Source organism: Bacillus sp. CDB3 (assembly GCF_002081505.1).
GTDB lineage: Bacteria > Bacillota > Bacilli > Bacillales > Bacillaceae_G > Bacillus_A > Bacillus_A cereus_AT.
Genome location: NZ_ALBR01000069.1, coordinates 57,672 through 115,342, shown reverse-complemented (window position 1 = coordinate 115,342; position 57,671 = coordinate 57,672). Strand labels below are relative to the sequence as shown.

The window sequence follows — 57,671 nt, the reverse complement described above, 5'->3', positions numbered from 1 at the left end:
GAAAAGAATATTGGAAATTACGTGTTAGATGGGGATAATATTCGCCAAGGTTTAAATAAGGATTTAGGATTTTCTGAAAGTGACCGTATGGAAAATATACGACGTATTGGTGAAGTAGCGAAGTTATTTGTAGATCAAGGAACGGTTGTCCTTACAGCGTTTATTTCACCGTTTCGAGTAGACCGTAAACAAGTTAGAGACCTTTTGGCAGTAGACGAATTTATTGAAGTCTTTGTAAAGTGTCCGATCGAAGAATGTGAGAAACGTGATCCGAAAGGGCTTTATAAAAAAGCGAGACAAGGTGATATTAAAGAATTTACTGGTATTGATTCGCCTTATGAGGAACCAGGGAAGCCAGAATTAATCGTAGAGACACATAAGAATTCTATTGAAGAATGTGCAGAACAAATTGTGAGTTATTTACAAGAGCGTAGTTTCATATAGGGGGATAAAAGATGAGTTATGAAAAAGTGTGGGCAAATAATGAAAAATTGAATCCATCTGAGAAAAAGAAATTAGAAAAAGATGGATTAGAAATCTTTAATGACATTCCTTACTATGCGGAGAATGGATTTGAATCTATTCCGAAAGAAGAGTGGGACTCCTTTAAATGGGCCGGATTGTATTTGCAACGGCCGAAAGAAGCTGGATATTTTATGATGCGTGTAAATATTCCTTCAGGGATTATTACAAATGCGCAGGCAGAAGCGCTTGCTTCTATCGCCGAGGATTATGGACGTGATGTAATAGATATTACGACAAGACAGGCGATTCAGTTTCACTGGTTAGAAATTCAGCAAATTCCAGATATTTTTAAAAGATTAGCAAGAGTTGGATTATCTTCAGCAGGGGCGTGTGGTGATATAACGCGTAACATTACAGGGAATCCACTTGCTGGAATTGATGGAAATGAACTCTTTGATACGACACATATTGTTAAAGAAATATATGACTATTTCCAGCACAATGAAGAGTTTTCGAACCTGCCACGTAAATTTAAGATGTCTATTAGTTCAAATATTTACAATTCTGCAAACGCAGAGATTAACTGTGTTGCATTTACACCTGCAACGAAAGAGATAAATGGTGAGAAAAAAGTTGGCTTTCATATAAAAGTAGGCGGGGGCTTATCAGCTCGTCCATACTTAGCAGAAGAATTAGACGTGTTCGTTTTACCAGAAGAAGTGAAAAAGGTAGCGATTGCGATTGCTACTATATTCCGTGATTTTGGATATCGCGAAAAACGTCATTTAGCACGTTTGAAATTTCTTGTTGCAGACTGGGGGGCAGAGAAATTTAAAGAGAAGCTAATAGAGTATACAGGACCGTTACAAAATAAAGGAAAAAGTGCACTCAAAGGATGGAATGCAGGCTATTTTTATGGTGTTCAAGATCAAAAACAAGAAGGATTAAAATATGTCGGATTTAATGTACCAGTAGGACGTTTACATGCAGAAGAAATGTTTGAGATTGCCAGAATTGCAAAGCAATATGGAAATGGACAAATTCGTACATGTAATTCACAAAATTTCATCATTCCGAATGTTCCACCAGAAAATGTAGCGGGTTTACTAAGTGAACCGTTGTTTGAAGCAATATCTGCAAGTCCGAAATCATTTATTGGTCATGCGGTTTCATGTACTGGTATTGAATATTGCAATCTTGCTCTAGTAGAAACGAAAGAAAGATTACGGAAAATTGCAGAATACTTAGATACACAAATTGCACTCGATGTTCCAGTTCGAATTCATATGGTAGGATGTCCGAATTCATGTGGTCAACGTCAAATTGCTGACATCGGATTACAAGGGGTGAAAATGAAAACGAAGGAAAAAGGAATAGTTGAAGCATTTGAAATATATGTAGGTGGAACGTTGTTAGATGGCGGTGCTTATAATCAAAAGCTAAAAGGAAAAATAGATGGTGAAGATCTACCAGATGTGCTCGCATCATTTATAAGTTATTTCAAAGAGAATAAGTTACCAGCTGAAACGTTTTATGATTTTGTTGGCCGCGTTGGCGTAGAAGAATTACAGTTGACATTAAATCACGTATTAGAAGAGCTAATAGCGTCTTAGGAGGGACAATATGGATTTATATCGTTTTGAAGCTGTATTAGTAAATAGTATTGTGCCAATTGTTGTTGTTGCTCAAAGTGAAGAACAGGCATTTAAGCTTGCGGAAATTGAGCTTGAAAAACATTTTTTACCGTTGCCAGAAGTAAAGGAGATTTCTTTGTTTGAAAAAAAGAAGATTCGAAAAGGTGCGGCATTTGTTGTTCATGAGTAAATAACATTGTAATACGAAAGTATTCTAACTTCCATTCATATAAAAGGATGGAAGTTTCACTTTAATAGTAGAAATGAGGAGAGATGATGGGGAAGGTTTATATCGTTGGAGCGGGTCCTGGCGATCCGGATTTAATCACTGTTAAAGGGTTGAAATGTATCGAGAAGGCAGATGTTATTTTATACGACCGCCTGGTGAATAAAGAGTTGCTTTCATACGCAAAGCCTGAAGCGGATTTAATTTATTGCGGGAAACTCCCGAATTATCACACGATGAAGCAAGAGACAATTAACACATTTCTTATTAAATATGCAAAGAAAGGAAAAGTTGTAACGAGACTAAAGGGCGGGGATCCATTTGTATTTGGAAGAGGTGGAGAAGAAGCCGAAGCGTTAGCGAAGCAAAGTATCCCATTTGAAATTATTCCTGGTATTTCAGCTGGTATAGCTGCTCCTGCTTACGCTGGAATTCCAGTAACGCACCGCGATGCAAGTGCAAGTTTTGCTATTGTGACAGGGCATCGGAAAGAAGATGCTGAAGAGGAAGTGAAGTGGGAAAGTTTAGCGAAAGGTGTGGATACATTAGCGGTCTATATGGGGGTTAGTAATTTACCTTATATATGTGAACAACTTATAAAACATGGAAAAGATCAAAGTACACCTGCCGCTATCATTGAGTGGGGGACGACATCTATGCAGCGTACTGTTACAGGGACGTTAGGAACAATTATAGATGTTGCTAAAAAAGAAAAAATTCAAAATCCAAGTATGATTATTATTGGAGAAGTTGTCCGTTTTAGAGAAAAGATACATTGGTTTGAGAAACAAGTGGAAAATGCATATCCAGTAAGTGGAGTATTGTAAAATGAAGGCTGTCTTGTATATATGTCATGGAAGCCGTTTGAAAGCAGCAAAAGAAGAAGCGGTTGCATTTATTACGTCATGTATGAACCGTGTAGAGGCAAATATTCAAGAAGTTTGTTTTTTAGAGCTAGCGAGTCCTTCTATTGAAGAAGGATTTCGTACATGTGTGAAGCGTGGTGCTACAGAGATTGTCGCTATTCCTGTTTTTTTATTAGCGGCAGGACATGTAAAGAAAGATATTCCGCTTGAATTACGAAAGTTAAACGAGGAATATCCGGATATCAAAATAGTGTATGGTAATCCATTTGGTGTATCAGAAGTGCTTGTAAAAGCGGTATATAACGGAAGTGGCATTAAAGACTATGAAGAAGAAGTAACACTTTTGCTCGTTGCAAGAGGAAGCAGTGATCCGGAAACTTTACAAGACATGAAGTGGATTTCTTCTTTATTTCAAAAAGAAGAGAACATTAAAGAGGTGGAAATTTGTTATTTAGCAGCTGCGGAGCCAAAGTTTGAGGAGAAGTTGAGGGAAGTTGTAGAACGAGAAGAAAAGAGTATTGTTGTACTACCTTATTTATTGTTTACAGGCTTACTTATGAAACATGTTGAGAAAGAAGTGCTTCAATATGAGTTGGAAGAGATAAAAATAAGTCCATATTTAGGGAAGAATGAAGCGTTTCAAGAGATGTTAATTCAGAAAACAGAGGGAATATTGGAGGGAGAACAATATGTATCCACTTACAGTGCGAGTTGATAAGAAACGTGTGGTTGTCATTGGTGGAGGGAAAGTAGCAGGGTTTAAAATTGTTCCCTTACTAAAACAAGGTGCGGATATAATTGTGATAAGTCCAGAATTAGATGCGAATTTAGTAAAACTTGTAGAAGAAAAGCAAATTCGTTGGTATCAAAGGGAGTATGAGAAAAGTGATATCGACGATGCTTTTTTAGTAGTTGCAGCGACTAGCGATTCGGTACTAAATGAACAAATTGCTGGAGATGCCTCGGCAAATCAATTGGTAAATGTTATTACGAACCCGGAAAGTGGAAATGTTCATTTTCCGGCGGCAATTCATCGCGGATTGCTTAATGTAGCTGTTTCTACTGGAGGGGCGAGTCCGAAACTTGCAAAAAAAATTCGTGATGATATTGCAAATAAATATGATGAGAACTATGAATCATATCTTGATTTTTTATATGAAGTTAGAATAAAAGTGAAAGAATTACAAGTAGAGAAAAGGCAGAAAAATATATTATTGCAAGAAGTATTAAAGTCGATATATGTTCAAAATGAACAAAAAAGAGAAATTTTTTTACAAGAATTAGAGAGGGAACTTCATGTAGGATAGTGAGTGAATTGTGCTTTACAAATATAAAAATATAATTTATAATCACTAGTAACTTCAATAGATGAAATCGATGAGCAAGAAGAGTACGTATATTTGAGGCGTTCAGAGAGCTGGGGTAAGGTGTGAGCCCGGTACGATAAAATATACAGAATGGGCTTGCGAGAGGTATGCTGAACATTGCAGTAGGCAACCCGGGTTCCGCCGTTAAAAGGATAGAGTATCGGAATTTTTCCTGTACTTGAACAAGTGGGATTTATTGATCCAATTGAGGTGGTACCACGGTATTTACATTACATATATCGTCCTCTACATGCATATTTGCGTGTAGGGGACTTTTTTGTTTTCTAAAGGAGGTGTGCGAGTATGAAATGAAAGTGTATAATTAACGAAAGTTTAAATATTCAGAAAAGAGGAATTTATGATGAAAGAAACACAGCAATGGACGTCGAAAATTGGCTTTGTACTCGCAGCAGCCGGAGCCGCAGTAGGTCTTGGTGCAATATGGAAGTTTCCATATGTTGCAGGTAATGGAGGGGGAGGCGCATTCTTCCTTGTATTCTTACTATTAACTTTATTTATTGGTATGCCTCTACTTTTAGCTGAATTTGTTATTGGCCGTAGTACTCAAAAAGAGGCAGTTACAGCTTATAAAGTATTAGTACCGAATAGCAAGTTATATCCTTGGATTGGTCGTATGGGGGTTGTTACTTGTTTTAGCGTACTATCTTTTTATAGTGTTGTAGGTGGATGGATTTTACTTTATTTATATTATAGTGTTACAGGTAGTTTCTGGAACGGAGTAGTCGATTATGGGAAATTGTTTGGTGAAACAATTTCAAATCCAGTAAGTGCGATTGGGGCACAATTCATCTTTATGCTTTGTACCATTTTTGTTGTTAGTAAAGGTGTAGAAAAAGGCATAGAAAAAGCAAGTAAGTACATGATGCCGCTATTATTCATTTTATTTATTGCTATCATTATTCGTGCGTTAACACTTGATGGTGCTATGGCTGGGGTAGAGTTCTTCTTAAAACCAGATTTTTCAAAGCTTACAGCAGATACGATTTTATATGCGATGGGGCAATCTTTCTTCTCACTAACGGTAGGTGCCTCGGTAATGGTAACGTATAGTTCGTATTTAAAGAAAGAAGAGCATTTAGCTAAATCAGCAACATCTATTGTAAGTTTAACGGTATTTATTACAGTACTTGCAGGGTTAGCGATTTTCCCAGCGATTTTCGCATTAGGAGTTAAACCGACAGAAGGACCAGGGTTACTGTTTATCGTTCTTCCTGCTGTCTTTGCAAAAATTCCATTTGGGCAATTTTTCTTCATTATGTTTTTAGTTTTATTCTTCTTTGCGACTTTAACATCTGCGATTTCAATGCTTGAAATTGTAGTAGCATCTGTTGCGAAAGATAATGAGAAGAAGCGTCCATCAGCTTCGTTATTAATTGGTATTCTTATTTTTGCAGTTGGAATTCCATCAGCGTTATCGTTTGGAATTATGAGTGATGTGAAAATATTTGGTAAGACATTCTTTGATTTCGTCGATTTTTCGGTAAGTAATGTATTACTGCCACTCGGAGTACTAGCCATTTCGCTATTTGTACCAAATAAAATGAGTAAAGAGCTATTAATGAAAGAATTAGAAGTTACGGAAACGAAAGGGAAAACATTGTTTAATATTTGGTTCTTCTTGCTTCGGTATGTTATTCCGGTAACTGTAATTATCGTATTTTTAAATGCGATAGGCGTATTTAAAATGTTTGCATAATAAAAAGACGGAGGATCAATTCTCCGTCTTTTTATTGTGTTGTAGGTGTATTTAATAAGCGATTATATGTTTTATAAGCAGCAACAACTGCAATAAAGGATCCTATTAAAAATAAAGCGGATCCGCCAAGTGTGAATATTCGGCCGATGTATGTTTCCCTAGCTTCTTCTATTTCCTCTTGTAATTGTATATTCATATTTATCACCTCGCAAAATATAGGCATTTAGTTGTAGTTTATGTGAAAGGCCTATAAAGTGTGAAATGGTAGTGAAAAAACTCGGTATGCACCGAGTTTTTTATAATCCGATATAAGGAGATGGGTCGACTGCGTTTGTCTTGCCGACATTCCATTCTCCAAGGTGAAGTTCAAAGTGTAAATGCTGTCCGTATGATTGACCAGTATTCCCCATAAATCCAAGTTGATCGCCTTGTTTTACAGTTTGTCCATTAGATACAGAACGGCTACTCATATGTGCATATACTGTCGTATATGTTTTTCCGTTTATACGGTGAGATAAGTATACAACGTTTCCGTAACTAGATGATAATTCTGAACGGATAACGACGCCATCTGCAGCGGCAATAATTGGGATCGTTCCCGAAGCTGCGATGTCAATTCCTTTATGGTTATCTAAAGAACGTGTGCCAAATCCAGAAGTTTTCGATCCGGCTGCTGGTTTAATAAATCCACCTATATTCGTATCGTGTGGTACTGGAGCAGCCTGAGCAGGTGTAGCAGCTTGTTTGCGTGCTTCTTCTGCCTTACGTGCTTCTTCCGCACGTTTTTCTTCTTCAATTGCTTTTTGAACAGCTTGACGCTGATTTTCTAAAATGCCTTTTGATTCTTCTAACCCTTCAATCTCTGAATCTACTTTTGCTACCTTCGTATGTAGATCGTTAATCAGAGCTTGTTGCTGTTGTTGGTTACTTTGTAATTCTTGCTGTTTTTGTTCTAATTTTTGCTCAGATTCTTTCAGTTGTTGCTCATTTTTCTCAACAGCCTCTTTTTCTGTCGTCACAGCATTTTGATCGCTTGTTTGCTTTTTCACAATATCTGTATCGTTATTTAAAATTAAACTTACAGAATACATATTATCAACAAGATCGGCAATATTTGCAGAACTTGTTATTACTTCTGTAATGATACTCGTATGAGGCTTTTCTTGCATAGATTGTAGTCTTTGTTTAATAACTTCCTGTCGTGTATCTATATTCGTTTGTAATTGCTCTATATGTTTCTTTTTTTCGGTAATAACTTGCTGTGTGTTGCTAATTTCTTTTTTTGTATCGTTTAATTCAGCTTCGTTTTTATTAATAGAAGTAGTTAATTCGTCGATTTTCTTTTGTAATTCTTGGATTTCTTTTTCTATTTGTTCTTTCTCAGTTGATTTATTTTGTAAGTCATTTTGTTTGCCTTCTAATTCGGATTGAATGTCAGTTAATTTATCTTGATTTGTTTCAGCGTACACGGGTGAAAGTAACGGGGAAGCAAAAATCGTTCCCGCTGCTAAAACACTAATCGCTGCAAATTTCTTTTTCATTGTTGTCTGGCTCCTTTCCCTATGAATGTTATATATCATGTGAAGAGGAGTGTCTATCGTTGTAATCATAATGTAAAGGAAATTTTATAATTTTGCTAAGTTTTGTCGGAATTTAGTATCTTTTCGTAGTGTTTGTCATAAAGTTAAAATTCTTGAATGTATAGAAAAAGATATCAATTTCTATATTTTTTTTAAAATCATGGGAAATGATGGAGTTTTCCATAATGAAACAGTATTTTAAAAACCTATCAATCACTAGTGAGGAATCGATTTCATGTGAGGTTTCCTGACATGAGGTTTGTTTTTGTCAAGAAAATTATTTGCATTCGTGCAAACTTATTTTGTTGTCAGATTTTAATTTTTGATTTATGATTTTTAACAGGGACAAAATGTAGTGAATTGTCGAATAATATGTAATACTCTTAATTTCTTAGTTTTATAGATATAGATAGAATGAGGGATAGATAGAGTGACACATCGAGGGGGTTACAACAAGTATGAAAAGAATAGGACTTGCATGGCAAATATTAATTGGTCTTGCGCTTGGTATTGCAGTTGGGGCGATTTTCTTTGGCAATCCGGAAGTGGTGAAGTACTTACAACCAATTGGTGATATTTTCATCCGATTAATTAAGATGATTGTGGTACCGATTGTTGTAGCAAGTATTGTTGTTGGGGTTGCTGGTGTTGGCGATGTTAAGAAGTTAGGCCGACTAGGCGGAAAAACAATTATTTACTTTGAAATTATTACAACGATTGCAATTGCTGTTGGTCTATTAATAGCAAACATTTTCCAACCTGGAAAAGGCGTTGATATGGATAAGTTAACAAAAACAGATATTTCAAAATATACACATACGACAGAGCAAGTACAAAGTCATTCGTTCGCGGATACGTTTGTAAATATTGTTCCGACGAACATTATGAAATCATTAGCTGAAGGTGATATGCTTGCTATTATCTTCTTCTCAGTATTATTTGGTTTAGGTGTAGCAGCAGTTGGTGAGCGTGGCAAACCAGTTCTACAATTTTTCCAAGGTGTAGCAGATGCAATGTTTTATGTAACGAACCAAGTTATGAAGTTTGCACCATTTGGTGTATTCGCATTAATTGGTGTTACAGTTTCTACATTCGGATTAGCTTCATTAATTCCATTAGGGAAATTACTCATTGTAGTATATGGGGCAATGATATTCTTCGTTGTGGTCGTATTAGGACTTACAGCGAAAATCTTTGGAATAAACATTTTCCAATTCTTTAAGATTTTAAAAGACGAGCTGATCTTAGCGTATTCTACAGCAAGTTCAGAAACGGTTTTACCGAAAATTATGGAGAAAATGGAAAAGTTCGGTTGTCCGAAAGCAATTACATCTTTCGTTATTCCAACAGGTTATTCATTTAACTTAGATGGATCAACTTTATATCAAGCGATTGCGGCAATTTTCTTAGCGCAAATGTACGGTATTGAATTATCCATTACACAACAAATTACGTTATTACTTGTATTAATGGTTACATCAAAAGGTATCGCGGGTGTACCGGGCGTATCATTCGTTGTATTATTAGCAACACTGGGTACAGTAGGTATTCCAGCTGAAGGTTTAGCGTTTATTGCAGGTATTGACCGTATTCTTGATATGGCTCGTACAGCAGTTAACGTTGTAGGTAACTCTTTAGCGGCTGTAGTTATGTCTAAGTGGGAAGGTCAATATGACGCTGAAAAAGGACAAGCCTATTTAAAAGAGATATCTGAAAAGGGTCAAGCAGCTTAATTATAATATGAACAAGCTCTCACATAATATGTGGGGGCTTTTTCTATATATAGAAGAGGAGCGGACGTAATGAAACGTAAATATGGTGACGGTTCTTCGTGGAAGCGACTAATAGAGAAGGATTATAGGGTTAAGCAAGTAGAAGAGGGAATGTTAGGAATACTAGACATAAAAAAGGTGAGAGAGCCTAGTTATAAAGAGTACAATAGTAAAGAGCTTTGCATTGCAGGTGATGGGTATACATGGATTCAATATTTTATAAACGGGAAAAACTTTGCAATTACAGCTATGTTAGACGATCAAAAAAAATTAGTGCAATATTATATCGATGTGACGAAAGAATTTAAAGTAGACGATCGTGGTTTACCTTATTTTGATGATTTATATTTAGATGTAGTATTATTACCGAACGGTGAGATCTATGTATTGGATGAAGATGAGTTAGAGGATGCTTATAAAATTGGCGATGTTACAAAGGAAGAATATGAGTTAGCTTGGAATACAACAAAATGGATTATTGCGACCATAAAAAATAGAAGATTTTATTGGATCTTAATATTGGATGAAGAAATCGAAAAGTTAAAATGATTGATTTATTCACCTTTCTGTATAATTACCAAAAAAAACTATACAAAAAATAATTGACTTTTGTTTTGTAAGCGAGTAAAGTTAGGAAAGAAATTATTATTAAAAAATAAATATGAAACCTTCTTATAAAGAGAGGCGGAGGGACTGGCCCTACGATGCCTCGGCAGCGGACTCGATTTTAGAGTGCTGTGCCAAATCCAGCAAGCATGTGCTTGAAAGATGAGAAGAGCGTTTCTTATAGATGTATAAGACCTCTTCTCGTTGGAAGAGGTCTTTTGTTATTCATTAGAAAAAAGGTTGAAACTAGGGAGAGATGGTACTTTGAAAGAAACGAGAGGAAATGGTTTAGCTTTATTACCACTTGGTATATTTTTGGCGCTATTTATTGGTTCTGGAATTATTACAGGTGATTTCTATAAATTGCCGATACTTATAGCAATCTCAATTGCTGTAGGAGTCGCTTTAGCGATGAATCGTAAAGAAAGCTTTAATGTGAAAGTGGAGCGATTCGCTAAAGGGGCAGGAAATCCGGATATTATGATTATGGTATTAATTTTTGTTCTTGCAGGTGCTTTTTCTGAAACAGCTAAAGGAATGGGCGGAGTTGATTCTACAGTTAACTTAGCGTTATCTATTTTGCCGCAAGGATTTATCGTAGCTGGCATTTTTATTATCGGGGCATTTATTTCATTAGCGATGGGAACTTCAATGGGAACAATTGCAGCGTTAGCACCAATTGCTGTAGGTATTAGTGGGCAAACTGATATCTCAATTGCACTTGCGATGGCTACTGTTGTTGGCGGAGCGATGTTTGGTGATAATTTATCATTTATTTCAGATACAACAATCGCAGCTGTTCGTTCACAAGGAACAGAAATGAAAGATAAGTTTAAAACAAATTTTTTAATTGTATTACCAGCGGCTATTATTACAATTGTTCTATTAGTAATAATTACTTTAGGAAGTGATACACAAGTTAAAGCGCATAGTTTTGACTGGATAAAGATTTTACCATATGCAGGAGTACTTATTACAGCGTTACTTGGTTGGAATGTACTTATTGTGTTAACTGGTGGAACTGTATTATCTGGTGCTATCGGTCTTATAGATGGAAGTTACACGTTAGAAAGTTTCTTTAAAAGTGTAACGACTGGAATGGGCGGTATGATGGAGTTAGTATTACTTGCTATATTAATCGGTGGTATGGTTGAACTGATCCAATATAATGGTGGTATTCAATATTTAATGAATCTTTTAACGCGTAACATTCGTTCGAAAAAAGGAGCAGAGTTCGGTATTGCTGGTTTAGTGAGTATGACGAATATGTGTACAGCGAATAATACGATTTCGATTATTTTTACTGGTCCTCTTGCGAAGAACATTGCGGATCAATATGAAATTGATCCACGTAAATCAGCGAGTGTATTAGATCTTTTCTCATGTTGTGTGCAAGGATTAATTCCGTATGGTGCTCAAATGTTAACTGCGGCAGGATTTGCCGCGTTATCTCCAATTGAATTGTTACCATACGCATTTTATCCAATTTTGGTTGGAGTATGTGGAATTATTTCTATATTAATTGGTTTCCCGAGGTTTTCTAAAGTGGTGGAAAAGAAAAAGTATCATAAAACAGCATAATTAAATATGGATGTTATTCGTAGTAATAGAAGCCGTACAGAGAATATTCTCTGTACGGCTTTTTATGTGTGATAAAAGAGGGAATTATCCTATCCTACCTTATGTTTTTACAAAAGGCTGAATTGAACTCAGTCTTAAGTCTGAGTTCAAAACGGTTCTTAAGCTCGTTATGGAAAAAAGAAAAATAGTTAAGATAAGAGTATCAAATCGAAGGGAGGCAAGCACAAGATGAAACAATTTCTAGCGTTTATCGCAGCTGGTATTTTGGCTTTAATTGCTCTTGGTAGTCTTGCTGGTATTATAGGATTCGCCATTGGAGCAGGAGTTGTGTACTGGAGCTATAAATCATTTGTGCGAGCTAAATCATTCTTTGGGAAGTTAGCTTGGGGTATTGTTGGTTTAATCGGTTTGTCCATTGCACTTTCTCATTCCCCAGCATTAATCGGTATCGTAGCATTAGTAGTCTTATACTACGGATACCGTGAGTGGAAAAAAGAAAAAAATGTAGTTGTTGATTCTGCTCCAGAAAGTTCTAAACCATATAGCAACTTTGAAGATGAGTGGAACAAGTTAATGAAAAACTAATATAAAATAAATCAAATCAAATTATAAAGTAGAAGAGAGGAAGATTATAATGAAACAATCTTTATTCGGACGTGTACGCGATGCAATTTTAGCTGATTTTCATAATGTGTTAGATGAGAAAGAAAGAAAAAATCCAATTGCTATGTTAAACCAATATTTACGCGACAGTGAGCGTGAAATAACAAAAATTGAGAAGTTAATTCAGCGTCATAAAACATTAAAATCTAACTTTGCTCGTGAGCTTGAGCAAGCACGTTATTTCGTTAATAAAAGATCAAAGCAAGCTATCATCGCACAAGAAGCAGGCGAATTACAATTGCATGAACGTGCATTAGAAGAAGTAGCGTATTATGAAGGGCAAGTAACTCGCTTAGAAGAAATGTATGCTGGTGTTGTAGAGCAAATTGATGAGTTAGAGCGTCGTCTTTCAGAAATGAAAAATAAATTAAAAGAAATGAACGCAAAGCGTATGGAATTAATGGCACGTGAAAATATGGCGCATGCAAACCGCCGTATGAATACTGCTATTCATAAAATGGATGAAAATAATCCGTTCTTACGATTCGAAGAGATTGAAGATCACATTCGTGACTTAGAGCTTCGTATAAATGAAGAGCATGAGCGTGATACATTTGATATCAAAATTGCAAAACTAGAGCGTGAAATGAAAGAGAAAAATGAAGTATCGTTAACGAAAGAAGTAACAAAATAATTGTAGTATATAATAAAACAGGCTTATGATATAGTGATAGAAGAAAAGGTGTTGGAAAGCAATGCCTTTTCTTCTATGTATATGTGACAAAGAGGGGGGGAGCTGAAATGAAGAAGCACTTTTCAAAAACACAATTAATGGGGATGCTCCTCATCATATTTGGATTCGGTCTTTTTCTTGATATGATACTCGGACATTTTGAACCAGGTGGTCTAATTTTTGCATTTATTATGATTATGTTTGGAAGGCATTACCGAAAGAAAAATCGTTATGTAAGAGGGAATGTATTTTTATTTGTCGGTGGTATTGTATTCTTATTCTTCTTATTTTCATCAGCAGCATTCGTACTTGTTGTATTTGCTTGTTTAGCCTTAATTGGTTATCAACTTATTCAACAAGGACATCAGCAAAAAGCAATGAAAGTTGAAATTAAAGAAAAGGGATATATAGATGAAGAAAAACAAATATATCGTACAGAACCGTATATAAAAAATATGTTCGTAGGTAATGTACGAATGATGGATCATATTTATGAACTTGAGGATATTAATGTCCAATATGGTGCTTGTGATGTCGAGATTGATTTAACAACTGCGATGATTCCGGAGGGAGAAACGGTAATTGTTATTCGGGGAGTCGTTGGTAATATTCGTTTATATGTGCCATATGATATCGAACTATCTTTAAATCATTCTGTTATTGTTGGGCGAGTGCTCTTGCCGGGACACGAAGAAACAGGATTTAACCGTAATGTTACGTTTAGAACAGAACAGTATAAAGAAGCTCCTCGCCGTATAAAAATTATTTCTTCGCTTGTCGTAGGCGATACGGAAGTGAGGAAAGTATAATGAAAAAACAAAAGAATATTTCGTGGATGTATATTCGTTATTCTATGTTGTCCTCTGTGAGTATCGCACTTATTTGTACAATTGTATATGTATGGAAAAGCGAACAACAAGTTTATGATTTACTATGGAAAGAATCCATTGCTTCTGTTCCAATTGGCTTGTTTATTATGAGTACTAGTCTTCTTATCGGAGGAATTGTAGGGTATGCAATCGGTTATTATATAGAGCAGCGTATACAAGGATTAAATACTTTTCTATTTGAAGTAGAACGAGGGAATTTTCCGAGTGATGTTTCGTTTACTGCGGATGATGAATTTCATGAAGTGGAACGAAAAGTAATCGGCCTTGCTCGTCGATTAGAGGAGCAAGCTGGGCTATTTCAAAAAGTAACAAATGAACGAGCCCATTGGAATGAAGAGATGAGACAAGAAGCGATTTCTCAAGAAAGGCATCGATTAGCGAGAGAGCTGCATGATTCTGTAAGTCAGCAGCTTTTTGCAATGTCGATGATGATGTCAGCTATTAATGAACAAGTGGCTGAAATTCCAGACACGACGAAAAAACAGTTGCAGCTTGTTGAGAATATGGTTGTAAATGCACAATCAGAAATGAGAGCATTGCTCCTTCATTTACGCCCAGTGCAGTTAGAAGGTAAGAAACTAACAGAGGGTATAGAAGAATTATTAACAGAACTGTCTAGAAAGCAACATATGAAAATTGAATGGTTAATTGAACCAATTCAATTAAAAAAAGGTGTAGAAGATCATTTATTCCGTATTGTACAAGAGGCGTTGTCTAATACTTTACGGCATGCGAAGGCAAAGAAAACCGAAGTACGCCTACGTAAAATTGATCAATATGCGATTTTGAAAATTATTGATGATGGTGTTGGTTTTAAGGTTGGGGTTAATAAGGCAGGTTCATACGGTTTAAGATCAATGCAAGAGCGAGTTCATGAAATTGGTGGTACATTAAAAGTACTTAGTTTTCCAAATAAAGGTACGCAAATAGAAGTGAAAGTACCGATTATGATTGAGAGAGGGGGAGAGTCATGATAAAAGTATTACTAGTTGATGACCATGAAATGGTTCGAATGGGTGTATCAGCATATTTATCAACACAGCCAGATATTGAAGTAGTTGGAGAAGCTGAAAATGGAAGAAAAGGTTCAGAGTTAGCTTTGCAATTAAGACCGGATATTATTTTGATGGATCTTGTCATGGATGAGATGGACGGTGTTGAAGCAACACGTGCTATTATTCAGGAATGGCCAGAAGCGAAAATTGTGGTTGTAACGAGCTTTTTAGATGATGAGAAGTTGTATCCTGTTATTGAGGCGGGGGCGACAAGTTATTTATTAAAAACATCAAGAGCGAGTGATATAGCAGACGCTGTACGAGCTACTTATGATGGAGAAACGGTATTAGAGCCAAAAGTTACTGGCAAAATGATGTCTCGTATGCGTCAGAAGAAAGAACAACCTTTGCATGAGGAGTTAACAGAAAGAGAGTCTGAAATTTTGTTATTAATTGCAGAGGGGAAAAGTAATCAAGAGATTGCAGATGAGTTGTTTATTGCCCTCAAAACAGTAAAGACACATGTGAGTAATATATTAAATAAGCTAAATGTAAGTGACAGGACACAGGCGGTTATTTATGCGTTTAGACATCAATTGACGAAATAAGAAGGAGGCTTTGACTATATATGGTCAAAGCTTTTTGTTGACGCTTAACATTGTAAGCGTTATCATTATAGTGTTAACAGTACATACAAAGGGGAGAGAGTGTATGTTAGTTCAAACGATATTTGGAATGGATGAAACGAAAAAATTAGGTAACTATGTGAATGCGTTGCAAGCACTTTGTGAACAATTTGATATTGAAACAGATCGTATCGCAATTATCGAGGCGACAGAAGAATATTATTTATTTCTAGTAAAGCAAGAAGATTGCTATGATGTTGTAAAAGTAGAAACAGTGGATACGAATATTGATTACTATACGAAAGCTTATAAAGTGAGTAGCTTTAATCATACTTCTTATCAAATGTAAAAAAACTCCCAAAACGGGAGTTTTTTTATGATGCTTTCGATTCAGGTGAATGATCCGTTAAGGGTACAGTTTTTGCACCACTTAATTTTGCGATAGCAAAACCGATAATAGCCCCAACTAATGCTGGTACTAACCAGCCAATTCCTTCATTATATAATGGAATAAACTCAAAATAAGATGTGATAAATGAAACAGGAATATTCCCTTGTTTTAATCCGTCAAAAACGCTCACAATGGCTGTTCCGATTAAAGCACATACATAAACAGATCGATAGCCACCGAAATATTTATGAAGTAATGATAATAATACGAGTACAATTGCAACTGGATATACAACAAGTAAAATAGGAACAGAGATTGCGATAATTTTTGTTAATCCTAAGTTGGCAACTAATAATCCTAACAAGCAAATGACACTTGCTAACATTTTGTATGAAAATTTTGTCAATAATGTTGAGAAGTATTGACTGCATGCAGATACAAGTCCAACGCATGTTGTTAAGCAAGCGAGTGTAACGATAAGAGATAATAGAATTAGACCATATGGACCGAATAATTGTTGTACGATAACGGTAAGTAGCTGTCCCCCATTTTTTGCGTATCCGAGAGAGGCACTAGTTGTACCGAGCCAGCCAAGTGCACCATATACAAGTACGAGACCAGTAGCGGCAATAAGTCCTGCTTTTGCTGTTGCGATGGCAATTGATTTACGATCACTCACACCTTTTGAGCGAATTGCATTTACAACGATAATCCCAAATGCAAGTGCTGAAATGGTATCCATCGTTAAGTATCCTTCCATAAAACCTTTGAAAATTGGAGAAGTTTGATACTCTTGCATGGCTGGTCCAGATTGTCCGAGGGGTGTAAATACACTCTTAACGAATAATAAAAAAATAGAGAGTAATAAAATAGGTGTTAATACACTTCCGATACGATCGACGAGCTTAGAAGGGTTTAAACTAAGCCAAAATACGATAGAAAAGAAGATGACTGTGTATAAAAATAGCACTAGGCTGCTAGAGCGAATGGTTTCTGGTAAGAAAGAACTAACTCCCATTTCATAAGCGACATTAGCAACACGTGGAATGCCCATAGATGGACCAATTGCAATGTATACAACTATTGTAAAGAAAATTCCGAATAATGGGTGAACATGACTTGCAAGTTGCTGCATTCCATTTCCTGATAAAGAAATAGCGATAACAGTAAGTAACGGTAAACCAACTCCTGTTAGTAAAAAGCCAATCATCGCTGGCCAAAAGTTTTCACCAGCATTTTGTCCAAGCATTGGAGGGAAAATTAAATTTCCTGCCCCAAAAAATAAAGAAAATAGCATAAGGCCTGTGAAAAAAACATGTTTTTTTGATACAGTGTTCATTGTTTTTCCTCCTTTTTGTAAATTCATTGTAAGAACACAAAAAACTCGTCCCTAAAGAAAGGGACGAGTTATATTTACCCGCGATACCACCCTAATTTATACATGTAGAAATAAATCTATATGTATACGGCTTTGCAACGTACAACATGATACGTGTTCCTTGTAACGGGGGACATCCGGTAAGAACTTACTTCATCATTCGGTTCTACTTCTCGGAGATGATTTTCGGTTAAGCACTGAACGTTGGCTTTCAGCAAATCGCCAACTCTCTGGGGAACAGTCCTATAACGTACTCGTTCTCGTCAATGAATTTTTATTCAAGTATTCTGACAGTATTTTCACACGTTTTTTTTAGAAAGTCAACATATTTTTTGGGGAATATATTTTCCTGTAGAAATATAGCTGAGAATATAAGATTTAATGCTGTTTGTAAAAATGCTGTAAAACATTATAGGGAATTGTAAAGTTTATGGAGAAAATCTATATTTATAGGAGTAAAGAAGGTATTGTTAGAATTTACAGAGAATAATACAACAATCCACTTGCTGGAAAGAACAAACCAAAAGAGGTGACTGAAATGCTTGCGATGGGAGTATTATTTGGCATTATTGCTATAATTGGTTTTATGTGGTTATATTATTCGCGTTCGTTTAAACAAGCAGAAGTTTTACTCTTTCAAAAAGGTAGTTTGTTGACAAATCAGTCTAGATATTTAGTATGTCCGAAGTGTGGAAGTGCACAGGCCAGGAGTGGAGGATATCAAGAGTGTTGCAAAATTAGATTATGAAAGAAGGAAGCCTCACATTATTTTGTGAGGCTTCCTTCCTTACAATTTCATGGCGCTCCAAATGGTCCAACGATCTCTTTCGATAATAGGAGAGACGTTTTGTAATGCTGTTTGGATATGAAGTAGAAGTTGAGAAAGTTCATGATCTGTTAATTCATATAGAATGGATCGTCCGGTTCGGGGAGATAGGTCTTGTAGCAATGCTTCTACAGAATTATGTGTTTTTCGTACTTCCCATTGTGTTTGTATGGGGAACGCTTGAAGAGAATATTGTTGTAATTCTTGCTGTATAGTAGTGGTTTTTGGTCTTCTTTTTGATTCTATTTCAATGAGTTTTGGAAATACAGAGAAAAAGTATCCACGAATGTGTTCAGGACTTCCTGGAATTGTACAATCTTCAATAGTTCGGTCTTGTAAAATCAGTATACCGCCTTTTTTTAATATGCGAGAAGCCTCTCGTATAAAAATAGGGATATTTTGTAAGTGATGAATGACGGCACGCGAAATGATAAGGTCGAATGTTTCGTTAGGGTATGGAATGTTGTGCGCATCACCGTGAATGAATGAAATGTTTGGGAAGCCGTTACAGTTTTCTTTTGCAGCTTGTAATATTTCTTTTGAAAAATCAAGCCCAACAACACTTTTGGCTCCCATAAGAGCAAGTTCTTTCGTATAAATGCCGCCACCACAACCTATATCAATTACTTGTTTGTTTTGCACATCTACAATATTGTTTATTGTTTCCTGCCATGAAATATGTGCGTTACGACTTGCATACGTATACCTATTATTTGCATCATGAAAATTAATGGACATTGTAAAATCCTCCCTTCAGTGTATAGTATAGCTCATTCTATATAATGTAACGTTTTTGTTTTATGTATGAGGATTATAAGAATTTCTTATTGGAAAAGGAGAATTGATTTGAAAGGGAAATATTTAATTTTTTTATGTGTTATTTTACTCGCGTCGTGTGGTCAAGCCGAGCAAAAGAAAGAATCAAAACAAGTAGAGGAGACAGTGAATGAAGTGAAAGAATCATTACAAGTAACTGTTATACAAAAAGGTACAGAAGAAAAAAAATTAAAGAAAATGGATGCGGAGTTAGTGGTGGATATTATAAACAAAGCAGAAAAACAAGAAGTAACAGGTAGCTTTGGTGAACCAGAATATGAAATACAAATTAGTAGAGATGGAAAAATAGAAACGTATTATGCATGGTTAAGAGGAGAAGATCGACGGGGATGGATGCAATATAAAAAAGCTATGTATATGCTGAACGAAAAAGATACGGAAAAACTTTTGGCTATATTTCCAAAAATTCCAGAACAAAAAGAAGATGAGATGCAGGTAGGGCCTTTAACGGAAGTAACGAAAAAAGATTTGCAGATTACCGCGTTTCATATTAAAGCGGGTGATCAAAAAATGAATTATACAGTACGATATACAATTTCACAATCACTATATAATAAGTTAGCGAAGGAACAAGAATATTATTTGCAATTGATTTACCCGGAAAAGGTTCAAAAATTAATTGGAGCAAAAGAAAGTGAAATAATTTCAGCTGAAAAAGTAAAGGAAGGGTATAAACAGTATGAATTGAAGGTTACTGTTCCCATAAAAGATGCTTCAGAATCACAATTAAAAGCACTAGAAAGCTATTATGATAATTACGGTTTGCAAATATTAAATAGTAAGAAAGAAAAAGTAGGAGCATTTCGAAACATTATTCAAATTGTTAAAGAGTATGGTGAAAAAATGAATTTACAAAGATAAAGTGAAACTTTAATCAGTGGGGGGCATCTCCTACTGATTATTAGCTTTTACTAATCGAGATAAATGTGAATCGTAAAGTCTATATAGATTTTCCTAGGAAATGATAAGAGAGGGGAAAGACTCCCCTCTCTATTACTTTGCTTTTGCAGATGGCTCACTCATTGATTTTCGTGTAATAAGAAAAGAAATCATAAGAGCGGAAAGAATGATAAGAGCAATAAATAAGTGATTTGGCAACAAATCTAATACTAATACGTAGCTAACGGTATAAAAAATAAGAGTTGAAGCTAAAAACGATAGAGTACCTATCATAAGAGATTGTAATTTCATTTGTATATACCTCCTTTCATTTATATTTTTGGCTAAAAATGGATGTAATAAACATTATTTCTAACAATAGAAAAAAATATGTCATAATAAAGACAAGAAAAAATTTTGGTGAGTGTAAATGACTCAGTAAAGTGAGATAAAGGAGAGGAATATGAAAAATAATAAAAAAGGGTTATGGGGAATTATCGTTGCAATAGGATTATTTTTACTGTCTAAGTTAAAGTGGGTATTTGCTATTTTTAAGTTAGCAAAATTTTCAACAGTATTTAGTATGTTTTTATCGCTTGGTGCATACGCAGTCATATATGGTTGGAAGTTTGGGGTAGCACTCGTTTATTTGTTGTTTGTACATGAGATGGGGCATTTATGGGCAGCTAGAAGAAAAGGCATACCAACATCGCCAGCAATCTTCATACCATTTATGGGAGCTCTTATTGGGATGAAAGAGATGCCGAAAAATGCAAAAGATGAAGCTTACATTGCATATATGGGGCCTCTTTTCGGATTACTTTCATTTTTACCCGCAATCCCACTTTATATAATAACGAAAGAGCCGTTTTGGGCGCTTATTATTTTACTTGGAAGTATGATTAATTTCTTTAACTTAATTCCAGTTTCTCCGTTAGATGGTGGTCGAATTATCTCAGTTGTAAGTACAAAGATTTGGGGAGCGGGCCTTATTGTATTGCTCGGTTATTCAATTTACTTTAAAAGTATTTTGGGAGGTTTTATTTTTATTATCGGCTGTATGGAATTATATAGAGTAATAAAGAGAGATGGGCCAATTAAGGAATTAGGATATAGAATTGATGGAATGAAAGAATATGTTGCAAGGCTTGAAGAGGAGTTAAAAGAAACTGGTGCAGTGCATCGAAATATATATTTGATGCAACATGAAATAAATGTATTAAGGCAAAAAGAAAGAGAGAAAGAATTAAAAACAGGAGAGCTTCAAAAGATTGAAGTGCTAGAGTATCTTTTACCAAAGTTTGAGCCGCTGGATTACGTCCCATATGAAGATGAAAAAGAAACACATACAATTCATATAAGAGAAGCATTTGAAATGTCGGAAAGAAAATTACAGGAATGGGATACAGAAAAGAGACAACAGGAAAACTATTATAAAGTGGATACGAAAACGAAATGGATGGTATTTGCTTGTTATATCGGATTAATGGCTATACTCGGTTACACAGCTTATGAAGGGTATATTGTTTTACAAGAACATTTGCCAAGGAGAAATGTATAGAAAAATATTGTCGAAATGATAGGAAGGATTTATACAGGAATTATATTTCTACGAGAGAATGTTACAAGTATAGTCATACATTGTAATATCTTTAGTAGAGAAGGAATTCTGTATATGAGGAAATTGTTAAGTGTATTCGGGATTATTATAGTAATGATCATTGCGAGCTATAGTCTTATGAAAGTGCTGTTACATTATGCGAATAAGCCTGCAGAGGTAAATACAATAGCTCAAATAGATGATGTGCAAGAAGAGACAAAAGTGCTAGATTTTATTCGTATGACACATGAAAGTTATAATAATTTCTTAAATTATGGTAAAGCAGAGAATTATACAGAAGGGGACTGGAACCAATTTAAACAATGGTTTCAACAACAAGAATCGTCTTTAAAAAATATACATATAGAAATAAAGAATGAAAAAATAAAACGCGATGTAAATAGAAGCTATGAAATTGTAAAAAAAGGTGTGGAACTTCAAAATATTGAGTATGTAGTTTATGCCCATCGTGTATACCATGACTTAGATATTATCGTAAATAAATATAGAGGTGAAACGAACATCTGGGGGTATACAGAATTTGGAGATGGGAAAGATATAAGGGTAATTGAACAAACAATACAGTCCAAATAATAAGCTAGCTAGAATTCTAGTTGGCTTATTTTCTTTTTGTAAGTGCAATGTTCATATATTTTTCACAAAAACACCGTGTTAATAGTGATTAAAATCACAATATGTATTATACAATTCAGTTAAACTAAAAACAGTTAAAGAAATAGAGGAGTGGGATACAATGTTAAGTGCAAAAACAATTGAAATCGTAAAATCAACAGTACCGTTATTGCAGGAAAAAGGCGTTGAAATTACAACGAGATTTTATCAAATTTTATTTTCGGAACATCCGGAGTTATTGAATATTTTCAACCATACGAACCAGAAAAAGGGAAGACAACAACAAGCATTAGCAAATGCGGTTTATGCAGCTGCAATGTACATCGATAATTTAGAAGCTATTATTCCAGTTGTAAAGCAAATCGGTCATAAGCATAGAAGTTTAGGTATTAAAGCAGAGCATTATCCAATAGTAGGTACATGCTTACTACGAGCGATTAAAGAGGTCGCAGGCGCACCTGATGAAGTTTTAAATGCATGGGGAGAAGCGTATGGCGTCATTGCTGATGCATTCATTAGTATTGAAGCGGATATGTATGAAGAGGCTGCACATAAAGAAGGTGGATGGAAAGATTTCCGCAACTTTGTGATTGTTAAAAAAGTGAAGGAAAGTGACGTTATTACATCATTTTATTTAAAACCTGAAGATGGTGGGAAAGTTTCTTCATTCATCCCAGGACAATATGTAACGATTCAAATAAATATTGAAGGTGAAACATATACGCATAATCGTCAATATAGCTTATCTGATGCTCCTGGAAAAGAATACTATCGCATTAGTGTAAAGAAAGAAAAAGGTGTAGATACACCAGATGGTAAAGTATCTAATTACTTACATGATCATGTAGGAGAAGGAGATGTCTTATCAGTAAGTGCACCAGCGGGAGATTTCGTGTTAAATATGGAGTCAACATTACCTGTTATACTAATTAGTGGTGGAGTAGGTATTACACCGATGATGAGTATGTTAAATACGCTAATCGAACAAGAATCAAAGCGTAATGTATGCTTTGTTCATGCAGCGATAAATAGTAATACACATGCGATGAAAGAGCATGTTGAGACAGTAGAAAAAGAGTATGAACAAGTGAAAGCATATACTTGCTATTCTTCACCGACAGAGCAAGATGTGGAAATGAAGAATTTTGACAAAGAAGGATTCATTGAACGTGAATGGTTACAAACTATTATTCCAACAACTGAAGCAGAATTTTATTTCTGTGGCCCAGTACCATTTATGAAGCATATAAATGCTGCATTGATTGATTTGGGTGTTAAACAAGAGAACATTCATTATGAATTTTTCGGTCCCGCAGCAAGCTTACAATAGATTAACGTTGCTACACAAAAAACGAGATATTATTTTACCTCGTTTTTTGCTTGTTCTCTTAATAAGCGATTTACTGTTTCACGGCGTACACCTATGAGCTGACCAATTTCAGTTTGTGTTAATATTTCATAAATAGGGATGTCACCTAAATATAAGGTGAACCACTCTTGTAAACGATGAAGGCGCTCTTTAGGAGAAACAGTTGTCAATTGATCGATACGCTGTTGCATCATTCTTAATTTCGATTGTAATTGCATAGCGATATTTTCATAAGATGCAGGATTTGCCTGGAGTTGATCGTACCATTCATTGCTAATTATAGGCTCAACTTCTGTTTTCATTAAAGCGATAGCTGTACCGTGATATTCCTTCGGTGAAATTAAAGAATGGTGAGGTATCGTTTCACCAGGAACGATAATATTAAATAAAAATGGTGTTCCGTCTGCTTCTAACCGAATAACTTTTAATAAACCTGTTTTTATAAAATATAATGGACCGTCCTCACCTTGACGGAATAATACATCTCCCTTATGTAGAATCAATGTTAGCCCCCCATTAAAACATTTCTATTTCTTATATTTTAGCGTAAATGTATAAAGACAATATGCTTTTTAAACAGCAATTTCATTGACGAAATGTATGCTATTACAGTAGTATACTATTTAGTGTGTAATAGTACTAGCAATGAATACGCTGTAGGGGGTTTAGTATATTGTTAGATGCGATGAAGATGACGGATATGAGAATTCCGGCGAATGCTATCATTCATGTAGAAGAGATGAAAGGTGGAGTCGTTTTATCCGTTGAAATAGACGGCCAAATTATTTATACGATGGCTTATGATGAAGAAACAGATAGTTATGCTGAATTATATGATCGAAACGATAAGAGGGCGTGCCAAGTACATGAAGACTTTATGGGATGGTCACTTCTTCACTAAAAAGATGTCAATATGACATCTTTTTTTATTGAATCGATAGATTATACAAAGAAATGAAATATAAGGATAAAATTTGTAATAAATGATTTTGCATTGTTAGCACTTTGTAACTGCATGCGACCGGTTTTTTCGCTATCATAAAGATAACAGTCGTAGCTATAGGAGTGATCAACTTGAAGAAAGTACATATTTCAAATTTTATGCTATTAAGTGTTTGTTTAGTTTTATTTGTTCTCCTAGGAGCCTTTTTATATTCATGTGTATAAGAAAAAACGCATTCTAGAAAGAACGCGTTATAAAAATGAAGTAATGATTAATCTAGTTCCAAGAATAATTAATGTGATACGTAATAAATTAATTACGGCATTACCGCTTAATTTTGTGTTAATATAAGCCCCGATTTTTCCACCAATCCATGCACCAGGAATCAAAATTAATGCATAGATCCAGCTAACATTTCCAAGGGAGATGTGAGTTGCAGAACTTACAATTGCTGATAAAAATACGATAAACATCGAAGTTGCTACAGCAATGTGTGCTGGGAACGCAAAAAGGAGCATCATCGCTGGCACAAGTAAGGCGCCACCACCGATCCCGAATAATCCGGATATAAATCCAACTATAAAGGCAATAAAGATAGCGAGAAATGGTGGGAATTGATAGTCTACAGTATTTCCTTCTTTATCTGTAAAAGATCGTTTAATTACAGTCATATTTGATAGGGAAAGAGGTTTTAATTTGTCTCGTAGCATAAGAAGAATGGAGACGAATATAAGAAAAATCCCAAAGTATAAAGAAAATGTATCTTGGTTTAAAAATTTGTTTGCCCATGACCCGATAATACCACCAGGGCCACTCCCGATAAATAAAATAAGTCCACTTTTATAATCTACCCGTTTATGTTTCATGTATGTAAGGGTAGAAGACAGCCCTGTAAAAACGACTGTTACCATAGAAGTTCCTACTGCGAGTTGTGGTGATAAACTGTGTAATCCAATTAATAACGGAACGATAATAATTCCGCCCCCAAGCCCTACTAGGCTCCCGACTGTCCCAGCGATTAATCCGATGAAAAGTAACATGATGTATTCCAAAATTGCCAACTCCTCTATATAACTTATCCACCAATCATTATACACGCTTTTTAATAAGAAATAGGCTTGTTCACAAAAAAGTCGTCTTCCTAGAAAAATAAGGAAGACGACTTTTAATTAAAAGATTAAGTGTAATAAGGAGTAAAATAACGCAGCTAAAGAAGCTGAAATTGGAAGTGTAATAACCCATGTAATTAACATGCGTTTTGCAGTTCCCCATTTTACACCTTTCACACGATGAGAAGCACCAACCCCTAAAATAGAAGAAGAGATAACGTGCGTAGTACTAACCGGTAAGTGAATGAATGTTGCACCGAAAATAACAAGTGATGATGATAAATCGGCAGCTACACCATTTACAGGACGAATTTTCATAATTTGTCCACCGACAGTTTTAATAATTTTCCATCCACCGACAGAAGTACCAAGTCCCATTGCGATTGCACAACATAATTGTACCCAGAACGGAATGTCGTCAGAAGTATGATAGTTATTGGCCATAAGAGCCATCGTGATGATTCCCATTGCTTTTTGTGCATCATTCGTACCGTGTGTATAAGCTTGTAATGCTGCAGTGAAAATCTGGAATATACGGAAGTTCTTATTCGTTTTTGTTAAGTTAAAGTTTTTAAAGACTACTTTAAAAATACTATATACGATATAACCAATAACGAAAGCGATAATCGGTGAAATGATTAAAGCTTCAATAATTTTTATGAACCCTTTGAAATTTAAAGCGGCAAAACCAGCAGCAGCAATTGCTGCACCTGCGATTGCACCAATGATTGCATGCGAAGAACTACTTGGAATACCATAGTACCAAGTAATTAAGTTCCAAGCTATTGCCGCAAGCAAAGCAGCTAAAATTACAAGAGAACCATTTTGCAAAGCAAATGGGTCAACGATATCTTTTGTAATCGTTTTTGCTACACCTGTAAATGTCATTGCACCTAAAAAGTTCATAATAGCTGCCATAATAATTGCATGTCTAGGCTTTAGAGCTTTCGTTGAAACAGCCGTTGCAATAGCGTTTGCTGTATCGTGAAATCCATTGATAAAGTCAAAAGCTAAAGCGCAAATGACTACTAAAACGGTCAGTATCAAGAGTGTATCCATGATCAAACTCCTTACGCGTTCTTCATAATAATTGTTTCTAATACGTTTGCAACGCTTTGACAGCTATCAGCTACTTCTTCAAGCTCTTCGTAAATCTCTTTATATTGAATAATTTTAATCGGATCTTTTTCACGAGAGAATAAGTGTTTAATCGCGTGACGGCGAATATCGTCACATTGTGACTCGTAATCCTTAATCTTAATCGCATTTGTACGAATGTCGACTAATTTCTTTTTAGACAGTAATTCAACAGAATTTGCAATCTCAATCGCACATTGATTAATTGCTTCAACGAATTTAATCATGTATTCATCAGCTTCTGTAATAGAATACATTTCGAATAGACCAGCACTGTGATCTAATCCGTCTAATACATCATCCATACTCATTGCAAGCTGTAGGATGTCTTCACGTTCAATAGGAGTAATAAACGCTTTGTTTAGCTCCATAATGATTTCGTGAATAAATGAGTCACCTTTCGACTCATACTCTTTCATGCGCATAGAAAACTCTTTTAAATCGCTGGCATTTTTAATTTTATACTCCACGAAAAACTGCGCGCCTTCTTTTAAATTTTCGGAAACGTTCATAAGCATTTCAGAAAATTTATCTTTTTTTGATTTAAAGACCATTATTGTTACCCCCACAAAAGTAATATATGTAAAATATATTGGCTAGTCAATTCTAACAAAAAACTGTCGTTTTTTAAAACATTTTATCGAAAAGTTTACAAAAACTTAACATAACTCACATTGTTGCATTAATAATATTAATACTATAGTGAATATCTTACTTGTAGAATGTCCTTTTCTTGTAAAAAGTATGAATGTGAAAGAAAAGCTTTACACTATAGGAAAGACTACGTTATTATAATAAATTTAAAAGGAGGTATATTCTTCCTTTTAAAAAGAAGCGTGTACACAAACGAAGGAAGTGAACGAATGAAATTGAAGAACACTCACTTAAAAAAAACGCTTGAGTGGTTCAATCAGAGGAAAAAACTACGCAATTCATTAATTGTATTGGGAAGTTTGCTCGTTACTCTATTTATTGCTGTAAATATAATAATTTCCATTCAAGATATATCTGAATTAAAACAAGCTGTGCCACAACCGACTTTAATTTATGATGCAAATAATGAAGTTGCGACTAAATTAGCTTCTTCTAAAACAGAAGGGGTCAAAAGGAAAGATATTCCTGATATTATGGTTCAAGCAATTGTTGCAGTGGAAGATAAGGAATTTTTTAGTCATCATGGCATTTACTATAGTGGAATCATAAGCGCTGTATTTAAGAACATTACAGCTGGTGAAGTTGTGGCTGGTGGTAGTACAATTACACAACAACTTGCAAAAAATGTATTTTTAACACAAGATCGCACATACTCACGTAAAATAAAGGAATATTTTTTAACAAAAAAAATAGAGCGTACTTATTCAAAAGATGAAATTATAGAAATGTATATGAATCAAATTTATTTTGGTGAAGGTGCTTGGGGGATAAAAAGAGCAGCTAAATCTTATTTTGATAAAGAGGTAAAAGACTTAACAATTTCAGAAGCTGCAACGATTGCAGGATTAATTAAAGCGCCATCTGCGTATTCGCCGTATAAAAACTTTAATAAATCCATTGAAAGACGTAATGTCGTATTAGGTTTAATGAAGGAACAAGGATATATTTCTGCAGAACAATATAATCAGGAGAAAGAATCAGGTCTTGTATTACGACGTGGTGTTGACGATAAATATAAGGGGAAATATTCTCAATACGTAGATTATATTGTTAGAGAAGCGATGGACAAGTATGAATTAACGCAAAATGAAATTTTAGCAGGTGGTTATCGTATTTATACGGAACTTGACCCGAAAAAACAACAAGCGGTTGAAGATGTTGTGAATAATGATAGTTATTTTAAAGATAGTGGTTCAGATCAGCTTATGCAAACTGGAGTGGTCCTTATGAATCCAAAAACTGGCGGTGTTCCAGCTTTAGTTGGAGGCAGAGGTCCTTATCAATTTTTACAGTTTAATCATGCAACACAATTAAAAAGGCAGCCCGGTTCAACGTTAAAGCCTCTTGCAGTGTATGTACCAGCGTTAGAACAAGGATATGAAGTATACGATGTTTTAAAAGATGAACCATTTAATATTAAAGAATATGCACCACAAAATAGTGATCATACGTTCCATGGTAATGTGACGATGTATGAAGCAGTGGCAAAGTCATATAATGTTTCAGCAGTTTGGTTATTAGAGCAAATTGGATTAGATAAAGGATTGAAATCTTTAGAGCGGTTTGGTATCCCATTAGAGCCTGAAGATCGTACGTATCCGATTGCTTTAGGAGGTATGCATGTAGGGACTTCTCCATTTGTAATGGCTCAAGCGTATAGCACATTTGCAAATGATGGTGTCCAAGTAGAAGCTCATGCCATTAGAGAAATCCAAAATGCTGAAGGAGAAACAATTGGAAAATGGTATAAGAAAGAAACTCGTGTGACGAACGAGAAAGTTGCCCAAAAGATGACATACTTATTAAAAGGTGTGATTGAAAGGGGAACGGGTGAAAAAGCGAAAGTTAATAATATCGATACCGCAGGCAAGACGGGGACTACCCAGCTTGTAAATGGACCAAGCACTGGTGCGAAGGATTCTTGGTTTGTTGGATACACACCGGATTTAGTAGGTGCGATTTGGGTAGGGTATGATAAAACGGATAGTGAGCATTATGTGCCGGGAGGAAGTCAAATTACAACGACAATGTTCCGGGACATTATGAAGAAAGCGAATGGAAATCCAGCTCAAAAGGCATTTCAGTTATCACTAATACCTGAAGCGGATTATACAAAGCAATTAAAAATGATTGAGGAAGAAAACGAAGGAAAGAAGAAGAGAAAAACGAAAAGAAGAGGAACAACAAAGAAAAAAAGAGCAACAAGAGTGGTTTGACAAGGTGAAAGAGTGGATTCCATCATTTTGGTAAAAGAAAGAGGCGAATAACGAAATTCGCCTCTTTTTCGTATGGAAAATAAAATGAAACTTTAATCGGTGGAGATTTTTGTTTACCTTTACTAGTTATTAGTACATATCAATTGGGATAAATGATATTACTCGTTAAGTATAATGTTCGTACTGCCAAAGGATTGAGAATCGTATGTGACGATTACTGTACCTTTACTAATAGGTTCGTAAGGTAATTCTTCTTCATAATTACTATTATTTTTATTGTGGATAGAAAGTGTGATTTCATCAATTTCTTTATTTGTATACTGATCTCTAATCGTTTCAGCAATTTGAAGTAGCGCTTCGTAACTAGAAGCTTCTGTAATAAGCATTCCTTTTATAACCTTTTTTTCATTTTGTGTGGAAGAGGAATACGGGATGTTGTTTTGTTTTGTATACAGAAGTTCGTATGGAACTGTTTTTCTTTCTGCTTTTGAAATGTTTGAATATTTTAGAGTTAAAAGAAATCCTATACATAAAATTATGCATACCATAAGAACAAACCAAAAACGTGTCAGTGATATAATTCTCATTATCATCCCTCTTTCATGTCTTTGTCTTCACTATTTATCATACAAAAAGAGAATTAAGCTAAAGTAAATTTGAAGTAAAGAAACGTAAAGAAGGAGTACTTATCCTCCAAAATAAGTACTCCTTTTTATTAAAAGAGAGATTTAACATACAATCAAAATAATACAAATTACTATAAATCAAATATTCTTGGTCTTTCAAAAATAAGATAAAAACTAAAAGTTAGTAAATTCGGAAGACTGATAGTGTAGCTGTTGTGTCACCAGTGTTAGGAATAGAAATAGTATTTGCTGTAGGTTGTACAGCAATGGTTGTACCAGCTTGTAAAGTAACGATTGTAGAGAAAGAAACAGCACTACCGATAACGTTAGTTGAAAAATTACGAGTAGGTGGTTGACCGTCGAATGAAATACCGAATCCAAATGGTGAAGAACCCGGGAAGGTTGTAGATGCTGAGAAACTAATATCGTATACTCCTGTTTCTAGAATAGTTAAAGTATCTGAAGTGTCGTTAAAAGTTATATTATTTAATTCGAAAACTTGATTGAATTGGATGTTTGTTCCAGGAGATATAGTTTGTGGATTAGAATTTCCTATTGCTGCTATAGTTACAGGAATTGGTGTGCCCGCCGGTCCAGTAGCACCTTGAGCGCCAGTAGCACCAGCCGGTCCTTGAGCGCCTTGAGCACCCTGGGAACCAGTAGCACCAGCCGGTCCTTGAGCGCCTTGAGCACCTTGGGAACCAGTAGCACCAGCCGGTCCTTGAGCGCCTTGAGCGCCTTGAGCACCTTGGGAACCAGTAGCACCAGCCGGTCCTTGAGCACCTTGAGCGCCTTGAGCACCTTGAGCACCTTGAGCACCAGTAGCACCAGCCGGTCCTTGAGCACCTTGAGCACCAGCCGGTCCTTGAATACCTTGTGGTCCTTGAAGTCCAGTAGCACCTTGAGCACCAGCCGGTCCCTGAGGTCCTTGAATACCTTGAGGCCCTTGAGGTCCTTGAGATCCAGTAGCGCCCTGAGCACCAGCAGGTCCTTGAGGTCCAGTAGGTCCTATTGTTCCTCCACCAAGGCAACCTGATCCATATTGAACTAGGATAGCTTGAATTTCTGTAATGAGCTTAACTAGTTTATCGATAGCACAGCAATCGATTTTGAATAACTTAGCAATATACAATAAATAATTAAGCAAACTTTGTAACTCAACGTACAATGCTCCGCATGAGAAAGGTGAGGACTTTAGGATAGTTAATAAGTTAGCAATAATAGAGCTACCAATTTTTTCTTGTGCAGGTGATAAATCTAAGCAATTGAGGAATTTTTGAAGATTATTCAGGAGAGCAATTAGTTTATCGATGTTTTCTTGAGAAGGGTTTTGAAATACAGCTTGAATACTATGACCAAGAGCTTGAAGAAGTCTAGCATACTCTTTTAGTTCTGCCTTAGAGATGTTAATATAACTGCAAGCTCTTACTTCGCAACAATCATTACCATAAAATACTTTCCCTTTATTTTTTTTGGACATTTGTTCATCCCTTTCTTTTATAGAATAAATAGTCGTTACTATATAATAAAATGAAAGCTAAACTGAATTCGTGAGGGACAAACTACTATTTCAAAAAAAATAAGAAGTTTACCTATATTGTGAAAACAAAGAACAATGAAGAGATAGAGAAAGATTTATATGAGTTAAAAAAGAATAGGCTAAAATAAAAAAACTGCACGCAAATTGTTAGATATAATTTAACAATTTGCGTGCAGTTCGTGGAACAGCACAACCTTTTTAATGATTAATTCGTTCATAGTTCGCTTTAGGTAAAATTGGAATGGAAATAGTGAAAGTTGTACCGTTTTGATTACTAGACATTTTTAATGTACCGTTATGATTTTGAATAATTTTCTTCGTTACTGATAATCCCAGTCCCGTTCCTGAGTCTTTTGTAGAGAAAAACGGATCAAATATATATTCTTGAATAGCTGGAGGAATGCCGGTTCCATTATCTTTGAAAGTAATACGAACAAAATTATCTAAGCGATAACTAGTAATTTGAATAGAAAGAAGTTCTTCACCTTGAGCATCGACAGCATTTTGAAATAAATTTAAAAAAACTTGCACGAGTTCATGGCGATCGATATTGACAAGTACACCATCTAATTCCGTAGAAAATTCATAGTCAATAGAAATGTTGTGTAAAAAAACTTCACTAGCAAGTAGTTGTTGAATATATTCGCGTAAAAACGTATTGATCGGAAAAGGTTCTCTAGTAAATTCACGCGTTTTTGAAATGGATAAAAATTTTGTGATAATACTATTTGCACGATCTAGTTCAGGAATGAGTAGACTTTTAAACAATTCTTTATTGGATGGAGAAACGCTATCTTGTAGAAATTGCAAGTACCCACGTACCGTTGTAAGGGGATTTCGTACTTCATGTGCAATCCCAGCTGCAATTCGTCCAGCTAGAGAAAACTTTTCGGCATCACGTTCTGTATTTAAATAATGAAATACACTAATAACTCGGAAAATCTCTCCATTATAATCACGAATAATGCGGTTGTTTACGATGCCGTAGTTTTTGTCTAACACTTCTTCATTATATATTTCAGTTCCTGTTTTTAACGTTTCAATAGCTTTAATTTGTTCTTCAGGCAAGTTTAATAATTGTTGAATTGGTTTCCCGATTATAGAATTTCGTATGACACCAAAATCATCTGCTGCAGCTTGATTACATAATGTAATGTTCCCTTTATTATCAATAAAAGTGACGTGATGCGAAAATGCATCGAAAATATGAACAAAATATTTTTCGAGTTGTTCAAATAAAAATAGTGAATCGCAAGTAAGCTGAAAGGTAGGCTCTTTATCTTTTTGTTGTATGGGTTGAATAGAATGAGATGTTCTCGTTTTTTTTATTTGCAAACCAATATGTGGATTTTTATATGTGAAATGATGTGGTAATTGATTTACAAGCTCTTCATATAACCGCACTTTATTTTCTAATTCTTTTATTCGATTTTCATGAGATAAAATAATATCGTCTTGAAGCATAAATAACCCCTCAATTTAAAAATTCTTCCATCTAGTATATCATATTTTTATACGGATACTCTTAAAGAAAGAGCTACTTTGTGAAATTGGTCGGATGGTATTTTTGTGAAGTAATATAGAATGAGTGTAGGCTGAAGTTGAGAAGGGAGGGATTCGTTTGCTTTTTATTGGAGTAACAGGATGGGGAGATCATGATTCTTTATATATAAATCCCTATGAAAATAGAAATAAATTGCGAACTTATAGTGAACATTTTCCCATTGTGGAAGTAGATAGTTCATTTTATGCGATACAACCTGCGCGGAATTATACAAAATGGGCGATAGAAACGCCGAAAGATTTTTCTTTTATAGTAAAAGCCTATCAAGGAATGACAGGACATATGAAAGGGGAAATCCCTTTTTCTACGTTCGATGAGATGTTTGATGTGTATAAACAATCCATTTTTCCTTTAATAGAAGCAAATAAATTAAAAATGATTTTATTTCAATATCCACCATGGTTTGATTGTAAAGTGAAAAATGTAGACTTACTTCGATACACGAAAGAAAAAATGGAAGATTTCCCATGTGCAATAGAATTTCGAAATCAAACATGGTTTTATCCAGAAATGAGAGATAAGACGTTACAGTTTTTAGAAAAAGAAAAATGGATTCATACAATTTGCGATGAGCCTCAGGCAGGAATAGGATCAGTACCGCTTGTATTAGAGGCAACAAACTCGGACATGGCGTTAATACGTTTTCATGGCCGAAATGTTCATGGTTGGCTGGATAAAGGAGAAAATTGGAGAGCAGTTCGCTGTTTATATCGTTATAATAATAAAGAGTTGGCGGAATGGGTAGAACGATTAGAGCGATTGAAAAAGAAGACGAAGGATATATATGTATTGTTTAATAATAATTCAGGTGGAGATGCCGCGGATAATGCAAAACAATTGATGGAAATGTTGAATATTGCATATGGTGAACCGAAACCGGAGCAATTAAATTTATTTGAATAAATACAAACAAGAAAAGCACTGCACAAACAGGGGGAATGTACAGTGCTTTTCTATATGAAAAAGAGGGGTAACAATGTTACTGAGCGTTTGGTTGATTCATCAATTGTTGGCTTCATAATAAATGATAATGGTTATCATTATCATTGTCAATGGTTTTTCGGAAAATAAGTAAAAAACTTTTTATCCCGCTATTTGCGGGCAGTAAAACTCTTACCTCAAAATTCGGCTGGAGCAAAGAAGTTAGGTGGAATCCCTGCTGCCCGTAAACCCCCACTGATTAAAGTTTCACTTTATATTTTAAATAGTAATAAAAAAAGAACAGCGATTACTGCTGTTCTTTTCCATTGATGATTTGTTGTAAATCAAAAGGAGTTATCGCTTGGATAAATTCCTTTGAGATAAGTGTTTGAACGAGAGTGCTTTCAGAAATAGTAGCACCTGTTTTCTTTTGATAAGCTTTCTTTAATAAATCAAGTTTTTCAGCCGTTTCTTTCGGTAATTCAATTGTTAATGTGTTCATAATTTCTCCCCCTTACTATTAGAGTACCACTACAGTATAGGAGAGACAAGAAAAGAGAATATGAAACATAAAAAAGGTTACCAGATTTATAAATGGTAACCTTTTTTATGTATAAGAATTATTAAGCAATACCGATATACTTTAAAGTTTTTGATGGAGTACTGTGGTCAAAGAAATGTTGTAAAAATGCGATGTCAACACCTGATTTGTATGCACAATAGCCCCAAGTTTTTCGAAGTGTATGTGAGCTAATCCCTTCTAATCCAACTTCTTTTGCAGCTTTGTTTAAAATGTACCATGCATGTTGTCTCGTAATAGACTTTGTCCCTTTTTGAGACTTTAATAATGGTTCATTACGTTTCCAAGTTTTACGTTCTTTCATGTAATCTTCGATTGCGTGCTGTAAGTCTTCATTTACAGCAAACCATTTATGTTTCTTTACTTTTTCATTGTAAAATAAAATGGAATGGCGAACATTTTCGTCTTCATCGATTACATCACTAACTTTTAATTGTAAGATTTCACTTACTTTCAAGCCAGAATTTACAGCTAATACGAATAATAAGCCATCACGTTTCGAAGATTGTAAAAGTATATTTTTGATAGTTTCTAATTGTTTTTCGTTTTGAATTGGTTGTCCTGCTTGTTTCATTTCACGCACTCTCCTCTTTTGTATGTGTAAAGGAAAGGATTAACTTGTTTCTTACTATAAAGGGAGAGTGTGAATTTCATGTGAACTCCTAGTGAAATTAAGACAAATTATTTGACTTCTTTTACTTTTTGTAAATTAAAATAAAATACAACACTATTAGTAGTATTATACACACCGTATTCAGCGCGGTGTAAGTCTAAAATGTTTTTTACAATAGATAACCCAAGACCGGTACCTCCAGTATGACGGCTACGAGAAGCATCTAAACGGTAGAAGCGATCCCAAATTTTTTCAAGACTTTCTTCTGGAATAGGATTGCCCGTGTTTTCAATTTCGATTTTCACTGTATCTTCCGTTTCTACAACAGAGACGTGTATTTTTTCACCATCTGGAGTATATCGAATTGCATTGCTAAGCAAGTTCACAACTACTTGCTCAATACGGCTACGATTTGCTTTAACAAATAGAGATGAGTCAACATGGATGTCCACTTGTAAATGTTTTTCTTCCATGCTAAATAATAATTTTGTATAGACTTGTTGAATTAATTCACCGATTGAGAATGTCGACATTTCTAGTTTGTACGTACCAGATTCAAGTTTTGCTAATTCTAACATTTCAACAATAAGCCTATTCATATTTTCTGTTTCTTCTAAAATAACATTTGTATAATAGGTCGTATCTTTACTTACGCCATCTTGAATACCTTCAGCGAAGCTACGAATAACACTAAGTGGTGTTTTTAATTCATGAGATACACCAGAAATGAATTCTTTTCTCGTTTTTTCCAATTGACGTTCGCGTTCAATATCTTGTTGTAATTTTGTATTGGCAACATTTAATCGGTCGATTCGATCTTTTAAATTTACAGAGAGTGTATTAATACTGCTTGATAATCCACCAATTTCATCATCTGCTGCAACAGGTAACTTCTCGCTAAAATCAAAATTGGCCATTTTTTTTGTAACACGATTTATCTTAATTAATGGTTTAACAATGATTTTTGAGTAGTAGAAGGATAACAAAATAATAACGAGAAACACGATAATTAAGGCATAGACATAATAATCTTTTAAAACGAGCATCGCTTCATTAACGGGTTGTAAAGATGCTATCGCAAAAGCGTACTCCTTAATTTCTCCGTTTTCCATAATAGGCTTTACAAAGACACTGTTTTTTATATTTTCCCCACTATCTAAAATATACGTGTTTAATTGATTTGAATTAGAAGTACCTTGCCTAATAGTTCTTGCAAAATATTGAACAGCTTGTAATGTTTCAAAATCCTTTGCAAGACGAATCTCAGTCTTGGAAGGAAGCTGTAATTTAGATATTATCCCAGTAAAATGGATTGGAGAACCCGTATTATTATATCGATTTTTAAGTTTATTTTTAGATGGATTACCACTAATGGATTGAAAATCTGAATTGAATTGTTCATTTTCCCATCTAGTATTATTGGTTATTAATTCTTGAGGTGTTATTATATTATTCGGTTGGAGTAGTCCGTCTACATAAATTATTCCATCTTTTTTTAATCCTAAGTTTACAAATTTATTATATTCTTCAGGTGTTAAAAGGTTGTTAAGGGGGATGGAATAGGTTTTATTATTGTTAGGATTAATCACATCAATGTAAAAACTGTTTTCACTTTTAATAATTCCGTTAGAATCTAAAAATTGGATTTCAGCATTTGTTTTATCATGAAATTCTTGTTTTAATTTTCTAGTGTCCTCAAAGTCTTGGGCGCTTTTTTCGTAATTATTTACGAATTTTTCAAAAGCCGTCTGAACGGTTTTTACTTTCTTATTAATATAAAACTTCTCTAAAAATAGAGATTGTCCAAGGAAAAAAAGGAGAAATATGATTGTAAATAAAGTTGATGTTAATAAAAATAGTTTAAAGACGATGCTTCTGTTCTTCACTGTTTCACCTCGTATGAAAAATACTGTAATATAAATGATTTCTTAATTATAACAAAGGTTACAAAAAAATAGAGGGGAGAAATCTGTCTCTCTCTAAAGTAGTTTTTTATAGAAAGTCACATAAAGAGAAGGTGCAGTGACTGTCGAAGTATTGTAGCATAAAAAAGAACTCGCCAGACGTATGACAAGTTCTTTAGTGTACTATTGCTGAATTGCTGCATCTAAAGCGATTTCAATCATTTCGTTAAATGTAGTTTGACGCTCTTCAGATGTTGTTTCTTCACCAGTGAAGATATGGTCGCTTACTGTTAATACAGATAATGCATTTACACCATATTTAGCTGCTAATGTGTAAAGAGCAGTCGTCTCCATCTCTACTGCTAATACACCGTAATCTCCAAGTTTTTTAACCATGTCCATGCTCTCACGATAAAATACATCTGCTGTTAATACGTTACCAACACGAACGTGTAATCCTTTTTCTGTTCCAGCATCGTAAGCTTTCTTTAAAAGATCAAAGTTTGCAGCAGGGGCAAAATCAAAACCTGGGAATGTTAAGCGGTTCATATTAGAATCTGTACAAGCCGTCATCGCAATAATAACGTCACGTACCTTAACATCTTTTTGAATAGCACCACATGTCCCAACACGAATTAAATTTTTCACTCCGTAGCTTTGAATTAATTCGTTTACATAAATAGAAATAGAAGGAACACCCATGCCTGTACCTTGAACAGATACACGCTTTCCTTTGTAAGTTCCAGTGAAACCTAACATGCCACGCACGTTGTTATAACAAGTAACATCCTCTAAAAATGTTTCAGCAATATATTTTGCACGTAATGGATCACCAGGTAATAGAATAGATTCAGCAATTTCGCCTTGTTTTGCTTCAATATGTACACTCATGAAAAATCCTCCTTATAATGTATTGATAGAAATCAATATCATTTGCATTATACACTACGACTCCTTTCAATCAAAATCTTTTTTATTTGTAATATGTGCAAAAGAGGAGGATTTCATAAATCATAATCTAGAATATATATTTAAGAGGTTTTGCATGGATAAAGACAATAAAAATGGTAGGTGATATTTTGAAAAATCTTGTCATTGGGCTTATTACACTAGTACTTATTGTGGCAGGAGGATTTTACATAAAAAAATATCAAGAAACTGTAGAAACGACCGGAGATGTTCAAGAAGTGAAATGGGATGTGAAAAATAAAAAGGGAAATGAAAAAGTCGATATTTCGTTTCAATTGCTAAATAAAATGAATAATGAAGTTCGTGGTGTGAACGATCAAATTCGAGCAGTGATAGTAGATGGGAATTTGAAAAACATACAACAAACGAAGCCTATATTTGCTGGAAATGGATCGTATAAGTTATCTTCAGATGTAGCGAAAGGTGAAGAGTACACGATATTTTTGTATGAAGATGAAAACAAGTCCGTGGAATCATTTTCTAAGAAAGATTTTGGTGAAGAAAAAAAGGAGAAAAACAAGGACAAAAATAAAAAGAAACTACCTGTTGATACTGTACTTACAAAAAATATAGGAGAGCATCAAGTGTCTCTTTTATTCGGTGCATTACACCCGAATGAGGCAACGACATTAACATTTCAGTTTCAAGCGAAAAAGGGAGAAAAGCTGAAATTAAATTCGGGGAGAGGTGAAGTCAACGCTCTTTATATCGTTGATGAGACGAGGGAGCATTTTTTATACGCCATTCCTGTTGATACGGATGAACAATTACAATATAGAATTACATTTCCTGAAGAAGGAACATATAAAATATGGGGAGATTTCTATATAAATGGTAAAAAATATACAAAAGAGTTTAGTATACAAGTGCAAAAACGAAAAACAGCTAAGAACTTAGCTGTTTTTCGTTTTCCTATTAATTTTGTTACAGAGAGCATTGTAATTGGTAAAGAATGATTCTTTCGAAATGCTAAATATTTTCCACTCCATGCAGGTTTGTATTTTTCTTTGAAATGTCGTAAACCGCTGAAGCTATATGTGTAACGAACGTTATTAAATATTGCAGCGGCAACTCGTTCAGACCAGAACGATTGCGTTGATAAACCGACATTTGAGAGTGGTGCCATACCAATATTAAAGGAATGGTATTCATTTTCTTTTGCCCAGTGGAATAAGTGGATAAAAATTGCATCCATGATGCCGCTAGGAGCGTCTGGATAATAACGCATTAAATCAACAGATAATATGCCACTTTGATATACTGGCATAAAGGTTGTAAAGGCAATTATTTTTCCTTCTGCATCAGATAAAGTAGCGATAGGGGCACGGCTAATATACTCACGATCGAAGTATCCAAGTGAAAATCCTTTTTCTTTTTTTCCGCCAAGCCAAGCATCAGACACTTTCTTTAATTCCTCGTATAATTCGTCTGAGAATGGTGGCTCATGAATAGAAAATGTATAACCTTCTCGTTCAAAACGATTGAAAGTAGCTCGCATACCAGCACGTTTTTTTCCTGTTATTGTAAACGTATTTAAATCAACGACAGCCTCTTCGCCAAGTTTAAAGAAGTTATAGCCGAAATCGTGGTATAAGCTCATCCATTTACTTTCAATTTGATAAAATACGCAAATATACCCAAATCGATCAGCTTCAGCTAAAAATTCTTGCAACACGGTACGGTAGGAGGATGGATCACCAATTGGATCACCAAGTACAACAAGACGTTTTCCAGTAATTGAAAAGAGAAGAAGTGCTTTTCCGTCACTACTAAAGAAGAACTGCTTATCTCCTAAAAAACCTAAATGACTAAGTACGTTCCCGCCATGTTCCTCTAAGAAGTTTTCTAACCTTTTGTCATTAGCTGGTTGCCCGGGAAATTCACTACGGTAACGATTGGCAATTAGTGAACCGATAAGTAAAAAAGTAGGAACGAAAAATGCGGCTGCTAATGCACTTCGTTTAACCTGTGTAATATTTCGAACGACAAAATCGGGTTGGAATGCTTCTTTTGCGCCTGCAAATAAAATGCCTAAGTTTTTATATAAATATAACGTAAGCAATAAGAAGATAAATACTTTTACGATATCAGAAAGAGAGACTTCCATTTTCTCGCGTAAAAATCTTTTACGAAGCATATACAACACAGCAAGTACGATTAATAAAATAAAGGTTTCTTCAATATCAATTCCTTTTAGGGTATTAAAGATTGCTGCTCCAATTAAAGAAACAATTGTCATATAGTATGAACGCTTTGTTCCGTAATATATTCCTCGCGAAAGAATCAGGAGGAGAATACCAAATGTTAATGATAAGCTAAAAGAAAATTGAATAAGGTGCTTGGGAGCTAAAATATGTAAGGCGTGAGCTCGGTTAATACTAGTTGGTAAAATTGTTGATAGAATAACCATCAAGCCAGCGAACACTGTTAAAGCGGCGGATGCCCATGAGCCTAATTTTCCTAAAAAATCACGTTGTAAAGTCCAAATTACGCCAGTTGTTTCTAATGCAGGTGCAATAAATGGTTTATCTTCAATTTTTTTAATGGCTGCTCCTGTCATTTCAAAGGCTGCAAAAATGAGACCAAGGCAGAATGGTAAGATGTAATAGACAAGGCGATATAATAACATAGCAGGTAGTAATACACCTGTATCAATACCGTATTGTCCGAGTCCAGTTAAGAAAACAAGATCAAATGAACCAAGGCCACCAGGGACAAGACTTACGACACCGGCTAAAGCTGCAATTACATAAACACCTAAAAACTTTTGAAATTCAATATCAATTCCAAACAATATTAAAATGACGTACATAACGATACCAGCAGATACCCACTCAACTAATGAAACTAATGAATATAAAACTGTTGGATTTTTCTCTGCTTCTTCATCCTCTTGTCCGTCTAGCTGTTTTGTTTTTCTATTTTTAATTTTAGAAAATCCAATATATATAGGAACGAAAAGAGCAAAGAAGATAAGAACAGGCCATAACCACGGTTTTTCATGCAGAATAAAACTAGTGTCTAATATTCCAATAAGGCCGAGGAATGAAAGAATGGCTAATCCGTTAATAAAAGCGGTTGTCATCCAAGCGATGCTTTTAATAAGTTTCCCATTATCTTTTATGTGCGGACGATATAACATTGTACGTACACCGGCACCAACAAGACCACCAAAACCGATAAATCCATTTAAAGTGTTTGCAATCCATGAGATGCGGAAAATCTTTTGTACAGGTATATCGGCTTTTAAGTAACGAAGCATAACAAAGTCATAAAAGAACATTGTTGAAACGGCAAATGCACCGAGTGTAATCGCTAAAAATACTCCACCAGTTGGAATGTTTTTAATTGTTTCAATCGCTTCTAAAAAAGAAATGCCTGCTAATTCTTTTTTAGCTTGAAAGAAAACAATTGTTAAGACAACAAATGGGAAGAGTATTTTCCCGATTTGTAAGAAACGTTTCCATGAAAACGACATAAATACAACTCTCCTTGTGTAAGAAAACTGAGACAATAATATTATTATGACAAACTTCAAGAAAAATAAAAAGGTAAATTCCTGTATAGGGAAGCTATTTTTTATATAGGTTATATTTAAAAGAATATTTCGTTTATCGGAAAATTGGGTTAAAATAAGGTGAAAGAAGGAAGAGAGGGGAAGTAGATGATTATAATAGGTTATGCAGGATATGAGCTAGAAAAAGCAAAACCGAATACATCAGAAGATTTTTTTAATAGATCTGAAGTGACATATGTATTAAATAATCAAGAGAAAACCTTTTCTGTCTTATATGTTCGATATTTTGAAGAAATTTTACAAGAAATTACCCCTTTTGAAGGAAATCCAGTTTATAAAGTAGAAGAACAAGACGTATATTTACGAGATATTGTAGCAATCGCTTGTTTAGTGAACAATAAAGAGCTACGCGCGCAGAAGCGCTTGTATCTCAATGAAGTAACAGACTTTCAACGATACTTTGACGAAGGAACAGTGGTGAAAGTACAAGAAATATTAGCTGAATTACATAAAAATAAAAGAGTAGAAATAGCGTAAAACGGCAAAGGAGAGAGAAGCCATGTCTAATTTGATGGTTGAAAATCAAACAGAACAAGTTTCTATATTTTTAGAAGATGTCATTTCCTTAATAACTAATTATGTAAATTATCATACGTTACCTTCTTTATTGGAGGAAACACCAACAGGAAACGAGCAATATTATAAAGGGATATTAGGGTCAATAAGAAGACTTCTTGTTTTTTGTGAAGAAGGACTTGATGCATGTTTTGTTTTGCTGAATAGCCAGCCATTTCGAAAGACAGCAGCTGAAAAAGTTTTATATAAGATTTATCATCAAGTAATTGCAGAGTTTTTTTCGCCAAAGAATGATCATTGGTATGAAAATAGTCGTTCTGCTTATACAGGGAAAAATTCTATTGTTTTTCAGCAAACACCACCTGGATCTATAGAACGAATGATGAAGGATTTAGAAGGGAAATTTCAATTGATGCGTGAAGAACTAGAATATTATGAGACAGATTATCAAACAAAAATGTTGCACAAATATTAATTAAGGAAAAGAAGCTAAGGACACTTAGCTTCTTTTCTTTTGTCCAGTTATATAAGGGATTTTAATTGAATATAGTTAAAGTGGATAGCATCAAGGAGGTGTGACATGAGTCAGCAAGGTGTATTTACAGATTACTTTCATGAAGTAGAAAGCTGGTGTGAAAGTGTTCTTCAAGTATTAGATAGCCGTGCAATGGAAGTGTATGATGTCCATATGCTTGCTTATAAAATTCAAACGTTATTAGAGCGTATGAAAGAGCATGAATACGACACAGATGCCGAGTTTATGTATGAAATAAGTGAGGATGTAGAACATATTCAACACCATTTACAGGAAGTATTTATTCAAGAAGGAGAGGAATATGAACTAAGTGAAAGAGGGGATAGCGAACGAGCTGTTCCGATTGGGGGGCATACACTCCCGCCATTACCTTATCCATATAATGCGTTAGAACCGTACATTTCACGAGAAATTATGATGTTACACCATGATAAACACCATCGCAGTTACGTGGAAGGATTAAATAAAGCAGAGAAGATGATGGAAGAAGCGAGAAAAACAAATCAATTTGATTTAATTAAGCATTGGGAAAGAGAAGCGGCTTTTCATGGATCAGGTCATTACTTACACACGATATTTTGGAATAACATGAAAAAAGATGGTGGTGGAAGTCCGAGAGGGGCTTTTTCACAACAAATTGAGCAAGATTTCGGAAGTTTTTTGCGTTTTCAAAAGCATTTCACAGAGGCAGCTTCTAAAGTGGAAGGTTCAGGATGGGCGATTCTTGTATGGGTACCCCGTTCAGGAAGGTTAGAAATTTTGCAAAGCACGCTTCATCAATTGTTTACACAGTGGGATACGATACCACTCCTTGTACTTGATGTATGGGAACATGCGTATTATTTACAATATCAAAATCGAAAAGATGAATATATTAAAAATTGGTGGAATGTTGTAAATTGGCCTGATGTAGAAAAGAGATTTGAAAGTGCAAAGCAAATTGAATGGACGCCGTATTAGACGCATATCCCATGCGTCTTTTTTATTGGAGGTGGAAGGAAGATTTCGTTCATATTTTAAAAGGCCAAGCATACACTTGTACAAAAAGTGCCAAAAGGACGTGGGGGGAAATATGAGACGGATTTGTATAATAATTACGCTAATTATAATGTACGCAAGCATTATGCCGATTCCTACATATGCAAAAATGAACGGTGGTGTCAGTGCTCGTAACGCAGTCTTAATGGAACAGCAATCCGGTCGTGTACTTTATGGGAAATTAGAACATGAGCCACAAAAAATTGCTAGTATAACGAAAATTATGACAGCATTGTTAGCTGCTGAATCAGGAAAAATGAAAGAACTAGTATCGGTTAGTAATGAAGCAGTACGAGTAGAAGGATCGGCAATTTATTTAAAGCCTGGACAAAAAGTGAAGTTAGAGGATTTAGTATACGGACTCATGCTTAGGTCTGGTAATGATGCAGCGCAAGTAATTGCTGAAAATGTAGGAGGGAGTATAGAAGGGTTCGTATATTTAATGAATGAAAAGGCGAAACAAATTGGAATGAAAGATACTCACTTCTCAAATCCTCATGGCTTGGATGGAGATGGATCACATTATTCGTCGGCCTATGATATGGCACTTTTAACGAAATATGCAATGGGGAACGAGACCTTTAAGAAGATTTTTGGAACAAAAACGTATAAATCAGATTCTTGGGATTATCCGTGGAAAAATAAACATAAGCTTGTGACATCTTATTATGAATTTGCAACAGGAGGAAAAACAGGCTTTACGAAGAAAGCAGGACGAACGCTTGTTACAACGGCATCAAAAGATGGACTAGATTTAATTGTTGTAACTTTGAGTGCTTCTAGTGATTGGGATGACCATATGAATTTGTTTGACAAAGGTTTTGACCGTTTCAAGCAAACAAAAGTTTTAGGACAAGGAGCAATTGCTGAAATAAATGAAAAGAAATATGCCAATCATGTTTATACGAAAAATAGTTTTTCGGTACCGTTAACTGAAGAGGAAAAAAAGAGCGTAGTATTAAAAGTTGAACTCGATAAAAGTGCAAAACTTACGGATGGAGTAAAGGTTGGGAAGACAGACATTTATGTTGGTAATGAAAAAGTTGGAGAACGGAATTTATTTTATAGTAAACGGAAGTTAGTAGCTACAACGGGTATGTACTGGAACAACGTGAAAGAAATTTTTTCTTACATGATAGGTGTTGGAAACGATGGTTAATCTCGTCTGGGCAGCGATGGCGGTCATAGGGGTTGTGTATGCCATGATAAACGGAACGATGGAAGAAGTAACTAAAGCTGTATTTGACGGGTCAAAAGATGCGGTAACGATTTGCATAGGACTTATTAGCGTTTTAGTATTTTGGCTTGGCCTAATGAAAATTGCAGAGGAAGCAGGGTTGTTAAAAAAGTTAGTTACACTTTTTATGCCGATAGTAAAAAGATTGTTTCCAGAAATACCGAAGGATCATCCGTCAATGGGATTTATTCTATCGAATATGATGGCGAACTTTTTTGGACTAGGTAATGCAGCAACTCCTCTTGGCATTAAAGCGATGGAACAACTGAAAGAATTAAATGGTGGGAAGGATTCAGCAAGCCGTTCTATGGTGACGTTTCTAGCATTAAATACATCAGCTATTACTTTAATTCCTACTACCGTCATTTCGATTCGAATGACGTATGAATCAGCGAATCCTACTGAAATTGTTGGGGTAACATTCATTGCACAAGTGTTATCAATGATTGGAGCGATTTGGATTGACCGCTATTTTTACCGAAGAAGGAGTAGAAAGGGGCGGAAAAAGTGACTATTGTAAATACAATTTCATTATGGGTAATACCATGTGTAATCGGTTTTATCCTTTTATATGGCACGATAAAGAAAGTTCCGACGTATGAATCGTTCGTTGAGGGAGGAAAAGAAGGGATTCAAATTGCAGTTTCCATTTTACCGTTTATGGTTGGAATGCTTGTATCCATTTCTATTTTCCGGGCATCAGGTGCTTTAGATGCAATGATATCTGTAATGAAGCCGATGTTAGATTTAATTCATGTCCCAGCAGAAATTGTTCCACTAGCACTTATACGCCCTATTTCAGGCTCTGCTGGTTTAAGTATTACGACCGATTTGATTGCCACATATGGGCCAGACTCGTTTATTGGGAGATTAGCTTCTACGATGCAAGGAAGCACAGATACGACCTTTTATATATTAACAGTATACTTTGGGGCTGTTGGTATTAGGAAAATGGGAGATGCATTAAAGGTCGGGCTTTTTGCAGATTTAATCGGAATTATATGCTCAATTGTGTTCGTTTCTTTATTGTTTCAGTAAAGCTATTCATTTTTTACGGTATTTCGCTTATAATACGTATACGACCACTATTAAGGCGTAGCTTAATAGTGGTTTTTTTATGCAGTATTTTTGACAAAATGATGAACTTTTATTGTGAGGAATATGAAAAATATGGACAATAATAAAGGGTAAAAACATGATTTGGCCTTTATATGTTTATTATCATCACTATGTTGTTTAAGTGAGATGAAGCGAATAGCCGTATAGCGTATGCGGTTGCCAAGTCTTTCTAATGTAAGGTAAGATAAATTCGAGGTGAAAAAAAGAAATGGAACGATTACAAAAAGTGATTGCGCAAGCAGGTATTGCATCGAGAAGAAAGGCTGAGGAATTAATTCAGCAAGGGAAAGTGAAAGTTAATGGGAAAATAGTGAAGGAGTTAGGAACAAAAGTAACTCCTCAAGATAAAGTAGAAGTAAATAACATCCCTCTTGAAAAAGAAGAACCTGTTTATTTTTTACTATATAAACCAACTGGTGTAATTTCAAGTGTATCAGATGATAAAGGAAGAAATGTTGTAACAGACTTTTTCCCTGAAATTACACAACGTTTATTCCCAATCGGACGTCTAGATTATGATACGTCTGGCGTATTATTGATGACAAACGATGGAGATTTTGCCAATGTATTAATGCATCCGAGATATAAAGTTGACAAAACATATGTTGCAAAAATTAAAGGGCCATTAACAGGTGAGAAAATTCGCATGTTAGAACGAGGTGTTACATTAGAAGACGGGAAAACAGCACCAGCAAATGTGAAAATTATTTCTTGGGACAAGCGTAAAGAGATGGCAATTGTACAATTAACAATTCATGAAGGCCGTAACCGTCAAGTACGTCGTATGTTTGAAGCGTTAGACTGTAAAGTTGTGAAATTAAAACGTGAACGTTATGCTTTCTTAGAAGTAGGGAGCCTGCGACCTGGTGATGCGAGAGAATTGACGCCACATGAGGTGAAACAATTACGCGCGCTTGCTTCTACAAAGCCAAGATAAGCTATAGAGTTACAATTTCACCAGTGGAGTGCTCTGCTGGTGATTTATTCAATACATACATTTATCGAGGAGAGGAGAGACAATATGAAAAAAAATCGCTTATTATTTCGTGTTATCATTCTGCTCATTTTAAGCGGTGCTGTAGGATTTACACTCTATCAAGGATTTTTCGCTGATAAAGAGAAAATGCAAATTGGAAAAGAAGCACCTAATTTTGTTGTGACGGATTTGGAAGGAAAGAAAATTGAATTAAAAGACCTAAAGGGAAAAGGTGTATTTTTAAACTTTTGGGGAACTTGGTGTAAACCTTGTGAAAAAGAAATGCCTTACATGAATGAGCTATATCCGAAATATAAGGAAAAAGGCGTTGAAATTATTGCGTTAGATGCAGATGAAACGGATATCGCAGTAAAGAACTTTGTAAACCAATATGGTTTGAAATTCCCAGTTGCCATTGATAAAGGACAAAAGATTATAGGAACATATGGAGTAGGTCCATTACCGACAAGCTTTTTGATTGATAAAGATGGAAAAGTAGTGGAGCAAATTATAGGTGAACAAACGAAAGAACAGTTAGAAGGGTATTTAAAGAAAATTACTCCGTAATAAAGAAAGCCTTTACATATGAGGTGCTTATGTATAGCGCCTTCGATTTAAAAATTCTGAGTATTGCGGTAACTTAAAGGTAGAATATACAATAGTACATATAGATACAGGGGCGGTGAGAGTATTGAAAGAAATTAAGTGTGAATGTGGACATGTTAATCCGATAGGAACCGTGTTTTGTGAAGCTTGCGGAAAACCATTTGAAGGCAATGAGAATGTGAAATTACTAGATATGAGATATGAGGGAAGCGCACGAAGATCTCTCACACATACAAAAACGATAGTAGATAAAATCTGGAGTTTTTTCTCTTCTGTAAAAGTAGGTGTATGGTTAATCGTAATAACTTTAGCTGCATCGGCAATAGGAACTATCTTTCCCCAAGAAATGTACATAACTCCAGGAATCGAACCAGCTGAATATTATAAGGCAGAGTATGGCTTTTTAGGGCAATTATACTATCAATTAGGATTTAATAATTTATATGGATCATGGTGGTATATGATTTTAATTGCTTCCATTGGTATTTCACTTGTTATATGTAGTTTAGACCGTGTAATTCCTCTATATAAAGCTTTAAAAAAACAAGGGGTGAAAAGACACCCAGGCTTTTTAAAGAGACAGAGATTGTATGGGACTGGTTCGCCGCAAGAGGGTGATTTAGACAAAATTCAAGTGAATTTAAAGAAGAGAAATTATAATGTAAAAGTAGAAGACGGTAATATTTTAGCAGAAAAAGGACGTTTCTCTCGCTGGGGTCCATATGTGAATCATATTGGTCTTATTATCTTTTTATTTGGCTCAATGCTGCGCTTCTTACCGAGTATGTACGTGGACGAAGCCCTTTGGTTACGTGATGGTGAAACGAAAGAAATACCAGGAACTGATGGACAATACTATTTGAAAAACGAAAAGTTCATAAAGGAAGTTTATGATAAGAGTAAGGATAAAGAAGTTTATGATGAGGCGATTGATCGTATTGGTGATAAAATGATCGCGAAAAATTTCCAAACGAATGCCGTATTATATAAAGCGGTAGGGGAAAATATAGCAGGTCAAAAGCCTAAATTAGAAAAGGTAAAAGAAGCTGAAATTCGAGTGAATGAACCACTGAAGTTTGACCAATTTGCTGTTTATCAAGTGGATTATAAGGAAAGTGAATTTAAAAGTATGTCCTTCCATTTGCAAAATAAAACAAATAATCAAAAGTGGGGACCGATTAAAGTGAATTTAGCGAATCCTACAGAAAAATATGATTTAGGAAACGGGTATTCTCTAGAACTATTAAGCTATTTTCCTGATTTTTATTTTGATGAAAATGGAAAGCCGAATACGAAGACAAAATTGCCAAACAATCCTGCATTCGTCTTTAAAATGTTTACCCCAGAAACACCAGATGGTGAAGTGAGCTTTGTTGGTATTCAGCAAAATATAGAACCTGACGGAAACAATAAATATAAAATGTCATTTGCAGGTGTGGAAATGCAAAATGCAACAGCACTTACTGTAAGAAAAGATTTAACGCTTTGGATTCTTGGTATTGGTGGATTTATATTTATGGTTGGTGTGATTCAAGGTATGTATTGGAACCATCGCCGTATTTGGATACAACGCGTCAATGATGAGTGGTGGGTTGCAGGTCATACAAATAAAAATTGGTTCGGTTTAAAGAAAGATATTGAAAGAGTACTAGAAGGAACAGCGATTCCGCAACCAAACGATAAAATGAATGATAAAAAAATTAGTTAAGGTGGGGAAACGATATGGTGCAAATAAGTAGTAATTTTCTGTTCGCTGCGTTCATCTTATATTTAATTGCAACTTTATTTTTTGGAGGAGCAATTAAAGAAAAAGGTAACAAGTGGGCAAATATAGGTATAACAATAACAATTTTAGGTTTTGTAGCCCAAACGGTATATTTCATAACGAGATGGATCGCTTCAGGACATGCACCAGTTAGTAATTTCTTCGAGTTTGGTACCTTCTTCGGGATGATGCTTGTTGGCGCTTTTATTGTTATGTATTTTATGTACCGCGTAAGTATTATCGGATTGTTTGCATTGCCAATCGCGCTTTTATTAATTGCATATGCAAGCATGTTTCCTAGAGAAATATCACCGCTTATCCCATCTTTAAAAAGTAATTGGCTACATATTCATGTAACGACAGCGGCAGCAGGACAAGCGATTTTAGCAATTAGTTTTATTACGGGCGTAATGTATTTACTGAAAAATGTAGATCAATCAACAAGAAGTAAGCGCACATTTTGGTTAGAAACAGTAGTTTTCACACTTGTTTGTACAGTTGGATTTATTGGAGTAACAACGGTATTCTCTAGTATGAAATACGAAGCAAAGTTTCAATGGATTGATAAAAATGAACAACAAGTCGAGATGAAGTATAATCTTCCAGCTTTAGTTGGACCACATGAAGGGAAGTTAATAACAGAAAATAAATTAGAGCCGACAGTAGAAGTTCCAGCAATTGTAAACGCGAAAAAATTAAATACTGTTATTTGGTCAGTGATAGTTGGAACACTACTTTATATTGTATTAAGACTTGTTTTACGCAAACGAGTATCAGCGGCACTTCAGCCGTTAGTAAAGAATACGAATAGTGATTTACTAGATGAAATCGGATATCGTTCTATTGCGATAGGGTTCCCAGTGTTTACGTTAGGGGCGTTAATCTTTGCAATGATCTGGGCTCAAATTGCTTGGACGCGCTTTTGGGGTTGGGATCCAAAAGAAGTTTGGGCACTTATTACATGGCTCTTTTATGCTGCGGTATTACATTTACGTTTATCTAAAGGATGGCATGGAGAAAAGTCTGCTTGGCTTGCAGTAATTGGTTTTGCAATAATTATGTTTAACTTTATTGTAGTAAACTTAATTATTGCGGGTTTACATTCATATGCATAGAGAAATAAAATAGGAGAGTGTATGTCACTTTCCTATTTTATTTTTGTCAACTTTTCTTCTTTTTTGAGAAAAACATGACAAAGTAGCGGTTGATTTTGTAAAATGATGTCGAGGACATTATATACTGTTCAAAAAAAATACATAGTTTTGGAAAAAAAATGAACAAACTTTATTATTCTTGTGAAGCATAATATGGAAAGTGAAACGTTTAAAAAATATTTTGTTAAATGAGAATAAGTGCAACATTATATTGTAGAAGGGTAGGTGTGAACCGTTGCGCTAAAATGCGTAGCGGGTAGAAATGGAAAATGAATCAAGAATATTAATTGTAGACGATGAGGATCGTATTCGTCGCTTATTGAAAATGTATTTAGAAAGAGAGCAATACACAATTGAAGAAGCAGATAATGGTGATACAGCTTTAGAAATGGCCTTACAAAATGATTATGATTTAATCTTATTAGATCTTATGATGCCTGGTAAAGATGGTATCGAAGTGTGCAAAGGGGTTCGTGAGAAGAAAGCGACACCAATTATTATGCTGACAGCAAAAGGTGAAGAAGTAAATCGGGTACAAGGGTTTGAGGTAGGAACTGATGATTATATCGTGAAACCATTTAGCCCTCGTGAAGTAGTGCTTCGTGTGAAAGCGGTATTACGCCGTGCTGTACCAACAACATTCTTTACACAGGATACAACGACGAAAGATGTTACTGTGTTCCCACATTTAACAATTGATAACGACGCACATCGTGTTACAGCAGATGGTAATGAAGTGAATTTAACACCGAAAGAGTATGAATTACTATTATTCTTAGCGAAAGCTCCTGATAAAGTGTTTGACCGTGAGCAATTGTTAAAAGAAGTATGGCAATATGAATTCTTCGGAGATTTACGTACAGTTGATACGCATGTAAAGCGTTTACGTGAGAAGTTAAGTAAAAAATCACCAGATGCTGCGAAGATGATTGTTACCGTTTGGGGCGTTGGTTACAAGTTTGAGGTTGTGAACGACTGATGCTTTGGAGAAGTGTAGTAGGGAAGTTATGGATGACCATATTACTTCTCGTTTCGTTTGTTCTTGGATTTGTTGCGATTTTACTTTCGCAGTTTTTTAGAACGTATTATGTTGATATGAGTGAAGCTAGGCTTCAAAAAGTTGCAACTAGTGTTTCAGAGTTAATTGAAGAAGGTGCCGATGTAAAAACGATTGAGAATATCGCGTACAAATTCTCTGATCCACTTTCAAGAATCATTATTGTAGAAGATGGTAAGGAGATTTCCTCTTCTCCGAAACAAGAAGGGTTAGTTACTCTAACGATAGATGATTTAAAAGAAGATAAAGAATTAGCTGCTGTATTTAAAGACAAAAAAGAAATTAAAAATAACATTAGAAAAGCTTCTAATAGTAGGAAGAATAAAAATACTGAAAATGATATTATGATCGTCGGAAAACCGGTGCAATCAAAAAATCAAAGTGCAGTGTTCGTATATGAATCATTGCAAGTGCCGATACAAGGTATGGAGAGAACGACTGATTTTATTTTCTTATCGGCTGGGATTGCGATTATATTAACAACCTTCTTTGCGTTCTTCTTATCTACTCGAATTACAGCACCGCTTCGTAAAATGCGTGAGGTTGCTTTTGAGGTGGCACGTGGGAAGTTTGATGCAAAGGCTCCTATGGTTTCTCAGGATGAAATTGGTGAGCTTGCAACGGCCTTAAATCAAATGGGGAAACAGTTGAAGTTTAATATGAATGCTTTGCAGCAAGAAAAAGAACAGTTAGCTAGTATTTTGAGTAGTATGGCAGATGGGGTTATTACGTTAAATCAAGAAGGGGAAGTCGTAGTTATTAATCCACCGGCCGAACATTTCTTACGAGTTTGGCAAGAAGAAAAAGAGATAGAGCTAAGTAAAAAACTACCTTCTGAACTTGTTGAACTATTCCATCTCGTTGTAGAAAGTGAGCAACAACAAGTTGTTGAAATTAATTTGCAAAAAGGTAACTACGTAGTTCTTATGACGCCGCTTTACAATCAAACGAAAATTCGTGGGGCTGTAGCAGTGTTGCGTGATATGACGGAAGAACGTCGTCTTGAGAAGATGCGTCAAGACTTTATCGCGAATGTATCACATGAACTTCGTACACCGATGGTCATGCTTCAAGGGTATAGTGAAGCGATTTTAGATGATATTGTGCAAACGAAAGAGGAAATTAATGAGTTTGTTCAAATCATTTATGATGAATCCGTTCGTTTAGGTAAGCTTGTAAATGAATTATTAGATTTAGCTCGTATGGAAAGTGGTCACGTAGAGTTACATATTGGTGAAGTAGATATTCATCCATTTGTCGAAAAAATTGGCCGTAAATTCCAAGGGATTGCAAAGGATAAAGAAGTTCAATTAACAGTTGATTTCCAAAGCCCAATTGAACAATATCCGTTTGATGCAGATCGTATGGAGCAGGTATTGACGAATTTAATTGATAATGCAATCCGTCATACAAATGCGGGTGGACATGTTACACTTGTAATTAATACGGAAAATAGTGGGCTTACTTTTGAAGTGCAGGATTCAGGTGCGGGTATTCCAGAAGAAGATATTTCATTCTTGTTCGATCGGTTCTATAAAGCTGACAAAGCGAGAACGCGTGGGAAAAAGGTTGGAACTGGACTCGGACTTGCGATTGCTAAAAATATTGTTCAAGGTCATGATGGAAAGATTTCTGTATCCAGTGTCGTTGGAGAAGGAACTACATTCTCTGTATATTTACCAAATCGTATAATTTAGATATGTATGTTTTTTAAAAGTGATAATGAATAAAAGCTCTACTGTTTTTTATTTTTTTGTAAGTTCAATTAAATAAAGAATGGTAGAGTTTTTTTCTTTAATAATCAGTATGAAAAAGAGAGGTGTCATAATGAAATGAAACTTTATACAAAAACAGGAGATAAAGGGGAAACGAGTGTAATAGGTGGCCGAGTGGATAAAGATCATATACGTGTAGAAGCTTATGGCACAATTGATGAGGCGAATTCTCATATCGGATACGCGCTGTCAAAATTGCAAGAGGAATGTTTTCGTGACATTTATAACGAGCTTGAAAATATTCAACATGAACTATTTGATTGTGGAGGAGATTTAGCAATAGTAGAGAAGAAAATCCCCTATAAAGTAACGATAGAGATGGTCGAGTATTTAGAGAGAAGAATCGATTCTTATACAGAAGAAGCGCCGCCATTAGAACGTTTTATTTTACCAGGTGGTAGCGAGGCATCAGCTACAATGCACATTGCACGTACAGTTATAAGAAGAGCAGAACGTTGTATAGTGTCGTTGCAAAAAGAAGGAGAAACCAATGAAATTGTTCTAAAGTATGTAAATAGGTTATCTGATTATTTGTTTGCGGTAGCTAGAGTAATAAATGCGCGTTTACAAGTGAAAGATGTGGAATATAACCGCAGTGCACTTGTTTTTCGCAATAAAAAAGAGAAGGAAGTGGAGTAATTCACTTCTTTTTTTGTATACTTTTTTCTGTAATATCCCACAATAGAGAAGGTATGACGGTTATTAGAAAACGGAGGATGTATATGAAAGCGTTAAAATGTGGCGTGGTGATATTGAGTATATTATTTTTATCTCAATTACATGTTTATGCTGAAGAGAATCAGTGGATATGGCCTGTTGATGGGCAGGTAAGTGATTATTTTGGGACAAGACATGGGAAACACTATGGTATTGATATAGCTGCGGCCATTGGAACGCCTGTTGCAGCTATTCAAAATGGTAAGGTGACAAAGTCTTATTTTTCAAGTAGTTATGGAAATGTTGTGTTTATTAAACATGGAGAATATGAGGCTGTTTATGCGCATTTAAATAAGAGATATGTAGTTCAAGGGGATAATATTTCAAAAGGAGAGCGAATTGGAGAGGTAGGGAATACAGGAGAATCGCGAGGAGCGCATTTACATTTAGAAGTGCATCAAGGAAGATGGACGATGGAGAAAAGGAATGCGATGAATCCATTGCTTGTTTTAAATGAACAAAAAACCAAGTCGTTTCATCATCATTATATGTTGTACAAAAAGGTGACACTTTAGTTAGTATTGCTCGAAGATTTAGTATGACAGTTGAGGAAATCAAAGTGAGAAATGGATTACGACAAGAGCGAATCTATCCGAACCAACAACTATACGTTAAGTAAAGGAAACTTCCCAAAGTATAACTTTTGAATAGATTTTTAAGAATACGATAGTAAATGAATTTATATCGACGTTTCGACAAGAAATGTTGACTTAGCAATAACGTACGAAGATAAGAGTAACCTATTCCTAACGAAAAACCGTCCCAAAAAATCTTTTGGGACGGTTTCTTTTACCAAAAAATAAAGACACATATAAATCCAGAAATAGCTAAGTAGCTATATAAGTAAAAGACTTTTGTTCTTGTTTTTTCTTTTGTCCGGAATAGTACGATAGTTGGTTCGATTAGACCAATTGTAAGACAAAGTAAACCAAGAAGCATAAAGCCAATTGAAAGAGAATACAGGGCGATTTGTGGTGCTTGAAATGGAATCATCCATTTTAATAAAAATGCAATAAGTGCAGTGTAACAAATGCTACCGATGTATTTATTCAATGGTGTATTAGAACGGAAACCAGGAAGTTTCTTGGAAAAAGGACGGGAAACAACTTCAATTTGTAAAGATGTATGATCTTCAATTATTTTTTGAGCTTCTTTTCCTTTTTGGAAAAGGGATAAAATCCAGTTTCGCTCACCTTGAAAAATAAATTGAGAAGTTGTTAAATAGTGATCAACTTTTACCTTATTCCAACTCTTCCATGGATGACGCTCACACAATTTTAATTTACTTTCTGTTTTTTTATCATACTGATAAATACTTATGCCATCTTGGTCAAAAGTAGCGTAGTATGTCTCTCTTGAGAATGTGCCTAGATCAATTGGACAGTAGAAAAGTAATTCTTTTTTTAAATAAAAGTATTCTTTTCTTAAGTTCTTTTTCATTGCTTCTCGAATAGAGTGTCTTTTATCTTTCTTCATGACATTTCCTCCATAACTCAGAAAATGTTCTTATCTTAACAATTCAACATCTTATCACTTTTAACGATATATGACTAGGGGATTCATAAGAGAAATACCGAATTATAAAAAATATGGGTTGTATTGTAAAATATATTGATTGTATCTTTGGTTATATAAAATTAATAACTTATTTTTAATAAGTTACACTTTTTTTGTTCACAATACGATTATGTTGTTGTATAATGAAGTGGAAAATAGAATATCGGTCTATCTTCGGGGCAGGGTGAAAATCCCGACCGGCGGTGATGAACAGTTAATAATTTCGTTCTAAGCCCGCGAGCCGTTAAGGCAGGATTTGGTGTGATTCCAAAGCCGACAGTATAGTCTGGATGGGAGAAGATGGAGGTTCAAGCGTTCAAAAAAGATAAGTATTTGAACGTCTGTTTGATGTGCCTTAAAATTCTCCCTTTGTGTAAATCGCAAAGGGTTTTTTCGTTCTATGAAAAAATAGGCATAGCAGAACCTTTCCACTTTCCATGAGAAGATCGATGGAAAAGGAGAGAGAAAGATGAAACAAAAAAACAGTGTAGTGCAGATGGTGAGTGTAGCGATGCTAAGTAGTATTGCGTATTTACTAATGATGTTGGATTTTCCATTCCCAGGGCTTCCGCCATTTTTAAAAATTGATTTTAGTGATGTGCCAGCTTTAATTGCGGCGATTATTTTTGGGCCGATTGCAGGAGTAATTGTAGAAGCGATAAAAAATATTTTACATTACGGGATTCAAGGAAGTTTAACGGGAGTGCCAGTTGGAGAAATTGCAAACTTTATTGCAGGATGTTTATTTATTGGACCAGCAGCTTTCTTATTTAGGAAGTATCGTACTGTAAAGAGTTTAACGACAGGATTAATGCTAGGGACAATTACAATGGCGTTAATCATGAGTGTATTAAACTACATCATCATATTCCCAGCTTACACTTGGTTTTTAAATTCACCAGCTATGTCTAGTGATGCTATAAAAACAACGGTTGTAACGGCAATCTTACCATTTAATTTGATTAAAGGAATTGTAGTGACAATTGTATTTGTAGCGTTATTCTCACGCCTGAAAGTATGGGTGTTTGCAAAAATGAATAATGCATAAAATATAAAGTGAAACTTTAATCAGTGGGGGTTTGTTCATCCCCCGCTGATTATTAGCCTTCACCTACCCCGCATTTACGGGCAGCCCGACCCTCACCTAACTTCTTTGCTTGCGTTGAATTTTGAGGTAGGGGTCTTACTGCCCGTTGATGCGGGGTAAAATAAAACCATTAGTAGTATGGACTACTAATGGTTTTTTATTAAGTAGAATGAAAATAGAAAACAAAAAATACCCCTCATCCATATGAGGGGTATTTTTTGAAGTTAATAAAAGACTATTCGAATTTTAAAGAGTCGCCATCAAATGATTCGTCAGCAACTTTAATCGAGTCAGTTGGACAGCCTTCGAATGCATCCATCATATCTTCAATTAATACATCTGGAATTTCAACGATACCTTGGTTATCGTCTAATGTTACAAATGCAATACCTTCATCATCATAGTCATAAATGTCTGGTGCAGCAGCGCCGCAAGCACCACATGCAATACAAGTATCTTTATCAACGATTGTATATTTTGCCATCTTTTTTCCCTCCTGATAATATGTATGTGAAAAGTTCGTCAAAAAATTATAACCTTATTGTAAAACGGTTTTTAAAACTTTTCAACATAAAATTATAATGATAATGCTTATCAATTAGGGT

The 57,671-nt window shown here is 35.1% G+C and carries 56 protein-coding genes, 3 pseudogenes, 2 riboswitches and 2 other annotated features (1 of these 63 only partly in view); of the genes and pseudogenes, 40 read left to right on the top strand and 19 right to left on the bottom strand.

Going from position 1 to position 57,671, the window contains the following annotated elements:
• The 7 genes from cysC to CDB3_RS17105 form a co-directional block, all read left to right on the top strand.
• On the top strand, window positions 1-444 hold the 3' portion of the coding sequence (gene cysC / locus CDB3_RS17135) for an adenylyl-sulfate kinase (RefSeq protein WP_128855333.1). Its footprint begins 150 nt before the window's first position; 444 of the gene's 594 nt are visible here — the last part of the coding sequence; its start codon lies beyond the left edge, outside the window; the stop codon is at window positions 442-444.
• 11 nt (window positions 445-455) lie between these two features.
• Window positions 456-2,078, top strand: coding sequence for a nitrite/sulfite reductase (locus CDB3_RS17130; RefSeq protein WP_128855332.1), 1,623 nt, complete (start codon window positions 456-458; stop codon window positions 2,076-2,078).
• Window positions 2,079-2,088: 10 nt separating this feature from the next.
• Window positions 2,089-2,289, top strand: a complete 201-nt coding sequence (locus CDB3_RS17125; protein WP_128855331.1) for a DUF3906 family protein — start codon at window positions 2,089-2,091, stop codon at window positions 2,287-2,289.
• Between the two features lie 86 nt (window positions 2,290-2,375).
• Entirely contained in the window at window positions 2,376-3,152 is a 777-nt protein-coding gene (gene cobA / locus CDB3_RS17120) for a uroporphyrinogen-III C-methyltransferase (RefSeq protein WP_098361687.1), read from the top strand.
• A gap of 1 nt (window position 3,153) precedes the next feature.
• The gene (locus tag CDB3_RS17115; protein ID WP_128855330.1) at window positions 3,154-3,906 is read left to right on the top strand and encodes a sirohydrochlorin chelatase; all 753 of its coding nucleotides are present in this window, start codon (window positions 3,154-3,156) and stop codon (window positions 3,904-3,906) included.
• Window positions 3,881-4,498 carry an NAD(P)-binding protein gene (locus tag CDB3_RS17110; RefSeq protein ID WP_128855329.1) on the top strand — a complete coding sequence of 206 codons (618 nt, stop codon included), beginning with the start codon at window positions 3,881-3,883 and terminating at the stop codon, window positions 4,496-4,498. The genes CDB3_RS17115 and CDB3_RS17110 overlap by 26 nt, the downstream gene beginning before the upstream one ends.
• A 61-nt stretch (window positions 4,499-4,559) precedes the next feature.
• Window positions 4,560-4,808: a binding site (T-box leader), on the top strand.
• Between the two features lie 111 nt (window positions 4,809-4,919).
• Entirely contained in the window at window positions 4,920-6,275 is a 1,356-nt protein-coding gene (locus CDB3_RS17105; RefSeq protein WP_000665450.1) for a sodium-dependent transporter, read from the top strand.
• A gap of 31 nt (window positions 6,276-6,306) precedes the next feature.
• On the opposite strand, the gene CDB3_RS31705 is transcribed toward CDB3_RS17105, so the two are convergent.
• Window positions 6,307-6,471 (bottom strand): hypothetical protein, encoded by a 165-nt coding sequence (locus CDB3_RS31705; protein WP_179139715.1) that lies wholly within the window; start codon window positions 6,469-6,471, stop codon window positions 6,307-6,309.
• A 100-nt stretch (window positions 6,472-6,571) separates the two neighbouring features.
• On the bottom strand, window positions 6,572-7,816 hold the full coding sequence (locus tag CDB3_RS17100) for a murein hydrolase activator EnvC family protein (RefSeq protein ID WP_128855328.1): 1,245 nt from the start codon (window positions 7,814-7,816) through the stop codon (window positions 6,572-6,574).
• Window positions 7,817-8,313: 497 nt separating this feature from the next.
• Between CDB3_RS17100 and gltP the strand changes: the two genes are divergently transcribed.
• The 9 genes from gltP to CDB3_RS17055 all read left to right on the top strand — a co-directional run bounded on the left by gltP (window position 8,314) and on the right by CDB3_RS17055 (window position 16,010).
• Entirely contained in the window at window positions 8,314-9,588 is a 1,275-nt protein-coding gene (gltP, locus tag CDB3_RS17095; RefSeq protein ID WP_002086711.1) for a glutamate/aspartate:proton symporter GltP, read from the top strand.
• 69 nt (window positions 9,589-9,657) lie between these two features.
• Window positions 9,658-10,176 (top strand): ribonuclease FAU-1 family protein, encoded by a 519-nt coding sequence (locus CDB3_RS17090; RefSeq protein ID WP_128855327.1) that lies wholly within the window; start codon window positions 9,658-9,660, stop codon window positions 10,174-10,176.
• 120 nt (window positions 10,177-10,296) lie between these two features.
• A riboswitch (SAM riboswitch) is annotated at window positions 10,297-10,402 on the top strand.
• Between the two features lie 95 nt (window positions 10,403-10,497).
• Window positions 10,498-11,814 (top strand): Na+/H+ antiporter NhaC family protein, encoded by a 1,317-nt coding sequence (locus CDB3_RS17085; RefSeq protein ID WP_128855326.1) that lies wholly within the window; start codon window positions 10,498-10,500, stop codon window positions 11,812-11,814.
• Between the two features lie 228 nt (window positions 11,815-12,042).
• On the top strand, window positions 12,043-12,399 hold the full coding sequence (locus CDB3_RS17080) for a lmo0954 family membrane protein (RefSeq protein WP_128855325.1): 357 nt from the start codon (window positions 12,043-12,045) through the stop codon (window positions 12,397-12,399).
• Window positions 12,400-12,448: 49 nt separating this feature from the next.
• Complete coding sequence (locus tag CDB3_RS17075) at window positions 12,449-13,111, top strand: PspA/IM30 family protein (protein ID WP_002117515.1); 663 nt, start codon at window positions 12,449-12,451, stop codon at window positions 13,109-13,111.
• A gap of 107 nt (window positions 13,112-13,218) precedes the next feature.
• Window positions 13,219-13,959 (top strand): cell wall-active antibiotics response protein LiaF, encoded by a 741-nt coding sequence (gene liaF / locus CDB3_RS17070; protein WP_000716083.1) that lies wholly within the window; start codon window positions 13,219-13,221, stop codon window positions 13,957-13,959.
• Window positions 13,959-15,014: a sensor histidine kinase gene (locus CDB3_RS17065; protein WP_000744318.1), complete on the top strand. Its 1,056-nt coding sequence runs from the start codon at window positions 13,959-13,961 to the stop codon at window positions 15,012-15,014. Before liaF ends, CDB3_RS17065 begins: the two co-directional genes overlap by 1 nt.
• Complete coding sequence (locus CDB3_RS17060) at window positions 15,011-15,643, top strand: response regulator (protein ID WP_000598709.1); 633 nt, start codon at window positions 15,011-15,013, stop codon at window positions 15,641-15,643. Before CDB3_RS17065 ends, CDB3_RS17060 begins: the two co-directional genes overlap by 4 nt.
• Before the next feature lie 10 nt (window positions 15,644-15,653).
• Window positions 15,654-16,010, top strand: coding sequence for a DUF3992 domain-containing protein (locus CDB3_RS17055; RefSeq protein WP_128855324.1), 357 nt, complete (start codon window positions 15,654-15,656; stop codon window positions 16,008-16,010).
• A 25-nt stretch (window positions 16,011-16,035) separates the two neighbouring features.
• Here CDB3_RS17055 and brnQ3 read toward each other — a convergent pair whose 3' ends face one another.
• The gene (gene brnQ3, locus CDB3_RS17050) at window positions 16,036-17,391 is read right to left on the bottom strand and encodes a branched-chain amino acid transport system II carrier protein BrnQ3 (protein WP_128855323.1); all 1,356 of its coding nucleotides are present in this window, start codon (window positions 17,389-17,391) and stop codon (window positions 16,036-16,038) included.
• 56 nt (window positions 17,392-17,447) lie between these two features.
• Window positions 17,448-17,706, bottom strand: a binding site (T-box leader).
• 262 nt (window positions 17,707-17,968) lie between these two features.
• Between brnQ3 and CDB3_RS17045 the strand changes: the two genes are divergently transcribed.
• Window positions 17,969-18,178 carry a hypothetical protein gene (locus tag CDB3_RS17045; RefSeq protein WP_000880630.1) on the top strand — a complete coding sequence of 70 codons (210 nt, stop codon included), beginning with the start codon at window positions 17,969-17,971 and terminating at the stop codon, window positions 18,176-18,178.
• A 39-nt stretch (window positions 18,179-18,217) separates the two neighbouring features.
• On the opposite strand, the gene CDB3_RS17040 is transcribed toward CDB3_RS17045, so the two are convergent.
• Complete coding sequence (locus CDB3_RS17040) at window positions 18,218-18,994, bottom strand: class I SAM-dependent methyltransferase (RefSeq protein ID WP_097831768.1); 777 nt, start codon at window positions 18,992-18,994, stop codon at window positions 18,218-18,220.
• A gap of 108 nt (window positions 18,995-19,102) precedes the next feature.
• On the opposite strand from CDB3_RS17040, the gene CDB3_RS17035 reads away from it, so the two are divergent.
• On the top strand, window positions 19,103-19,954 hold the full coding sequence (locus CDB3_RS17035) for a YhfM domain-containing protein (protein WP_128855322.1): 852 nt from the start codon (window positions 19,103-19,105) through the stop codon (window positions 19,952-19,954).
• Between the two features lie 132 nt (window positions 19,955-20,086).
• Here CDB3_RS17035 and CDB3_RS17030 read toward each other — a convergent pair whose 3' ends face one another.
• On the bottom strand, window positions 20,087-20,284 hold the full coding sequence (locus CDB3_RS17030; protein ID WP_128855321.1) for a hypothetical protein: 198 nt from the start codon (window positions 20,282-20,284) through the stop codon (window positions 20,087-20,089).
• Between the two features lie 151 nt (window positions 20,285-20,435).
• On the opposite strand from CDB3_RS17030, the gene CDB3_RS17025 reads away from it, so the two are divergent.
• From CDB3_RS17025 to hmpA, 3 genes are all read left to right on the top strand, one after another.
• Window positions 20,436-21,533, top strand: a complete 1,098-nt coding sequence (locus CDB3_RS17025) for a site-2 protease family protein (protein WP_128855320.1) — start codon at window positions 20,436-20,438, stop codon at window positions 21,531-21,533.
• Between the two features lie 114 nt (window positions 21,534-21,647).
• Entirely contained in the window at window positions 21,648-22,166 is a 519-nt protein-coding gene (locus tag CDB3_RS17020) for a hypothetical protein (RefSeq protein ID WP_128855319.1), read from the top strand.
• A 160-nt stretch (window positions 22,167-22,326) separates the two neighbouring features.
• Entirely contained in the window at window positions 22,327-23,535 is a 1,209-nt protein-coding gene (hmpA, locus tag CDB3_RS17015; protein ID WP_128855318.1) for an NO-inducible flavohemoprotein, read from the top strand.
• A 29-nt stretch (window positions 23,536-23,564) separates the two neighbouring features.
• On the opposite strand, the gene CDB3_RS17010 is transcribed toward hmpA, so the two are convergent.
• Complete coding sequence (locus tag CDB3_RS17010) at window positions 23,565-24,077, bottom strand: Crp/Fnr family transcriptional regulator (RefSeq protein ID WP_000600570.1); 513 nt, start codon at window positions 24,075-24,077, stop codon at window positions 23,565-23,567.
• Between the two features lie 170 nt (window positions 24,078-24,247).
• On the opposite strand from CDB3_RS17010, the gene CDB3_RS17005 reads away from it, so the two are divergent.
• Entirely contained in the window at window positions 24,248-24,475 is a 228-nt protein-coding gene (locus CDB3_RS17005; protein ID WP_000883004.1) for a hypothetical protein, read from the top strand.
• A gap of 293 nt (window positions 24,476-24,768) precedes the next feature.
• Here the strand turns inward: CDB3_RS17005 and CDB3_RS17000 are convergent, their stop codons facing one another.
• The 3 genes from CDB3_RS17000 to CDB3_RS16990 form a co-directional block, all read right to left on the bottom strand.
• Complete coding sequence (locus CDB3_RS17000) at window positions 24,769-25,569, bottom strand: sulfite exporter TauE/SafE family protein (protein WP_071744861.1); 801 nt, start codon at window positions 25,567-25,569, stop codon at window positions 24,769-24,771.
• Window positions 25,570-25,686: 117 nt separating this feature from the next.
• On the bottom strand, window positions 25,687-26,685 hold the full coding sequence (locus CDB3_RS16995) for an inorganic phosphate transporter (RefSeq protein ID WP_097831761.1): 999 nt from the start codon (window positions 26,683-26,685) through the stop codon (window positions 25,687-25,689).
• Window positions 26,686-26,696: 11 nt separating this feature from the next.
• Entirely contained in the window at window positions 26,697-27,317 is a 621-nt protein-coding gene (locus CDB3_RS16990) for a DUF47 domain-containing protein (protein ID WP_000231446.1), read from the bottom strand.
• 309 nt (window positions 27,318-27,626) lie between these two features.
• Here CDB3_RS16990 and CDB3_RS16985 point away from each other — a divergent pair.
• Window positions 27,627-29,667, top strand: a pseudogene (locus CDB3_RS16985) (transglycosylase domain-containing protein).
• Window positions 29,668-29,791: 124 nt separating this feature from the next.
• On the opposite strand, the gene CDB3_RS16980 reads toward CDB3_RS16985, so the two are convergent.
• The 3 genes from CDB3_RS16980 to CDB3_RS16970 all read right to left on the bottom strand — a co-directional run bounded on the left by CDB3_RS16980 (window position 29,792) and on the right by CDB3_RS16970 (window position 33,263).
• Window positions 29,792-30,220, bottom strand: coding sequence for a hypothetical protein (locus tag CDB3_RS16980; protein ID WP_128855316.1), 429 nt, complete (start codon window positions 30,218-30,220; stop codon window positions 29,792-29,794).
• A 220-nt stretch (window positions 30,221-30,440) separates the two neighbouring features.
• Window positions 30,441-31,739 carry a Gly-Xaa-Xaa repeat protein gene (locus CDB3_RS16975; RefSeq protein ID WP_128855315.1) on the bottom strand — a complete coding sequence of 433 codons (1,299 nt, stop codon included), beginning with the start codon at window positions 31,737-31,739 and terminating at the stop codon, window positions 30,441-30,443.
• A gap of 258 nt (window positions 31,740-31,997) precedes the next feature.
• Entirely contained in the window at window positions 31,998-33,263 is a 1,266-nt protein-coding gene (locus tag CDB3_RS16970; RefSeq protein WP_128855314.1) for a PAS domain-containing sensor histidine kinase, read from the bottom strand.
• A 157-nt stretch (window positions 33,264-33,420) separates the two neighbouring features.
• Here CDB3_RS16970 and CDB3_RS16965 point away from each other — a divergent pair, with 157 nt between their 5' ends.
• The gene (locus tag CDB3_RS16965) at window positions 33,421-34,266 is read left to right on the top strand and encodes a DUF72 domain-containing protein (RefSeq protein ID WP_128855313.1); all 846 of its coding nucleotides are present in this window, start codon (window positions 33,421-33,423) and stop codon (window positions 34,264-34,266) included.
• Window positions 34,267-34,591: 325 nt separating this feature from the next.
• Here CDB3_RS16965 and CDB3_RS16960 read toward each other — a convergent pair whose 3' ends face one another.
• The 4 genes from CDB3_RS16960 to deoD all read right to left on the bottom strand — a co-directional run bounded on the left by CDB3_RS16960 (window position 34,592) and on the right by deoD (window position 38,272).
• Window positions 34,592-34,786, bottom strand: a complete 195-nt coding sequence (locus CDB3_RS16960) for a DUF3924 family protein (protein ID WP_001094855.1) — start codon at window positions 34,784-34,786, stop codon at window positions 34,592-34,594.
• Window positions 34,787-34,907: 121 nt separating this feature from the next.
• On the bottom strand, window positions 34,908-35,438 hold the full coding sequence (locus CDB3_RS16955) for a tyrosine-type recombinase/integrase (RefSeq protein WP_000806230.1): 531 nt from the start codon (window positions 35,436-35,438) through the stop codon (window positions 34,908-34,910).
• A gap of 107 nt (window positions 35,439-35,545) precedes the next feature.
• A complete protein-coding gene (locus CDB3_RS16950; protein ID WP_097831755.1) occupies window positions 35,546-37,363 on the bottom strand; it encodes a sensor histidine kinase in 1,818 nt (605 codons plus the stop codon).
• 201 nt (window positions 37,364-37,564) lie between these two features.
• Window positions 37,565-38,272: a purine-nucleoside phosphorylase gene (gene deoD / locus CDB3_RS16945; protein ID WP_000110707.1), complete on the bottom strand. Its 708-nt coding sequence runs from the start codon at window positions 38,270-38,272 to the stop codon at window positions 37,565-37,567.
• Window positions 38,273-38,445: 173 nt separating this feature from the next.
• On the opposite strand from deoD, the pseudogene CDB3_RS16940 reads away from it, so the two are divergent.
• Window positions 38,446-39,237 (top strand): annotated as a pseudogene (locus CDB3_RS16940) (hypothetical protein); the annotation flags it as partial.
• On the opposite strand, the gene mprF reads toward CDB3_RS16940, so the two are convergent.
• Window positions 39,174-41,828, bottom strand: coding sequence for a bifunctional lysylphosphatidylglycerol flippase/synthetase MprF (mprF, locus tag CDB3_RS16935; RefSeq protein WP_128855312.1), 2,655 nt, complete (start codon window positions 41,826-41,828; stop codon window positions 39,174-39,176). The pseudogene CDB3_RS16940 and the gene mprF sit on opposite strands and share 64 nt — an antisense overlap.
• A 186-nt stretch (window positions 41,829-42,014) precedes the next feature.
• Between mprF and CDB3_RS16930 the strand changes: the two genes are divergently transcribed.
• From CDB3_RS16930 to CDB3_RS16865, 14 genes and pseudogenes are all read left to right on the top strand, one after another.
• Window positions 42,015-42,404 (top strand): hypothetical protein, encoded by a 390-nt coding sequence (locus CDB3_RS16930; protein WP_016129016.1) that lies wholly within the window; start codon window positions 42,015-42,017, stop codon window positions 42,402-42,404.
• A gap of 22 nt (window positions 42,405-42,426) precedes the next feature.
• On the top strand, window positions 42,427-42,918 hold the full coding sequence (locus tag CDB3_RS16925; RefSeq protein WP_000067564.1) for a YpuI family protein: 492 nt from the start codon (window positions 42,427-42,429) through the stop codon (window positions 42,916-42,918).
• A 105-nt stretch (window positions 42,919-43,023) separates the two neighbouring features.
• A complete protein-coding gene (locus CDB3_RS16920; RefSeq protein ID WP_128855311.1) occupies window positions 43,024-43,938 on the top strand; it encodes a superoxide dismutase in 915 nt (304 codons plus the stop codon).
• A gap of 112 nt (window positions 43,939-44,050) precedes the next feature.
• Window positions 44,051-45,175: a D-alanyl-D-alanine carboxypeptidase DacB gene (dacB, locus tag CDB3_RS16915; RefSeq protein WP_097831750.1), complete on the top strand. Its 1,125-nt coding sequence runs from the start codon at window positions 44,051-44,053 to the stop codon at window positions 45,173-45,175.
• Window positions 45,168-45,764 (top strand): spore maturation protein SpmA, encoded by a 597-nt coding sequence (gene spmA, locus CDB3_RS16910; protein ID WP_128855310.1) that lies wholly within the window; start codon window positions 45,168-45,170, stop codon window positions 45,762-45,764. Before dacB ends, spmA begins: the two co-directional genes overlap by 8 nt.
• On the top strand, window positions 45,761-46,291 hold the full coding sequence (gene spmB / locus CDB3_RS16905) for a spore maturation protein SpmB (RefSeq protein ID WP_128855309.1): 531 nt from the start codon (window positions 45,761-45,763) through the stop codon (window positions 46,289-46,291). Before spmA ends, spmB begins: the two co-directional genes overlap by 4 nt.
• A gap of 289 nt (window positions 46,292-46,580) precedes the next feature.
• Complete coding sequence (gene rluB / locus CDB3_RS16900) at window positions 46,581-47,309, top strand: 23S rRNA pseudouridine(2605) synthase RluB (protein ID WP_097831748.1); 729 nt, start codon at window positions 46,581-46,583, stop codon at window positions 47,307-47,309.
• An 84-nt stretch (window positions 47,310-47,393) separates the two neighbouring features.
• Window positions 47,394-47,915, top strand: a complete 522-nt coding sequence (resA, locus tag CDB3_RS16895) for a thiol-disulfide oxidoreductase ResA (RefSeq protein ID WP_000742206.1) — start codon at window positions 47,394-47,396, stop codon at window positions 47,913-47,915.
• A gap of 124 nt (window positions 47,916-48,039) precedes the next feature.
• Window positions 48,040-49,662 (top strand): cytochrome c biogenesis protein ResB, encoded by a 1,623-nt coding sequence (resB, locus tag CDB3_RS16890; RefSeq protein ID WP_128855308.1) that lies wholly within the window; start codon window positions 48,040-48,042, stop codon window positions 49,660-49,662.
• Between the two features lie 14 nt (window positions 49,663-49,676).
• Complete coding sequence (gene resC / locus CDB3_RS16885; RefSeq protein ID WP_097831745.1) at window positions 49,677-50,834, top strand: cytochrome c biogenesis protein ResC; 1,158 nt, start codon at window positions 49,677-49,679, stop codon at window positions 50,832-50,834.
• A gap of 301 nt (window positions 50,835-51,135) precedes the next feature.
• Window positions 51,136-51,852 carry a DNA-binding response regulator ResD gene (gene resD, locus CDB3_RS16880; protein WP_000426861.1) on the top strand — a complete coding sequence of 239 codons (717 nt, stop codon included), beginning with the start codon at window positions 51,136-51,138 and terminating at the stop codon, window positions 51,850-51,852.
• Window positions 51,852-53,627, top strand: coding sequence for a sensor histidine kinase ResE (gene resE / locus CDB3_RS16875; RefSeq protein ID WP_128855307.1), 1,776 nt, complete (start codon window positions 51,852-51,854; stop codon window positions 53,625-53,627). Before resD ends, resE begins: the two co-directional genes overlap by 1 nt.
• Before the next feature lie 135 nt (window positions 53,628-53,762).
• Window positions 53,763-54,344, top strand: a complete 582-nt coding sequence (locus tag CDB3_RS16870; RefSeq protein WP_128855306.1) for a cob(I)yrinic acid a,c-diamide adenosyltransferase — start codon at window positions 53,763-53,765, stop codon at window positions 54,342-54,344.
• Between the two features lie 83 nt (window positions 54,345-54,427).
• A pseudogene (locus CDB3_RS16865) lies at window positions 54,428-55,041 on the top strand (peptidoglycan DD-metalloendopeptidase family protein).
• 170 nt (window positions 55,042-55,211) lie between these two features.
• On the opposite strand, the gene CDB3_RS16860 reads toward CDB3_RS16865, so the two are convergent.
• Window positions 55,212-55,898, bottom strand: coding sequence for a hypothetical protein (locus CDB3_RS16860; protein ID WP_128855305.1), 687 nt, complete (start codon window positions 55,896-55,898; stop codon window positions 55,212-55,214).
• Between the two features lie 247 nt (window positions 55,899-56,145).
• A riboswitch (FMN riboswitch) is annotated at window positions 56,146-56,285 on the top strand.
• 163 nt (window positions 56,286-56,448) lie between these two features.
• Between CDB3_RS16860 and CDB3_RS16855 the strand changes: the two genes are divergently transcribed.
• Complete coding sequence (locus CDB3_RS16855; protein ID WP_000810848.1) at window positions 56,449-57,027, top strand: ECF transporter S component; 579 nt, start codon at window positions 56,449-56,451, stop codon at window positions 57,025-57,027.
• A 274-nt stretch (window positions 57,028-57,301) separates the two neighbouring features.
• Here the strand turns inward: CDB3_RS16855 and CDB3_RS16850 are convergent, their stop codons facing one another.
• Complete coding sequence (locus tag CDB3_RS16850; RefSeq protein ID WP_001151994.1) at window positions 57,302-57,550, bottom strand: ferredoxin; 249 nt, start codon at window positions 57,548-57,550, stop codon at window positions 57,302-57,304.
• Between the last annotated feature and the right edge of the window lie 121 nt (window positions 57,551-57,671).

What these genes read in the sequence shown, in the direction of transcription:
- CDB3_RS17130 (WP_128855332.1), top strand. Translation starts at nt 456, where the DNA reads ATGAGTTATGAAAAAGTGTGGGCAAATAATGAAAAATTGAATCCATCT.
- CDB3_RS17125 (WP_128855331.1), top strand. Translation starts at nt 2,089, where the DNA reads ATGGATTTATATCGTTTTGAAGCTGTATTAGTAAATAGTATTGTGCCA.
- cobA (WP_098361687.1), top strand. Translation starts at nt 2,376, where the DNA reads ATGGGGAAGGTTTATATCGTTGGAGCGGGTCCTGGCGATCCGGATTTA.
- CDB3_RS17115 (WP_128855330.1), top strand. Translation starts at nt 3,154, where the DNA reads ATGAAGGCTGTCTTGTATATATGTCATGGAAGCCGTTTGAAAGCAGCA.
- CDB3_RS17110 (WP_128855329.1), top strand. Translation starts at nt 3,881, where the DNA reads ATGTATCCACTTACAGTGCGAGTTGATAAGAAACGTGTGGTTGTCATT.
- CDB3_RS17105 (WP_000665450.1), top strand. Translation starts at nt 4,920, where the DNA reads ATGAAAGAAACACAGCAATGGACGTCGAAAATTGGCTTTGTACTCGCA.
- CDB3_RS31705 (WP_179139715.1), bottom strand. Translation starts at nt 6,471, where the DNA reads ATGAATATACAATTACAAGAGGAAATAGAAGAAGCTAGGGAAACATAC.
- CDB3_RS17100 (WP_128855328.1), bottom strand. Translation starts at nt 7,816, where the DNA reads ATGAAAAAGAAATTTGCAGCGATTAGTGTTTTAGCAGCGGGAACGATT.
- gltP (WP_002086711.1), top strand. Translation starts at nt 8,314, where the DNA reads ATGAAAAGAATAGGACTTGCATGGCAAATATTAATTGGTCTTGCGCTT.
- CDB3_RS17090 (WP_128855327.1), top strand. Translation starts at nt 9,658, where the DNA reads ATGAAACGTAAATATGGTGACGGTTCTTCGTGGAAGCGACTAATAGAG.
- CDB3_RS17080 (WP_128855325.1), top strand. Translation starts at nt 12,043, where the DNA reads ATGAAACAATTTCTAGCGTTTATCGCAGCTGGTATTTTGGCTTTAATT.
- CDB3_RS17075 (WP_002117515.1), top strand. Translation starts at nt 12,449, where the DNA reads ATGAAACAATCTTTATTCGGACGTGTACGCGATGCAATTTTAGCTGAT.
- liaF (WP_000716083.1), top strand. Translation starts at nt 13,219, where the DNA reads ATGAAGAAGCACTTTTCAAAAACACAATTAATGGGGATGCTCCTCATC.
- CDB3_RS17065 (WP_000744318.1), top strand. Translation starts at nt 13,959, where the DNA reads ATGAAAAAACAAAAGAATATTTCGTGGATGTATATTCGTTATTCTATG.
- CDB3_RS17060 (WP_000598709.1), top strand. Translation starts at nt 15,011, where the DNA reads ATGATAAAAGTATTACTAGTTGATGACCATGAAATGGTTCGAATGGGT.
- brnQ3 (WP_128855323.1), bottom strand. Translation starts at nt 17,391, where the DNA reads ATGAACACTGTATCAAAAAAACATGTTTTTTTCACAGGCCTTATGCTA.
- CDB3_RS17045 (WP_000880630.1), top strand. Translation starts at nt 17,969, where the DNA reads ATGCTTGCGATGGGAGTATTATTTGGCATTATTGCTATAATTGGTTTT.
- CDB3_RS17040 (WP_097831768.1), bottom strand. Translation starts at nt 18,994, where the DNA reads ATGTCCATTAATTTTCATGATGCAAATAATAGGTATACGTATGCAAGT.
- CDB3_RS17030 (WP_128855321.1), bottom strand. Translation starts at nt 20,284, where the DNA reads ATGAAATTACAATCTCTTATGATAGGTACTCTATCGTTTTTAGCTTCA.
- CDB3_RS17025 (WP_128855320.1), top strand. Translation starts at nt 20,436, where the DNA reads ATGAAAAATAATAAAAAAGGGTTATGGGGAATTATCGTTGCAATAGGA.
- CDB3_RS17020 (WP_128855319.1), top strand. Translation starts at nt 21,648, where the DNA reads ATGAGGAAATTGTTAAGTGTATTCGGGATTATTATAGTAATGATCATT.
- hmpA (WP_128855318.1), top strand. Translation starts at nt 22,327, where the DNA reads ATGTTAAGTGCAAAAACAATTGAAATCGTAAAATCAACAGTACCGTTA.
- CDB3_RS16995 (WP_097831761.1), bottom strand. Translation starts at nt 26,685, where the DNA reads ATGGATACACTCTTGATACTGACCGTTTTAGTAGTCATTTGCGCTTTA.
- CDB3_RS16990 (WP_000231446.1), bottom strand. Translation starts at nt 27,317, where the DNA reads ATGGTCTTTAAATCAAAAAAAGATAAATTTTCTGAAATGCTTATGAAC.
- CDB3_RS16980 (WP_128855316.1), bottom strand. Translation starts at nt 30,220, where the DNA reads ATGAGAATTATATCACTGACACGTTTTTGGTTTGTTCTTATGGTATGC.
- CDB3_RS16975 (WP_128855315.1), bottom strand. Translation starts at nt 31,739, where the DNA reads ATGTCCAAAAAAAATAAAGGGAAAGTATTTTATGGTAATGATTGTTGC.
- CDB3_RS16970 (WP_128855314.1), bottom strand. Translation starts at nt 33,263, where the DNA reads ATGCTTCAAGACGATATTATTTTATCTCATGAAAATCGAATAAAAGAA.
- CDB3_RS16960 (WP_001094855.1), bottom strand. Translation starts at nt 34,786, where the DNA reads ATGAACACATTAACAATTGAATTACCGAAAGAAACGGCTGAAAAACTT.
- CDB3_RS16955 (WP_000806230.1), bottom strand. Translation starts at nt 35,438, where the DNA reads ATGAAACAAGCAGGACAACCAATTCAAAACGAAAAACAATTAGAAACT.
- deoD (WP_000110707.1), bottom strand. Translation starts at nt 38,272, where the DNA reads ATGAGTGTACATATTGAAGCAAAACAAGGCGAAATTGCTGAATCTATT.
- mprF (WP_128855312.1), bottom strand. Translation starts at nt 41,828, where the DNA reads ATGTCGTTTTCATGGAAACGTTTCTTACAAATCGGGAAAATACTCTTC.
- CDB3_RS16930 (WP_016129016.1), top strand. Translation starts at nt 42,015, where the DNA reads ATGATTATAATAGGTTATGCAGGATATGAGCTAGAAAAAGCAAAACCG.
- CDB3_RS16925 (WP_000067564.1), top strand. Translation starts at nt 42,427, where the DNA reads ATGTCTAATTTGATGGTTGAAAATCAAACAGAACAAGTTTCTATATTT.
- CDB3_RS16920 (WP_128855311.1), top strand. Translation starts at nt 43,024, where the DNA reads ATGAGTCAGCAAGGTGTATTTACAGATTACTTTCATGAAGTAGAAAGC.
- dacB (WP_097831750.1), top strand. Translation starts at nt 44,051, where the DNA reads ATGAGACGGATTTGTATAATAATTACGCTAATTATAATGTACGCAAGC.
- spmA (WP_128855310.1), top strand. Translation starts at nt 45,168, where the DNA reads ATGGTTAATCTCGTCTGGGCAGCGATGGCGGTCATAGGGGTTGTGTAT.
- rluB (WP_097831748.1), top strand. Translation starts at nt 46,581, where the DNA reads ATGGAACGATTACAAAAAGTGATTGCGCAAGCAGGTATTGCATCGAGA.
- resA (WP_000742206.1), top strand. Translation starts at nt 47,394, where the DNA reads ATGAAAAAAAATCGCTTATTATTTCGTGTTATCATTCTGCTCATTTTA.
- resC (WP_097831745.1), top strand. Translation starts at nt 49,677, where the DNA reads ATGGTGCAAATAAGTAGTAATTTTCTGTTCGCTGCGTTCATCTTATAT.
- resD (WP_000426861.1), top strand. Translation starts at nt 51,136, where the DNA reads ATGGAAAATGAATCAAGAATATTAATTGTAGACGATGAGGATCGTATT.
- resE (WP_128855307.1), top strand. Translation starts at nt 51,852, where the DNA reads ATGCTTTGGAGAAGTGTAGTAGGGAAGTTATGGATGACCATATTACTT.
- CDB3_RS16870 (WP_128855306.1), top strand. Translation starts at nt 53,763, where the DNA reads ATGAAACTTTATACAAAAACAGGAGATAAAGGGGAAACGAGTGTAATA.
- CDB3_RS16860 (WP_128855305.1), bottom strand. Translation starts at nt 55,898, where the DNA reads ATGAAGAAAGATAAAAGACACTCTATTCGAGAAGCAATGAAAAAGAAC.
- CDB3_RS16855 (WP_000810848.1), top strand. Translation starts at nt 56,449, where the DNA reads ATGAAACAAAAAAACAGTGTAGTGCAGATGGTGAGTGTAGCGATGCTA.
- CDB3_RS16850 (WP_001151994.1), bottom strand. Translation starts at nt 57,550, where the DNA reads ATGGCAAAATATACAATCGTTGATAAAGATACTTGTATTGCATGTGGT.